51 protein-coding genes, 9 tRNA genes and 1 riboswitch (1 of these 61 cut by a window edge) are annotated in these 56,225 nt (G+C 70.8%); of the genes, 31 read left to right on the top strand and 29 right to left on the bottom strand.

The window, feature by feature from the left end; all coding sequences use genetic code 11:
- Window positions 1-880: the 3' portion of a phosphoribosylaminoimidazolesuccinocarboxamide synthase gene (locus ACH45E_RS08180; RefSeq protein WP_361441672.1), read on the top strand. 20 nt of this gene lie to the left of the window's left edge; only the last 880 of its 900 coding nucleotides appear in the window; its start codon lies beyond the left edge, outside the window; its stop codon occupies window positions 878-880.
- Window positions 881-947: 67 nt separating this feature from the next.
- Here ACH45E_RS08180 and ACH45E_RS08175 read toward each other — a convergent pair.
- The 8 genes from ACH45E_RS08175 to ACH45E_RS08140 form a co-directional block, all read right to left on the bottom strand.
- Window positions 948-1,020: transfer RNA gene (locus tag ACH45E_RS08175), tRNA-Gly, on the bottom strand.
- A gap of 23 nt (window positions 1,021-1,043) precedes the next feature.
- Window positions 1,044-1,664, bottom strand: coding sequence for a response regulator transcription factor (locus ACH45E_RS08170; protein ID WP_361441669.1), 621 nt, complete (start codon window positions 1,662-1,664; stop codon window positions 1,044-1,046).
- Entirely contained in the window at window positions 1,661-2,986 is a 1,326-nt protein-coding gene (locus ACH45E_RS08165; protein WP_399040461.1) for a sensor histidine kinase, read from the bottom strand. Before ACH45E_RS08165 ends, ACH45E_RS08170 begins: the two co-directional genes overlap by 4 nt.
- Complete coding sequence (locus tag ACH45E_RS08160) at window positions 2,968-3,747, bottom strand: ABC transporter permease (protein ID WP_361441666.1); 780 nt, start codon at window positions 3,745-3,747, stop codon at window positions 2,968-2,970. The genes ACH45E_RS08165 and ACH45E_RS08160 overlap by 19 nt, the downstream gene beginning before the upstream one ends.
- The gene (locus ACH45E_RS08155; RefSeq protein ID WP_361442572.1) at window positions 3,744-4,688 is read right to left on the bottom strand and encodes an ABC transporter ATP-binding protein; all 945 of its coding nucleotides are present in this window, start codon (window positions 4,686-4,688) and stop codon (window positions 3,744-3,746) included. The genes ACH45E_RS08160 and ACH45E_RS08155 overlap by 4 nt, the downstream gene beginning before the upstream one ends.
- 164 nt (window positions 4,689-4,852) lie before the next feature.
- A tRNA-Gly gene (locus ACH45E_RS08150) sits at window positions 4,853-4,928 on the bottom strand.
- A gap of 80 nt (window positions 4,929-5,008) precedes the next feature.
- A tRNA-Gly gene (locus ACH45E_RS08145) sits at window positions 5,009-5,080 on the bottom strand.
- A gap of 169 nt (window positions 5,081-5,249) precedes the next feature.
- Window positions 5,250-5,567 carry an Lsr2 family protein gene (locus ACH45E_RS08140; protein ID WP_361441663.1) on the bottom strand — a complete coding sequence of 106 codons (318 nt, stop codon included), beginning with the start codon at window positions 5,565-5,567 and terminating at the stop codon, window positions 5,250-5,252.
- Between the two features lie 342 nt (window positions 5,568-5,909).
- Between ACH45E_RS08140 and purS the strand changes: the two genes are divergently transcribed.
- The 4 genes from purS to ACH45E_RS08120 all read left to right on the top strand — a co-directional run bounded on the left by purS (window position 5,910) and on the right by ACH45E_RS08120 (window position 9,717).
- A complete protein-coding gene (gene purS / locus ACH45E_RS08135; protein ID WP_015659417.1) occupies window positions 5,910-6,173 on the top strand; it encodes a phosphoribosylformylglycinamidine synthase subunit PurS in 264 nt (87 codons plus the stop codon).
- The gene (purQ, locus tag ACH45E_RS08130) at window positions 6,170-6,850 is read left to right on the top strand and encodes a phosphoribosylformylglycinamidine synthase subunit PurQ (protein WP_361441660.1); all 681 of its coding nucleotides are present in this window, start codon (window positions 6,170-6,172) and stop codon (window positions 6,848-6,850) included. Before purS ends, purQ begins: the two co-directional genes overlap by 4 nt.
- Complete coding sequence (purL, locus tag ACH45E_RS08125) at window positions 6,847-9,105, top strand: phosphoribosylformylglycinamidine synthase subunit PurL (RefSeq protein WP_361441657.1); 2,259 nt, start codon at window positions 6,847-6,849, stop codon at window positions 9,103-9,105. The genes purQ and purL overlap by 4 nt, the downstream gene beginning before the upstream one ends.
- Before the next feature lie 90 nt (window positions 9,106-9,195).
- Window positions 9,196-9,717, top strand: coding sequence for a GNAT family N-acetyltransferase (locus ACH45E_RS08120; protein ID WP_361441654.1), 522 nt, complete (start codon window positions 9,196-9,198; stop codon window positions 9,715-9,717).
- A 10-nt stretch (window positions 9,718-9,727) separates the two neighbouring features.
- Here the strand turns inward: ACH45E_RS08120 and ACH45E_RS08115 are convergent, their stop codons facing one another.
- Window positions 9,728-11,209 (bottom strand): MFS transporter, encoded by a 1,482-nt coding sequence (locus ACH45E_RS08115; RefSeq protein ID WP_361441651.1) that lies wholly within the window; start codon window positions 11,207-11,209, stop codon window positions 9,728-9,730.
- A 96-nt stretch (window positions 11,210-11,305) separates the two neighbouring features.
- On the opposite strand from ACH45E_RS08115, the gene ACH45E_RS08110 reads away from it, so the two are divergent.
- From ACH45E_RS08110 to purM, 5 genes are all read left to right on the top strand, one after another.
- Window positions 11,306-11,947 (top strand): helix-turn-helix domain-containing protein, encoded by a 642-nt coding sequence (locus ACH45E_RS08110; RefSeq protein WP_361441648.1) that lies wholly within the window; start codon window positions 11,306-11,308, stop codon window positions 11,945-11,947.
- A 10-nt stretch (window positions 11,948-11,957) separates the two neighbouring features.
- Window positions 11,958-12,755, top strand: coding sequence for a sterol carrier family protein (locus tag ACH45E_RS08105; RefSeq protein WP_361441645.1), 798 nt, complete (start codon window positions 11,958-11,960; stop codon window positions 12,753-12,755).
- Window positions 12,756-12,829: 74 nt separating this feature from the next.
- A complete protein-coding gene (locus ACH45E_RS08100) occupies window positions 12,830-13,288 on the top strand; it encodes an META domain-containing protein (RefSeq protein WP_361441642.1) in 459 nt (152 codons plus the stop codon).
- Window positions 13,289-13,489: 201 nt separating this feature from the next.
- Window positions 13,490-15,019, top strand: coding sequence for an amidophosphoribosyltransferase (gene purF, locus ACH45E_RS08095; protein ID WP_361441639.1), 1,530 nt, complete (start codon window positions 13,490-13,492; stop codon window positions 15,017-15,019).
- A gap of 33 nt (window positions 15,020-15,052) precedes the next feature.
- Window positions 15,053-16,135, top strand: a complete 1,083-nt coding sequence (gene purM / locus ACH45E_RS08090; protein ID WP_361441636.1) for a phosphoribosylformylglycinamidine cyclo-ligase — start codon at window positions 15,053-15,055, stop codon at window positions 16,133-16,135.
- 84 nt (window positions 16,136-16,219) lie between these two features.
- Here the strand turns inward: purM and ACH45E_RS08085 are convergent, their stop codons facing one another.
- Together ACH45E_RS08085 and ACH45E_RS08080 are read right to left on the bottom strand one after the other, a co-directional pair.
- Entirely contained in the window at window positions 16,220-16,471 is a 252-nt protein-coding gene (locus tag ACH45E_RS08085; protein ID WP_361441633.1) for a DUF3073 domain-containing protein, read from the bottom strand.
- A 272-nt stretch (window positions 16,472-16,743) separates the two neighbouring features.
- Entirely contained in the window at window positions 16,744-17,844 is a 1,101-nt protein-coding gene (locus ACH45E_RS08080; protein WP_361441630.1) for a Glu/Leu/Phe/Val dehydrogenase dimerization domain-containing protein, read from the bottom strand.
- A gap of 255 nt (window positions 17,845-18,099) precedes the next feature.
- Here ACH45E_RS08080 and ACH45E_RS08075 point away from each other — a divergent pair, with 255 nt between their 5' ends.
- Together ACH45E_RS08075 and bldC are read left to right on the top strand one after the other, a co-directional pair.
- Window positions 18,100-18,960, top strand: a complete 861-nt coding sequence (locus ACH45E_RS08075) for a hypothetical protein (protein WP_361441627.1) — start codon at window positions 18,100-18,102, stop codon at window positions 18,958-18,960.
- A gap of 540 nt (window positions 18,961-19,500) precedes the next feature.
- Window positions 19,501-19,707 (top strand): developmental transcriptional regulator BldC, encoded by a 207-nt coding sequence (gene bldC / locus ACH45E_RS08070; protein WP_003949541.1) that lies wholly within the window; start codon window positions 19,501-19,503, stop codon window positions 19,705-19,707.
- A 408-nt stretch (window positions 19,708-20,115) separates the two neighbouring features.
- Here bldC and ACH45E_RS08065 read toward each other — a convergent pair whose 3' ends face one another.
- The 5 genes from ACH45E_RS08065 to ACH45E_RS08045 all read right to left on the bottom strand — a co-directional run bounded on the left by ACH45E_RS08065 (window position 20,116) and on the right by ACH45E_RS08045 (window position 25,804).
- Window positions 20,116-20,307, bottom strand: a complete 192-nt coding sequence (locus ACH45E_RS08065; protein ID WP_361441624.1) for a DUF6274 family protein — start codon at window positions 20,305-20,307, stop codon at window positions 20,116-20,118.
- 643 nt (window positions 20,308-20,950) lie between these two features.
- Window positions 20,951-21,025: transfer RNA gene (locus ACH45E_RS08060), tRNA-Asp, on the bottom strand.
- Window positions 21,026-21,119: 94 nt separating this feature from the next.
- Window positions 21,120-25,073: an ATP-dependent RNA helicase HrpA gene (gene hrpA, locus ACH45E_RS08055; RefSeq protein WP_361441621.1), complete on the bottom strand. Its 3,954-nt coding sequence runs from the start codon at window positions 25,071-25,073 to the stop codon at window positions 21,120-21,122.
- Window positions 25,074-25,246: 173 nt separating this feature from the next.
- The gene (locus ACH45E_RS08050; RefSeq protein WP_361441618.1) at window positions 25,247-25,525 is read right to left on the bottom strand and encodes a hypothetical protein; all 279 of its coding nucleotides are present in this window, start codon (window positions 25,523-25,525) and stop codon (window positions 25,247-25,249) included.
- 78 nt (window positions 25,526-25,603) lie between these two features.
- Complete coding sequence (locus tag ACH45E_RS08045; RefSeq protein ID WP_361441615.1) at window positions 25,604-25,804, bottom strand: DivIVA domain-containing protein; 201 nt, start codon at window positions 25,802-25,804, stop codon at window positions 25,604-25,606.
- Between the two features lie 94 nt (window positions 25,805-25,898).
- Between ACH45E_RS08045 and ACH45E_RS08040 the strand changes: the two genes are divergently transcribed.
- A complete protein-coding gene (locus ACH45E_RS08040; RefSeq protein WP_399040243.1) occupies window positions 25,899-26,870 on the top strand; it encodes a CorA family divalent cation transporter in 972 nt (323 codons plus the stop codon).
- A gap of 61 nt (window positions 26,871-26,931) precedes the next feature.
- Here ACH45E_RS08040 and ACH45E_RS08035 read toward each other — a convergent pair.
- The 4 genes from ACH45E_RS08035 to ACH45E_RS08020 all read right to left on the bottom strand — a co-directional run bounded on the left by ACH45E_RS08035 (window position 26,932) and on the right by ACH45E_RS08020 (window position 28,917).
- Window positions 26,932-27,005: transfer RNA gene (locus tag ACH45E_RS08035), tRNA-Phe, on the bottom strand.
- A 29-nt stretch (window positions 27,006-27,034) separates the two neighbouring features.
- Window positions 27,035-27,109 (bottom strand) — tRNA-Asp (locus ACH45E_RS08030).
- A gap of 37 nt (window positions 27,110-27,146) precedes the next feature.
- Window positions 27,147-27,219, bottom strand: a tRNA-Glu gene (locus ACH45E_RS08025).
- An 81-nt stretch (window positions 27,220-27,300) separates the two neighbouring features.
- On the bottom strand, window positions 27,301-28,917 hold the full coding sequence (locus ACH45E_RS08020) for a metallophosphoesterase (RefSeq protein WP_361441609.1): 1,617 nt from the start codon (window positions 28,915-28,917) through the stop codon (window positions 27,301-27,303).
- A gap of 83 nt (window positions 28,918-29,000) precedes the next feature.
- Between ACH45E_RS08020 and ACH45E_RS08015 the strand changes: the two genes are divergently transcribed.
- From ACH45E_RS08015 to ACH45E_RS07995, 5 genes are all read left to right on the top strand, one after another.
- Window positions 29,001-29,351, top strand: a complete 351-nt coding sequence (locus tag ACH45E_RS08015; protein ID WP_361441606.1) for a metallopeptidase family protein — start codon at window positions 29,001-29,003, stop codon at window positions 29,349-29,351.
- A 112-nt stretch (window positions 29,352-29,463) separates the two neighbouring features.
- Window positions 29,464-29,988: a hypothetical protein gene (locus ACH45E_RS08010; RefSeq protein ID WP_361441603.1), complete on the top strand. Its 525-nt coding sequence runs from the start codon at window positions 29,464-29,466 to the stop codon at window positions 29,986-29,988.
- A 219-nt stretch (window positions 29,989-30,207) separates the two neighbouring features.
- Window positions 30,208-32,343: a DEAD/DEAH box helicase gene (locus ACH45E_RS08005; protein WP_361441600.1), complete on the top strand. Its 2,136-nt coding sequence runs from the start codon at window positions 30,208-30,210 to the stop codon at window positions 32,341-32,343.
- A gap of 149 nt (window positions 32,344-32,492) precedes the next feature.
- Window positions 32,493-34,028 carry an amino acid permease gene (locus tag ACH45E_RS08000; protein WP_361441597.1) on the top strand — a complete coding sequence of 512 codons (1,536 nt, stop codon included), beginning with the start codon at window positions 32,493-32,495 and terminating at the stop codon, window positions 34,026-34,028.
- Window positions 34,029-34,126: 98 nt separating this feature from the next.
- Window positions 34,127-34,199: transfer RNA gene (locus ACH45E_RS07995), tRNA-Lys, on the top strand.
- A gap of 106 nt (window positions 34,200-34,305) precedes the next feature.
- On the opposite strand, the gene ACH45E_RS07990 is transcribed toward ACH45E_RS07995, so the two are convergent.
- The 4 genes from ACH45E_RS07990 to nac all read right to left on the bottom strand — a co-directional run bounded on the left by ACH45E_RS07990 (window position 34,306) and on the right by nac (window position 38,273).
- Entirely contained in the window at window positions 34,306-35,343 is a 1,038-nt protein-coding gene (locus tag ACH45E_RS07990) for an L-idonate 5-dehydrogenase (RefSeq protein WP_361441594.1), read from the bottom strand.
- Window positions 35,344-35,427: 84 nt separating this feature from the next.
- Complete coding sequence (locus tag ACH45E_RS07985) at window positions 35,428-36,198, bottom strand: glucose 1-dehydrogenase (protein ID WP_361441591.1); 771 nt, start codon at window positions 36,196-36,198, stop codon at window positions 35,428-35,430.
- On the bottom strand, window positions 36,195-37,184 hold the full coding sequence (locus ACH45E_RS07980; protein ID WP_361441588.1) for a D-glycerate dehydrogenase: 990 nt from the start codon (window positions 37,182-37,184) through the stop codon (window positions 36,195-36,197). The genes ACH45E_RS07985 and ACH45E_RS07980 overlap by 4 nt, the downstream gene beginning before the upstream one ends.
- Before the next feature lie 132 nt (window positions 37,185-37,316).
- Entirely contained in the window at window positions 37,317-38,273 is a 957-nt protein-coding gene (gene nac / locus ACH45E_RS07975; protein WP_361441585.1) for a nitrogen assimilation transcriptional regulator NAC, read from the bottom strand.
- 286 nt (window positions 38,274-38,559) lie between these two features.
- On the opposite strand from nac, the gene ACH45E_RS07970 reads away from it, so the two are divergent.
- From ACH45E_RS07970 to ACH45E_RS07940, 7 genes are all read left to right on the top strand, one after another.
- Window positions 38,560-39,348: a 5-oxoprolinase subunit PxpA gene (locus tag ACH45E_RS07970; protein WP_361442569.1), complete on the top strand. Its 789-nt coding sequence runs from the start codon at window positions 38,560-38,562 to the stop codon at window positions 39,346-39,348.
- A complete protein-coding gene (locus ACH45E_RS07965; RefSeq protein WP_361441582.1) occupies window positions 39,345-40,058 on the top strand; it encodes an allophanate hydrolase subunit 1 in 714 nt (237 codons plus the stop codon). The genes ACH45E_RS07970 and ACH45E_RS07965 overlap by 4 nt, the downstream gene beginning before the upstream one ends.
- Complete coding sequence (locus ACH45E_RS07960) at window positions 40,051-41,079, top strand: allophanate hydrolase (protein ID WP_361441579.1); 1,029 nt, start codon at window positions 40,051-40,053, stop codon at window positions 41,077-41,079. Before ACH45E_RS07965 ends, ACH45E_RS07960 begins: the two co-directional genes overlap by 8 nt.
- Window positions 41,080-41,194: 115 nt before the next feature.
- Window positions 41,195-42,505, top strand: coding sequence for an MFS transporter (locus tag ACH45E_RS07955; RefSeq protein ID WP_361441576.1), 1,311 nt, complete (start codon window positions 41,195-41,197; stop codon window positions 42,503-42,505).
- 64 nt (window positions 42,506-42,569) lie between these two features.
- A complete protein-coding gene (locus tag ACH45E_RS07950) occupies window positions 42,570-43,313 on the top strand; it encodes an SDR family oxidoreductase (protein WP_361441573.1) in 744 nt (247 codons plus the stop codon).
- Between the two features lie 5 nt (window positions 43,314-43,318).
- Entirely contained in the window at window positions 43,319-44,545 is a 1,227-nt protein-coding gene (locus tag ACH45E_RS07945; RefSeq protein ID WP_361441570.1) for an aspartate transaminase, read from the top strand.
- Between the two features lie 9 nt (window positions 44,546-44,554).
- Window positions 44,555-45,229 (top strand): 4-carboxy-4-hydroxy-2-oxoadipate aldolase/oxaloacetate decarboxylase, encoded by a 675-nt coding sequence (locus ACH45E_RS07940; protein WP_361441567.1) that lies wholly within the window; start codon window positions 44,555-44,557, stop codon window positions 45,227-45,229.
- Window positions 45,230-45,499: 270 nt separating this feature from the next.
- Here ACH45E_RS07940 and ACH45E_RS07935 read toward each other — a convergent pair whose 3' ends face one another.
- Window positions 45,500-46,210, bottom strand: a complete 711-nt coding sequence (locus tag ACH45E_RS07935; protein WP_361441564.1) for a TetR/AcrR family transcriptional regulator — start codon at window positions 46,208-46,210, stop codon at window positions 45,500-45,502.
- Between the two features lie 125 nt (window positions 46,211-46,335).
- On the opposite strand from ACH45E_RS07935, the gene ACH45E_RS07930 reads away from it, so the two are divergent.
- Together ACH45E_RS07930 and ACH45E_RS07925 are read left to right on the top strand one after the other, a co-directional pair.
- The gene (locus ACH45E_RS07930) at window positions 46,336-46,956 is read left to right on the top strand and encodes an NAD(P)H-dependent oxidoreductase (RefSeq protein WP_361441561.1); all 621 of its coding nucleotides are present in this window, start codon (window positions 46,336-46,338) and stop codon (window positions 46,954-46,956) included.
- A gap of 16 nt (window positions 46,957-46,972) precedes the next feature.
- The gene (locus ACH45E_RS07925) at window positions 46,973-48,424 is read left to right on the top strand and encodes a DHA2 family efflux MFS transporter permease subunit (protein WP_361441558.1); all 1,452 of its coding nucleotides are present in this window, start codon (window positions 46,973-46,975) and stop codon (window positions 48,422-48,424) included.
- Here ACH45E_RS07925 and ribA read toward each other — a convergent pair.
- Window positions 48,411-49,052: a GTP cyclohydrolase II gene (gene ribA, locus ACH45E_RS07920; RefSeq protein ID WP_361441555.1), complete on the bottom strand. Its 642-nt coding sequence runs from the start codon at window positions 49,050-49,052 to the stop codon at window positions 48,411-48,413. The two genes, ACH45E_RS07925 and ribA, sit on opposite strands and share 14 nt — an antisense overlap.
- 116 nt (window positions 49,053-49,168) lie before the next feature.
- The gene (locus ACH45E_RS07915; protein WP_361441552.1) at window positions 49,169-49,684 is read right to left on the bottom strand and encodes a MarR family transcriptional regulator; all 516 of its coding nucleotides are present in this window, start codon (window positions 49,682-49,684) and stop codon (window positions 49,169-49,171) included.
- Window positions 49,685-49,779: 95 nt separating this feature from the next.
- On the opposite strand from ACH45E_RS07915, the gene ACH45E_RS07910 reads away from it, so the two are divergent.
- From ACH45E_RS07910 to ACH45E_RS07895, 4 genes are all read left to right on the top strand, one after another.
- Entirely contained in the window at window positions 49,780-50,910 is a 1,131-nt protein-coding gene (locus ACH45E_RS07910) for a dihydrofolate reductase family protein (RefSeq protein ID WP_361441549.1), read from the top strand.
- Between the two features lie 70 nt (window positions 50,911-50,980).
- Window positions 50,981-51,054: transfer RNA gene (locus ACH45E_RS07905), tRNA-Met, on the top strand.
- A gap of 229 nt (window positions 51,055-51,283) precedes the next feature.
- A riboswitch (cyclic di-AMP (ydaO/yuaA leader) is annotated at window positions 51,284-51,446 on the top strand.
- A 10-nt stretch (window positions 51,447-51,456) separates the two neighbouring features.
- Complete coding sequence (locus ACH45E_RS07900; protein WP_361441546.1) at window positions 51,457-52,488, top strand: M23 family metallopeptidase; 1,032 nt, start codon at window positions 51,457-51,459, stop codon at window positions 52,486-52,488.
- Between the two features lie 102 nt (window positions 52,489-52,590).
- A complete protein-coding gene (locus tag ACH45E_RS07895; RefSeq protein ID WP_361441543.1) occupies window positions 52,591-53,535 on the top strand; it encodes an aldo/keto reductase in 945 nt (314 codons plus the stop codon).
- Window positions 53,536-53,556: 21 nt separating this feature from the next.
- Here ACH45E_RS07895 and ACH45E_RS07890 read toward each other — a convergent pair whose 3' ends face one another.
- Together ACH45E_RS07890 and trmB are read right to left on the bottom strand one after the other, a co-directional pair.
- Entirely contained in the window at window positions 53,557-54,900 is a 1,344-nt protein-coding gene (locus tag ACH45E_RS07890; RefSeq protein ID WP_361441540.1) for a PrsW family intramembrane metalloprotease, read from the bottom strand.
- A gap of 10 nt (window positions 54,901-54,910) precedes the next feature.
- Entirely contained in the window at window positions 54,911-55,744 is an 834-nt protein-coding gene (gene trmB, locus ACH45E_RS07885) for a tRNA (guanosine(46)-N7)-methyltransferase TrmB (protein ID WP_361441537.1), read from the bottom strand.
- Between the last annotated feature and the right edge of the window lie 481 nt (window positions 55,745-56,225).

The following is a 56,225-nucleotide window of genomic DNA, read 5'->3' as shown; positions in this document are numbered from 1 at the left end:
GCCCGAACCGATCCAGGTTCCGGGTCTGGTGCATCTGCACACCGGCAAGGTGCGCGAGCTGTACCAGAACGAGGCGGGGGACCTCGTGATGGTCGCCAGCGACCGCATGTCCGCCTACGACTGGGTGCTGCCGACCGAGATCCCCGACAAGGGACGGGTCCTCACCCAGCTCTCCCTGTGGTGGTTCGACCAGCTGCGCGACCTGGTCCCCAACCATGTGATCAGCACCGAGCTGCCCGCCGGCGCCCCCGCCGACTGGCAGGGCCGCACCCTGGTCTGCAAGTCCCTGAAGATGCTCCCGGTCGAGTGCGTGGCCCGCGGCTACCTCACCGGCTCCGGCCTCGCCGAGTACCGGGAGTCCCGTACGGTCTGCGGCCTCGCCCTCCCCGAAGGCCTCGTCGACGGCTCCGAGCTGCCCGCCCCGATCTTCACCCCGGCCACCAAGGCCGAGGTGGGCGAGCACGACGAGAACGTCTCCTATGAGGAGGTCGCCCGCCAGGTCGGCGCCGACACCGCCGTCCGGCTGCGCCAGGCCACCCTGGCCGTCTACACCCGCGGCCGGGACATCGCCCGCGACCGGGGGATCATCCTGGCCGACACCAAGTTCGAGTTCGGCTTCGACGGCGACACGCTCGTCCTCGCCGACGAGGTCCTCACCCCGGACTCCTCCCGCTTCTGGCCGGCCGACCAGTGGCAGCCGGGCCGCGCGCAGCCCTCGTACGACAAGCAGTTCGTCCGTGACTGGCTGACCTCCGCCGAGTCCGGCTGGGACCGCCACAGCGAGCAGCCCCCGCCCGCGCTGCCGCAGCGGATCGTGGAGGCGACCCGGGCGAAGTACGTGGAGGCGTACGAGCGTCTGACAGGCGTCAGCTGGTCGTAAGGCGGGAAGCAGCGCTCGAAGGGGCGCACGAAGAAGCCCCCCGGTGGAAACCGGGGGGCTTGATCAGAGCGGACGACGAGGCTCGAACTCGCGACCTCAACCTTGGCAAGGTTGCGCTCTACCAACTGAGCTACGTCCGCAGTGCGCCGTGGCGCGAGAGCAACTATACCCAACCTCGCTCCCGGGCGAGACGCACAGCCGTATGCCTGTTCTCCGCCCCGAGCTTCGTCGCGGCCGAGGAGAGGTAGTTCCGCACCGTCCCCGGCGACAGCGCGGCCCGCTCGGCGATCTCCGCGACCGGCGCCCCGTCGGCGGCCAGCTCCAGTACCTCCGCCTCCCGCGCGGTCAGCGGAGAGTCCCCGGCGGAGATCGCGTCGGCGGCCAACTCCGGGTCGACATAGCGGTTTCCGGCGTGCACGGTGCGGATGATCTCCGCGAGCCGCTGCGCACTGACCGTCTTCGGAACGAACCCGCGCACACCCGCCGCGAGGGCCCTTTTCAGATGCCCGGGCCGCCCGTGACCGGTGACGATCAGCACCTGGCAGCCGGGCAGTTCGGCGCGCAGGGCTGTGGCGACCTTCACACCGTCGGCGCCCGGCATCTGAAGATCCAGGACCGCCACATCGGGTGCGTGGGCCCGCGCCATCGCCAGTGCCTCGGGGCCGGTGGCCGCCTCCGCGACGACCAGGAGGTCGTCCTCCAGCGCGAGCAGCGCGGCCAGCGCACCCCGGATCAGATGCTCGTCGTCGGCCAGCAGCAGGCGCACCGGAGCCGGAGTACTCATGACGCGACCTCACTCACACCGGCCGCACCGGTCACACGCGCCAACGGCACCTCCGCGACCAACCGGAACCCGTCCGCCCCGACCGGCCCCGCCTCCAGCGTCCCCTCGACCGCCGCCAGCCGTTCCCGCAGCCCGGCGAGCCCCGAACCGCCGCTCCCGCCGGGGTCTCCGCTCCCGCCGGGGTCTCCGCTCCCGCCGGGGCCGACGACCCCGTCGTTCTCGACCGTCAGCACCACAGACCCCTCCCGTACCCGCAGCCCCACCGTGCACCGCCCCGCGTCCCCGTGCCGCAGCACATTCGTCGTCGCCTCCCGCACCACCCAGCCGAGCGCGGACTGCACCCCGGCGGGCAGCCCCTCGGCGCCCCCGGTGACCTCGCAGTCGATCCCGGCCGCCGCCAACACACCCTGGGCACCGAGGAGTTCCACGCCGAGATCGGCCTCCCGGTAGCCCCGTACGACCTCCCGCACCTCCCGCTGGGACTCCTGCGCGATGCGCTGCACCTCGATCATCTGCTCCACCGCCTCCGGCCGCCCGCGCCGGGACAGCTGCACGGCCAGTTCGCTCTTCAGCGAGATGACGGACAGGTTCCGCCCCAGGACGTCGTGCAGGTCCCGCCCGAACCGCAGCCGCTCCTCGGCGACCGCGAGCCGGGCCCGGGTCTCGCGGGCGGCGTCGAGTTCGTAGACGCAGTCGAGCAGCCAGACGGAGAAGAGGAAGGTGGTGGCGAGGGAGCAGGCGCCGATGAGCACCACGAACGTCATGACCACCACTTCGGCGAAGGGCGCACCGAACGGGAACGACGTCGCGCTCGCGCCCAACACGGATCCGAACACGGCCGCGAACACGCGCCGCCGCCTGCGCACGCCCAGCGCCAGGGTGCCCGCGCCGAAGGTGAGGACGCCCGCGAAGACAGTGCCGGCGACGGTGTCCATGCCCGGTCCCCCGGGCCCGTACTTCTTCAGTCCGAGAGCGACGCTCGCGCATACGTAGGTGAGAACGGCGAGCGCCCACAACAGCCGTACCGGCCGGCCGCGCCGCCCGCGCGTCCAGTCCAGTGCCCGGGAGGCGGTCACGCAGCCGGTCACCGCGTGGACGGTGACCATGGCCGTCAGCCAGCCCGCGACGCCCGCGTGCACCTGCCCGAACACCGGCAGCCCGATCGCCGCGACCTCGATCACGCCGAAGAGGTGGAACGACCAGCGGGTGTAGGTCTCGACCTTCTCCGGCGTGCTCTTGCGCCGCCACCAGCCGGCGGGCCTGCCCGTGTCCGCGGTGTCCCGCATGTCCTGCCCCCCGTAGGTCAGCGCCGCGGTTCCCAGCGGAACCACCGCCCTACAGCAAACACCGCCACCACGGTCCAGGCCAGCGCGGTCGCCAGGGCGCCCAGCACCTCGTACGCGCTCAGCTCGCCGGTCCAGCCGGCGCGGACCAGCCGGATCGCCGGGGACAGCGGGAGGAGTTCGCAGACGGAGGCGAGGCGGTCGGGCAGGATCTCCGTGGGGATCGCCATGCCCGAGCCCATCATGGAGACCAACACCAGCGGCAGCGCGGTCACCTGGGCGCTCTCGGCGGTCCTGGTGAAGGAGGCGGTGAGGGCCGCGAGCGCGGCGGACAGCACCAGGCCCAGCAGCAGCCCCAGGACGGTCAGATACGGGGCCTTGGGCGCCCCGGTGTCCAGCAGGGCCGTGCAGGCCGCGGCCAGCAGCAGCGACTGGGCGAGGCCGAGGCCGACCGCGGGCAGCGCGGTGCCGGTGAGGATCTCGGCGTCGCCGAGTTCGCCGGTGCGCAGCCGTTTGAGGACCAGTTCCTCGCGGCGGGCGACGAAGGCGCTCACCAGGGAGGTGTACACGGCGAAGAGGAAGGAGAAGCCGACCGCGGCGGTCAGCATCACCGCGCCGGCGGTCAGCCCCTCGGCCTTGAGGTCCATCTGGCGGATCGCCGGCCGCACGCTGAACGGCAGCGCGAGCGGCACGAGCAGCGCGGTGGTCACCGCCCCGCGGTTGCGGCCGAGCAGGGCGAGTTCGGCGCGGGCCAGCGCACGCAGCCGCCGGGCGACGGGAGTGAGGGCCAGGCTGCTCATGCCATCGCCTCCTGCTCCCGCTCCCGCGCGATCCCCAGGAAAGCCTCCTCCAGCGAGGCCGACCGCACGTCCAGCCGGCGCAGTTCCACTCCGGCCCGCTCGGCCCACACCAGCAGTCCGGTGGCCGTGCGCTGGAGTTCACGCGTGCGCAGTTCTACGGCCCTGCCGGTCACCCGGTGTCCGCACACCCCCAGTTCGGCGAGCGGGGGCAGGTCCCCGAGGAAGTAGCCCTCGGGCAGGTCGAAGGAGATCCGCGAGGGCCGGCCGGCGGTCACCTCGGCGGGGGTCCCGGCGGCCGCGACGCGCCCCTCGTGCAGGATCGCGAGCCGGTCGGCGAGGCCCTCGGCCTCCTCCAGGTAGTGGGTGGTCAGCAGCACGGTGGTGCCGGCGTCGCGCAGTGCCCGTACCAACTCCCAGGTGTCCCGGCGTCCTTCGACGTCCAGGCCGGTCGTCGGCTCGTCCAGGAACAGGACTTCCGGCTCGCCGATCAGGGCCAGCGCGAGGTCCAGCCGCCGCCGTTCACCCCCGGACAACTGCTTCACCCGCACCCCGGCCTTCCCGGCCAGCCCGACCAGGCCCAGTGCCTGCCCCTCGGGCCGGGCCCCGGTCGTGCACCCCGCCCACATCCGCGCGGTCTCGGCGACCGTCAGTTCGGAGGGGAAACCGCCCTCCTGGAGCATCACGCCGGTGCGCGGGCGTACGGCGGCCCGCTCCAGGTAGGGGTCGTGGCCGAGCACACGCACCCGGCCCCCGGCCGGCGCCGCGAGCCCCTCCAGGAGTTCGACCGTGGAGGTCTTGCCCGCGCCGTTGGTGCCGAGCAGGGCGAAAACCTCCCCGCGGGCCACGGAGAAACTGATTCCGCGCACCGCCTCGAACCCGTCCCCGTACACGCGTCGGAGGTCGCTCACCTCGATCACGTGCTCGCGTTCGCCGCTGTCCATAAGGCCCATGCGGTCTTTGTGGTCCATGTGGTCCATGGATTCAGCGTCCCGGCGGCCGGGGCCCGGCAGCAGTGCGCGGTGTCATCACTCGGCATGACAAATGTCAGGCGGACGCTCGATGTCCGGGAACGAAAAAACCCCGGTCATCGTGACCGGGGCTTCTCTGGAGCGGACGACGAGGCTCGAACTCGCGACCTCAACCTTGGCAAGGTTGCGCTCTACCAACTGAGCTACGTCCGCACTGCTTCCGACCGGCTCCCACCGATCGGTGCGAGCACCAGCCTACCTGATCCACAAGCTGATCAGGACCGGCGGTGCAGAGCGGGTGACAGGAATTGCACACTGCGCCTTCCCCCTGGAAGGGGGATGTTCTACTACTGAACTACACCCGCGTGTACTCCGTGGGCTCCGGCCTTTCGACCTTGCCCCTCGGCGTGCTCCAGACATTAGCTGATCGGCAGGGGGGTTGCGCAAGTCGGTTCTCCCCGGAGGCCGCCGCCCGCGCAACTCGGCTGCTCCCAGGGCCCGCTGACGGACCCTGGGAGCCACCCCTCGCGGGCGTCACTGTGCCGCGCTGAACGCCTCGTAGACCTTCTTGGGGATGCGGCCGCGCGCGGGTACGTCCATCTTGTTCGCCTGGGCCCAGGCGCGGACCGCCGCGGGGTCGGGGGCGACCTCCGTCTGGCGGTATGCCCGGCCCGACTTCGACCGCTTGCGGCCGGCCGTCACGTAGGGCTCAAGAGCCTTACGCAGTTTCTTGGCATTGACCTGGTTCAGGTCGATCTCGTACGACTTGCCGTCGAGTCCGAAGGCGATCGTTTCCGCCGCTTCCGAGCCGTCGATGTCGTCAAAGAGAGTGACCACGACCTTCTGCGCCACGAATATCGGTCCCTTCGTGCGACACCTCGCCGGGGATGACGTGCCTGGACGCCCGGAAGATGTCGACTGTCCGCCTGTTATTGGGCAAAGTATCGACTATTACCAATTCATTTGTACAGTGCCCGGCATTGCAAAGTGAAGCCCGACTAAATCCGTCCGCGTGTCCGAGCGCAATAGGGGTTGCGGGTGGAACCCGGAACTTTCCCAGAATTTTTCGCGCTGGTCGCCGTCCGACACCGGATCGTGACAGCCCTCACGTAGGTTCCTACAACTCTACCCGCGTAGAAATTTTGTGCGGGTAGTCTGAAGGAACCTGCTCAGCACCACACACCGGGAGTGCCAGTGGCACGCGTCGTAGTCGACGTCATGCTCAAGCCGGAGATCCTCGACCCCCAGGGCCAGGCGGTGCAGCGCGCACTGCCGCGACTGGGTTTCGAAGGCATCTCCGACGTACGTCAGGGAAAGCGATTCGAGCTGGAAGTCGACGGGCCGGTCGACGAGGCCGCACTCGCCCGCATTCACGATCTTGCCGAATCCTTCCTCGCCAACACCGTGATCGAGGACTTCACCGTCAAGGTGGAGGAAGTCGCGGAGGCCGCGAAGTGACCGCTCGTATTGGCGTCGTCACTTTCCCGGGAAGCCTCGACGACCGGGACACCCAGCGGGCGATCCGTCTCGCGGGTGCCGAACCGGTCGCCCTCTGGCACAAGGACAAGGACCTCAAGCAGGTCGACGCCGTGGTGCTGTGCGGTGGTTTCTCCTACGGCGACTATCTGCGCGCCGGTGCCATCGCCCGCTTCTCGCCGGTGATGGAGCCCCTCATCGAACAGGCGAAGGCCGGCCTGCCGGTCCTCGGTATCTGCAACGGCTTCCAGATCCTCACCGAGGCCCACCTGCTCCCGGGCGCGATGCTCGGCAACGACCACCTCCACTTCATCTGCCGCGACCAGAAGCTGCGGGTGGAGAACGCGGAGACCTCCTGGACCACCGACTACCGCGCGGGCCAGGAGATCCACATTCCGCTGAAGAACATGGACGGCCGGTACGTCGCCGACGAGTACACGCTCGACAAGCTGGAGGCCGAGGGGCGGGTCGCGTTCCGCTACCTCGACATGAACCCCAACGGCTCCCTCCGGGACATCGCCGGCATCAGCAACGAGGCCGGGAACGTGGTGGGCCTGATGCCGCACCCGGAGCACGCCGTCGAGCCCCTCATCGGCTCCGGCCGTACCGACGGCCTCCCCTTCTTCACCTCGATCCTCAAGAAGCTGGTCAACGCATGAGCCGGACGCCTCTGGACACGGTCGAGCACGCGGCCGCGACCCCCGACGTCGAGCTGCCCTGGGCCGAACTCGGCCTGAAGAAGGACGAGTACGAGCGGGTCGTGGAGATCCTCGGCCGCCGCCCGACCGGCGCCGAACTCGCCATGTACTCGGTGATGTGGTCCGAGCACTGCTCGTACAAGTCCTCCAAGGTGCACCTGCGCCAGTTCGGCGAGAAGGCCCCCGAGTCCGACGCCCTCCTCGTCGGCATCGGCGAGAACGCCGGTGTCGTCGACGTCGGCCAGGGCTACGCGGTCACCTTCAAGGTCGAGTCGCACAACCACCCGTCCTACGTCGAGCCCTACCAGGGCGCGGCCACGGGTGTCGGCGGCATCGTCCGCGACATCATCGCGATGGGCGCCCGCCCGGTCGCCGTGGTCGACCCGCTGCGCTTCGGCGCCGCCGACCACCCCGACACCAAGCGCGTCCTCCCCGGTGTCGTCGCGGGCATCGGCGGCTACGGCAACTGCCTGGGCCTGCCCAACATCGGCGGCGAGGTCGTCTTCGACGCCTGCTACCAGGGCAATCCGCTGGTCAACGCCGGTGCCATCGGTGTGATGCGGCACGAGGACATCCACCTCGCGAAGGCGTCCGGCGCCGGCAACAAGGTCATCCTGTACGGGGCCCGGACCGGCGGCGACGGCATCGGCGGCGCGTCGATCCTGGCCTCGGAGACCTTCGACGACGCCAAGCCGTCGAAGCGCCCTGCCGTCCAGGTCGGCGACCCCTTCCAGGAGAAGCTCCTCATCGAGTGCACCCTGGAGGCCTTCCAGGAGAAGCTGGTCGTCGGCATCCAGGACCTCGGCGCGGCGGGCCTGTCCTGCGCCACGTCCGAGCTGGCCTCGAACGGCTCCGGCGGCATGCGCGTGACGCTGGACGACGTCCCGCTGCGTGACTCGACCCTCTCTCCCGAGGAAATCCTCATGAGCGAGTCGCAGGAACGCATGTGCGCGGTGGTGGAGCCGGAGAAGGTCGACCGGTTCCTGGAGATCTGCGAGAAGTGGGATGTCATCGCCACCGTCATCGGTGAGGTGACCGACGGCGACCGCCTCGAGATCTACTGGCACGGCGGCAAGATCGTCGACGTCGACCCGCGCACGGTCGCGCACGAGGGCCCGGTCTACGAGCGCCCGTACGCCCGCCCGTCCTGGCAGGACGAGCTCCAGGCCGACGACGCGAACAAGCTGCCGCGGCCGGCGACGAGCGAGGAGCTGAAGGACCAGGTCCTGAAGCTGGTCGGCTCCCCCAACCAGGCCTCCAAGAAGTGGATCACCTCGCAGTACGACCACTTCGTGCAGGGCAACACCGTCCTCGCCCAGCCCGAGGACTCCGGCATGATCCGCGTCGACGAGGAGACCGGCCTCGGCGTGGCGATCGCGACCGACGGCAACGGCAGGTACGCCAAGCTCGACCCGTACGCGGGCGCGCAGCTGGCCCTGGCGGAGGCCTACCGCAACGTCGCGACGACCGGTGCCAAGCCGCTCGCGGTCTCCGACTGCCTGAACTTCGGCTCGCCCGAGGACCCGGCGGTGATGTGGCAGTTCGCGGAGGCCGTACGCGGTCTGGCGGACGGCTGCCAGCAGCTGGGCACCCCGGTGACCGGCGGCAACGTCTCGCTCTACAACCAGACGGGCGAGGCGGCCATCCACCCGACGCCGGTGGTCGCGGTCCTCGGCGTGATCGACGACGTCGCCCGCCGCACGCCGGTCGCCTTCCAGGAGGAGGGCCAGCTGCTCTACCTCCTCGGCGACACGCGTGAGGAGTTCGGCGGCTCGGCCTGGTCGCAGGTGGTCCACGACCACCTCGGCGGCCTGCCCCCGAAGGTCGACCTGGAGCGCGAGCGGCTGCTGGCCGAGATCCTGATCTCCGCCTCCCGCGACGGCATGATCGACTCCGCGCACGACCTGTCCGACGGCGGTCTGGTCCAGGCGGTCGTGGAGTCGGCGCTCCTCGGTGGCAAGGGCGCCCGCCTGGTCGTCCCCGACGGCCTGGACGCCTTCACCTTCCTCCTCTCCGAGTCCGCGGGCCGCGCGATCGTCGCCGTGCCGCGTTCGGAGGAGGTCCGCTTCAACGACATGTGCGGCGCGCGGGGCCTGCCGGCCACGCGTATCGGTGTCGTGGACGGTGACGCCGTGGACGTCCAGGGCGAGTTCACGCTCACCCTGGACGAACTGCGCGAGACCCACGAGGCGACCATCCCTGCGCTGCTGGCGTAAGTAGCCCCGACGAGGCTGAGGGCCCCGCCTGTCGATCACGACAGGCGGGGCCCTGCTGTGATCACCGTCGTTCTTCTGCGGAGGCCCGCCATGCTGTTGCGTGATGTCACACCGGACGACGTCGACGCCTACGTTCGTATGCGCTGCGACCCCGTGATGATGCGGGACCTCGGCGGGCCGTTGCCCCGGGAGGGCATGAAGGACAAGGTGCGCAGGGATGCCGAGGCGGCGATGGCCGACACCTCCTGGATCAAGATGATCGTCGCTGATCCCGGCGCGCCCGAAACCGTCGCGGGCCATGTGTGCATCTGGTCGCACGACGCCGGCGAATCCGGCGAGGGGCCGATGTCGGAGATCGGCTGGATGGTCCTGCCCGAGTTCCAGGGCCGTGGCTTCGGCAAGCTCGCCACCCGCGCTCTCCTGGAACGGGCCCGGGACGAGGACCGCTGGGGGGACATCCACGCCTTCCCGGCGACGGGCAACGGCCCTTCGAACGGCATCTGCAGGTCCCTCGGCTTCCGCCTCCTGGGCGAGACCGAGGTGGACTTCGCCGACCGGGTCATCCGCAGCAACCACTGGGTGATCACCCCGAGTTCCGACCTCGCCCCCTGACAGCCGCCGGTCAGACCCGGACGGGGTCCGCCGCGGGTGCCGGGTCGTTTCCCGGGGCCTCGGCCGGGCGGGGCTTCGGCAGCAGGAGGGCCAGGGCCACGCACAGGGCCATGACGCCCGCCCCGCACAGGAACACCGCGTCCATCGCGTCGACGTATGCCGACACGGCCGCCGCCCGTGCCGGGCCCCGCAGGGCGGCCAGGGCGCCGATGTCGCCGGGGCCGTCGTAGAGGCGGGTGAGGAGGGTGCCGAAGACGGCGGCGCCGAGGGCGGTGCCGAGGGTCTGGAAGAAGCGGATGCCGGTGGTGGCGACGCCGAGCTGGTGGCGGGGGGCCGCTTCCTGGACCAGCTGGATGAGCTGGCCGACGAGCTGGCCGAAGCCGATGCCGAAGAGGAGGAGTTCGGCGCGGATCACCCACAGGGACGTGCCGGTGCCGGTCGTGGACAGCAGGAGGAAGGCGATCGCGGTGACGGCCGCGCCGCCGATGACGAAGGTCCGCTCGGGCCTGCCGCGTTCGGTGAGCTTGCCGACGACCACGCCGACGACCCCCATGCCGGCCGCCATGGGCAGCAGGTAGAGGCCGGCCGAGGAACTCGCGATGCCGCGCGCGACCTGGAGGTAGACCAGCACGTAGTACATCGCCCCGGCCATGCCCGCGCCGACCAGCCCCTGGATGGCGAAGCCCCAGCGCAGCTCCGGGACGCGGAACATGGACAGCGGCAGGATCGGCTCGGCGGCCGTGGCCTGACGCCACAGGAACAGGCCGAGCGCGGCCGCGGCGGCGAGGGTGAGGCCGAGGATCTGCGGTGAGGACCAGGCGTACTGCTTGCCGCCCCACTGCGTGACCAGCAGCAGCGCGGTGGAGAAGACGGCGGCGAGGGCGGCGCCGGGGAAGTCGATCGTGTGGTCGCGCGTGTGCCGGGGCAGCTTCAGGACGAGCGCGCCGACGGCCAGGACGGCGAGGCCCAGCGGCAGGTTGACGTAGAAGATCCAGCGCCAGCTCGCGTGGTCGGAGAGCACCCCGCCGATCCAGGGCCCGATCGCCATGCCGCCGCCGCCGACGATCCCGCCCATCCCGGCGCCCTTGCCGTCCTTCTTCGCGCCGGGCTCCTTGAGGTGGGCCATCACGACCATGGTCACGCTCATCAGGCCGCCCGCGCCGAGGCCCTGCACCGCCCGGGCCGCGATCAGCTGGCCGATGGACTGGGCGGCTCCGCACAGCGCCGAGCCGAGCAGGAAGGTGCCGATGGCGCCGAGGAACACCCGCTTGGCGCCGAGTACGTCGCACAGCCGGCCGTACAGGGGGAGCATCGCGGCCGATGCCAGCGAGAAGGCGCTGATGAGCCAGGGGATTCTGTCGATGCCGTGGCGGGGGTCGAGGTCCCGGACGATCGGGACGGTGGCCGCGGACACGATCTGCATGTCCAGGACGGCCAGGACGATCGTGATGAGGCAGACGAACATGCCGATCTTGCGCTGGGTTCCGGTCATGGGCAGTACCATGCCCGAAGTTTGTGTACCCGGTCAATATTTCAGCTCGGATTAAAATTCATCCTGGCCGAAACTTCAGCTTGGTACAGTGGCGTCATGGCTGATCAGGCGATGGGGCTGCGCGACCGGAAGAAGATGCAGACGGCTCGGCGGATCTACCGGGCCGCGATCGAGTTGTTCGTCGAACGGGGATTCGACAACGTCTCCGTGCAGGAGGTCGCCGACGCCGCCGAAGTCTCGAAGATGACCGTCTTCAACTACTTCGGCACCAAGGAAGACCTGATCTTCCGGCCCATGGAGGAGCACTTCGGCGACGCGGCCCGCGCGGTGCGCGAGCGGAAGCCCGGTGAGTCCGCGGTGGAGGCCGTGCGCCGGCAGTTCCTGGAGATGGTCGAGGAGCGTGACCCCTCGGTCGGTCTGAACCCCGAGCCCTTCGCCCGCCAGGTCCGCCAGCTCGTCGTTCAGACCCCGGTCCTGATGGAACGCGCCTTCGTCGCCTCGCAGAAGGGCGCCCGGGAGCTGGCCGACCTGCTGGCCGCCGAGACCGGCGACCTGATGTGCGCCACGGTCGCCGCCGCCACCCTCAGCGCCGCCCGCAACGCCCTCGTCGAGGAGCACCACCGCCGTGTCACCGAGGGCGAGAGCCCCGACCAGGTCGCCGCCGACGCGGCCGAACGCGCCCGGCTCGCCTTCGGCCTGATCGAAAACGGCCTGAGCGGCTACGCCGTGAAGCAATAGGCTCCCCGTCATGCCCACGGCCAATAAGCGCACCCGGACGTACGACCCCGTGAAGATCCGCTCGGCGGTCCTCGGCCAGCTCGCCCACGTGCGGGAAGCCGTCCGCGGGCTCACCCCCGAGCAGCTCGCGCTCCCCACCCGGCTCGGCGGGTGGACCGTACGGGAACTGGTCGCGCACATCGGCATGGCACTGACGGCCGTCGAGCGCTCCCTCGCCCTGCCGGAGCCGGCCAAGCAGGACGCCGCCCTCCTCGACTGGCCGTTCGCGACCTCCGCCAACTCCGCGGCCATCGACGAGTTCACCCGGCGGCTCGCCGGGCTCCACCCCGACCTCGGGACCTACCTCGACGGCGTCGCCCGCGACCTCGCCGAGCAGCTCGACACCCACCCCGGGACCCGGCTGCTGCAGACCAACGCGGGCGCCCTGCCGCTCGCCGACCACCTTGTCACCCGCGCCGTGGAACTCGTCGTCCACACCGACGACCTGAACGCCGCCGTGCCCGGCCTCGAGGTGCCGTACGAGCGTCAGGGGCTCGCCGCCACCACCCGGCTCCTCGCCGACGCGCTCGCCGTGAAGGCCCCCGGCGGCTCCACCGAGGTGCGGATCCCGCCGTACGCCGTCGTGCAGTGCGTCGAAGGGCCCCGCCACACCCGGGGCACCCCGCCCAACGTCGTCGAGACCGACCCCCTGACCTGGCTCCGGCTCGCCACCGGCCGGCTGACCTGGCCGGACGCCCTGGCTCAGGCCCAGGTCAGCGCAAGCGGAGAGCGGGCGGATCTCGGGGAGCTGCTGCCGCTGATGTCGTGACCGAGGGCCGCACGCCGCACGGAACCGGGCGGAAACGTGCGGAACCGGGTGGGCGCCAACCCCGTCGAATCGTCATGAACCGGACCAGGAAGCAGCGCATCACCAGGACCGCGGCCGCCGCCTTCGTCCCCCTCGCTGTGGCCTGTGGCACCGGGCGGGCGGGCAGCGGCTCGGTGGCGGTCCGGGAACCGGTCACCGGCGTCGACTGGCACGTCGGCAGCGTCACCGCCGACGGCATCACCCACCGCGCCCCCGCCTCCGCCCGCCTCCGCGTCGACGAGGGCGGCAAGGCGGCCGGCAACCTCGGCTGCAACCAGTTCAGCGCCCGGGCCACCGTCCACGGCGACCGGATCACCTTCGGCGAACTCCGCACCACCCGGATGGCCTGCGACCGCCCCCGCATGACCTTCGAGCGCGCCCTCGCCCGGGTACTCGCCGGCCAGACCCTCACCGCCCGTACCGATGACGGGAAACTCACCGTCACCAACAGTCACGGTGACCGCGTGAACCTCACCCGCGGCACACCCGAATGATGTGCGACAGCTCACTCATACACGGGCACCAGAGCCCCGTGACGGCCTCCCACCGCGGGCACGGAAGTCGAGCCGCTCCCGGACGAAACGCTCTCACCAGGGGAAACGTAGAAACACCCAAGGTGATCGACACCGCCTGCCCGGTTACGGGTACGTATCCCCAATTCGGACCAGTGGTCGACCTCGCCTACACTCGGGAGCGTGCCACGTGGTGACGGTCGACTCAATCACGATCTGCTCCCCGGTGAGAAGGGCCCCCAGGACGCGTGTGGCGTCTTCGGTGTCTGGGCTCCGGGTGAAGAGGTCGCAAAGCTCACGTACTTCGGGCTCTACGCCCTCCAGCACCGGGGTCAGGAATCCGCGGGAATCGCGGTCAGCAACGGCTCCCAGATCCTCGTCTTCAAGGACATGGGCCTCGTCTCCCAGGTCTTCGACGAGACCTCGCTCGGTTCGCTCCAGGGTCATATCGCGGTCGGACACGCCCGCTACTCGACCACTGGCGCCTCCGTGTGGGAGAACGCCCAGCCGACGTTCCGGGCCACCGCGCACGGTTCCATCGCGCTCGGCCACAACGGCAACCTGGTCAACACGGCGCAGCTCGCCGAGATGGTCGCCGAACTGCCCAAGGACACCAACGGGCGCTCCACGCGGGTCGCGGCCACCAACGACACCGACCTGCTCACCGCGCTCCTCGCGGCCCAGGTCGATGACGACGGCAAACCGCTGACCATCGAGGAAGCCGCACACACGGTCCTGCCGAAGGTGCGCGGCGCCTTCTCCCTCGTCTTCATGGACGAGCACACCCTCTACGCAGCCCGCGACCCGCAGGGCATCCGCCCGCTGGTCCTCGGCCGCCTCGAGCGCGGCTGGGTCGTCGCCTCGGAGTCCGCCGCCCTCGACATCTGCGGCGCCAGCTTCGTCCGCGAGATCGAGCCCGGCGAGTTCGTCGCCATCGACGAGAACGGCCTGCGCACCTCCCGGTTCGCGGAAGCGAAGCCCAAGGGCTGTGTCTTCGAGTACGTGTACCTGGCCCGCCCGGACACCGACATCGCCGGCCGGAACGTCTACCTCTCGCGCGTCGAGATGGGCCGCCGCCTGGCGAAGGAAGCCCCGGTCGAGGCCGATCTGGTCATAGCGACCCCGGAGTCCGGCACGCCGGCGGCCATCGGCTACGCCGAGGCCAGCGGCATCCCCTTCGGCAGCGGTCTGGTCAAGAACGCCTACGTCGGCCGGACCTTCATCCAGCCCTCGCAGACGATCCGCCAGCTCGGTATCCGGCTGAAGCTGAACCCGCTGAAGGAAGTCATCAAGGGCAAGCGCCTGGTGGTCGTCGACGACTCCATCGTGCGCGGCAACACCCAGCGCGCCCTGGTCCGGATGCTCCGCGAGGCGGGCGCCGCCGAGGTCCACATCCGGATCTCCTCGCCGCCCGTGAAGTGGCCCTGCTTCTTCGGCATCGACTTCGCCACCCGCGCCGAGCTCATCGCCAACGGCATGACCACCGACGAGATCGGCACCTCGCTGGGCGCCGACTCGCTGGCGTACATCTCCATCGACGGCATGATCGAGGCGACCACCATCGCCAAGCCGAACCTGTGCCGCGCCTGCTTCGACGGCGAGTACCCGATGGACCTCCCGGACCCCGAGCTGCTCGGCAAGCAGCTGCTGGAGACCGAGCTGGCGGCCGGTCCGGCGGCCACGGCTGCCGCCGACGCGATCCGTCGCCCGTAAGCCCCGTCGTACGACAGGAAAGTTCTCAAGGCCATGTCTTCCGAGACCAGTAATGCCGTGGGCGGCGCCAGCTACGCGAGCGCGGGCGTCGACATCGAGGCGGGCGACCGCGCGGTGGAGCTCATGAAGGAATGGGTGAAGAAGACCCAGCGCCCCGAGGTCCTCGGCGGCCTCGGCGGCTTCGCCGGGCTCTTCGACGCCTCCGCCCTCAAGCGCTACGAGCGCCCGCTGCTCGCCTCCGCCACGGACGGCGTCGGCACCAAGGTCGACATCGCCCGGCAGCTGGGCGTGTACGACACCATCGGCCACGACCTGGTCGCCATGGTCATGGACGACATCGTCGTGTGCGGTGCCGAGCCGCTGTTCATGACCGACTACATCTGCGTCGGCAAGGTCCACCCCGAGCGGGTCGCCGCCATCGTCAAGGGCATCGCGGAGGGCTGCGTCCTGGCCGGCTGCGCCCTGGTGGGCGGCGAGACGGCCGAACACCCGGGTCTGCTGGGCGAGGACGACTTCGACGTGGCGGGCGCCGGTACGGGCGTCGTGGAGGCCGACCGGCTGCTCGGCGCGGATCGCATCCGTAAGGGTGACGCGGTGATCGCCATGGCGGCCTCCGGGCTTCACTCCAACGGGTACTCCCTGGTCCGCCATGTGCTGCTGAAGACCGCGGGCCTCTCGCTGGACGCGCGGATCGAGGAGTTCGGCCGCACCCTGGGCGAGGAGCTGCTGGAGCCGACGAAGATCTACTCCCTGGACTGCCTGGCCCTCACCCGGACCGCCGAGGTGCACGCCTTCAGCCACATCACCGGCGGCGGGCTGGCCGCCAACCTGGCCCGGGTGATCCCGGACACCCTGCACGCCACCGTCGACCGCTCCACCTGGACGCCGGGCCCGGTCTTCGACCTCGTCGGCAGGACTGGCGGCGTCGAGCGCCTGGAGCTGGAGAAGACCCTCAACATGGGCGTGGGCATGATCGCGATCGTCCCCCAGGAATCGGCGGACGTCGCCCTCGCGACGCTGGCCGACCGCGGGGTCGAAGCCTGGGTGGCGGGCGAGATCACGGACCGCGGCGAGCACATCTCCGGTGCCGAGCTGGTCGGGACGTATTCCGGTTAAGGGCGCCGCGCGCTGAGACCTGCGGGTAGCACAGAACCCGGTCGGTGACCGGAGTCACCGACCGGGTGAGTGCTCAGTGCAAGGTCAAGCGCCGCGACGGTGTTGTGAAGGACCTTCGTCCTGATCCTCGTCGTCGTCCTCATAGAGGTCGGCGTACCGAGAATAAAGATCGTCCTCGTCATCTTCATCGTCCTCGAACGGCTCGCCGTTCGGCGGCTGGCTCGATGTCGATGCGCCCAGTTCGCTGGCCAGACGTGACAGATCAGTCCCACCGCTGTTGTACTTCAGCTGGCGGGCGACCTTTGTCTGCTTGGCCTTGGCCCGGCCGCGCCCCATGGCTCGACCCCCTCGGTGACGGGGCTCGACGGCCCCAGAGTCTGACACGCGTTCATGATCCGGAACGGACCCTCCGCGGAGAGCCGGTCCGTAGGGCTTCCACGGTACCTGAGCCCGCGCCCATACGGTACGTCGCCCGCAGCACGCGCGTGTGCACAGGAGCTTTGAGATGCCCCGTCCTTGCTGGTCAGTGGCGATTTTAACCACTTATCCGGGGGCGACCCGCCGACGGAAGTGAGAGTTCTCTCCAAGTTCCCGCCGGCGGGTACCGCTCACCTGTGCGAAGCCCTGCCTTCGGCCATCCGCTGCTCGGCGATCCGGTCGGCCGCGGCGGCCGGCGGAATACCGTCTTCCTTCGCACGTGCGAATATGGCCAGCGTGGTGTCGAAGATCTTCGCCGCCTTAGCCTTGCACCGGTCGAAGTCGAACCCGTGCAGCTCGTCGGCCACCTGGATGACCCCGCCGGCGTTCACCACGTAGTCCGGCGCGTAGAGGATCCCGCGGTCGGCGAGGTCCTTCTCCACGCCCGGGTGGGCGAGCTGGTTGTTGGCGGCGCCGCACACCACCCTGGCGGTCAGCGCGGGCACGCTGTCGTCGTTCAACGCCCCGCCGAGCGCGCAGGGGGCGTAGATGTCGAGGCCCTCGACGCGGATCAGCGCCCGAGTGTCCGCGACGGCCGTGACGCCCTCGGCGTACTGGTCGAGGACGCGCCGCACGGCCTCCGCGCGCACGTCCGTGATCACGACCTCGGCGCCCTCGTCCCGCAGGTGCCGCACCAGGTGGTGCCCGACCTTGCCGACGCCCGCGATGCCGACCCTGCGGCCGCGCAGCGAGGGGTCGCCCCACAGGTGCTGGGCGGAGGCCCGCATGCCCTGGTAAACGCCGAACGCGGTGAGCACGGAGGAGTCGCCGGCCCCGCCGTTCTCCGGGGAGCGGCCCGTCGTCCAGCGGCACTCGCGCGCCACGACGTCCATGTCGGCCACGTACGTGCCGACGTCGCAGGCGGTGACGTACCGCCCGCCGAGAGAGGCCACGAACCGACCGTAGGCGAGCAGCAGCTCCTCGGTCTTGTGGCGCTCGGGATCCCCGATGATCACGGCCTTGCCGCCGCCGTGGTCGAGACCGGCCATGGCGTTCTTGTACGACATCCCGCGCGCGAGGTTGAGGGCGTCGGCGACGGCCTCCGCCTCGGTCGCGTACGGGTAGAAGCGCGTACCGCCGAGCGCGGGGCCCAGGGCGGTGGAGTGGATGGCGATGACGGCCTTGAGTCCGCTGGCGCGGTCCTGACAGAGCACGACTTGCTCATGACCGCCCTGGTCCGAGTGGAACAGGGTGTGCAGTACATCAGCAGGTGCGCCGGTTACGTCGGTCACTGTGGTGACTCCTGAGGCGAGTAGCGGCGATGGTGACCAGCTCCCGTGCGGGTGGCGGGCGCTGTGGCATGAGCGTAGAGCCTGTGCCCGCGCGCCATCCGCTCAGTGTTCAGGATCACTCCCCGGTGCCTTCCGCGCACGTATCGGCGTGGCACGATTTGCAGTGTTTTCCCGTCCGCGTCGAGTCCCCCTCGTGCGGATCCTGTGCCCGTCCCGCGAGGGTTTCGAGCCGAGTCCGGTGGGGAGGGAGCAGGCGTGCCCAAGGTGTCCTCGGTGATCGTCCCCTACGCCACGTACCTGCGCGTGTACGAACCGCTGGCCGCCTTCCCCGAGCCGGAGCGCAGCCACTGGACGCGGTACGCCCGGCGACCGGACCGCCCCTCCTACCAGGTCGAACTCCGTCGTTCCCTGGCCGACCTGCTGCCCACCCCGCCGGTCCCGGTGCCGGTGCAGGAGAGCGGCGACGCCTTCGTCCTCGATGTGGACGGGGTGGTCTGCGTCTGCCCCTGGCGGACCCGGCTGCGCGGCTGGCAGGCGCTCGGCGAGCTCGCCGAGGAGCTGCCGCCGCCGGTCCTGGACGCGGCGCTGCCCCCGGTCGTACGCCAGCAGGCCGGCCGGGACTACGAGCGCTGGCTCGCCCGCAACCCCGACGCCCGCCCCTGGATCCGCACCTCGACCTGGCAGGTGCCGATCAACTGGTTCGTCCTGGTCTCCGACGAGGAGCGGGAGTACGCCAAGGGCACCGGGGACCCCGGGGCGGCCGGCGCCGAGCCGCCCGTGCTGCGCTACCGCACCCCCATGGTCCAGGCCCGGCGGCGGGTGGCGCGCGGGCTGCGCGCGCTGAAGGACGCCATCGAGGAAGGGCCGCTGATCGACGGCCTGGTGGACGTCGGCCGCTGGCTGGAGGAGTTCCACCCGCGCTCGCTGGTGGAGCTGGACTACGGCGGCCTGGTGCATGTGCTGCCCGCAGGCGAGCTGGAGGGCGACCACTCGGCGGCCGACGTGGCCGAGGGCATCGACGCGCTGCGCCGCGGGGACGGGGCCGCCGCCGGGGAGGCGTACGGGCGGCTCGTGGAGCGCTGGCGGTCGGTTCGGGACAGGCGTTCCGCGAACTGACGAGGCGTAAGTGACGTACGTCACGGCCGATACCGCGTCGAACAGCGTACGGTAACGCCACCTTGGTGACCTGACGGGACGTTGGTCTCGATCCGGGCTTTTGCGCCGAGGGTGACACAAGGGTGATGGACCGCACGTACACCGCTCTTGCGCCACTTGCCCCCCCTCATGCCAAAATAGGACAAGGAGTCCGGGGAGGGCTCCATCCGTCCACTTGTGCTTGATTGTGGGGGGAATCTCAGCATTGCACGCTTTGGGGGGTCTTGTGACTCCTGATCGCCACTGTGACTGATCGTCACAGTGGCGTGACTGTCCGCTATGGCATGGTCCATCGGCTTCCGTCGCTGATGAACACCTGGGAGGGCAATTCCATCGGTTTGGCCGACGCGGCTGGACAGATGGTGTAGTTGTAGTGCCGAGGACAAGCCGTTCGTCCTATAACCGACTCGACTCGCGTCCGCCATTTCGGGCAACGCGGGTCAAGGTGCAGAATTTAGAGGAAAGAACCGAGAAGGTTCGGTTCTCCCGAGGAGGCCGCTCATGACCGCTCGCACCCCTGATGCCGAGCCGCTGCTGACCCCGGCTGAGGTCGCCACCATGTTCCGCGTGGACCCGAAGACGGTCACGCGGTGGGCGAAGGCCGGCAAGCTCACGTCGATCCGTACGCTCGGCGGGCACCGCCGCTACCGCGAGGCAGAGGTCCGCGCGCTGCTCGCGGGCATCCCGCAGCAGCGCAGCGAGGCCTGAACAACTGAATAGCCGGGTGAAGCGGCAGGTCCCCCAATCGGCCGAAGCACCCGGAACCCTGGCTCCAAGCGACGCGGGACCTGCCCCAACAGGCCCCTCTCCCAAGCCGAACAGAACTTTCTGGCAAGCACACAGGGTGCGTCGTAGATCGCGCTGGACTCCGCCGAGTCCAGCGCGATCTTTTTTGTGCGCCGAGCCGGGCGCGGGCGGGGTTCCTGTGAGCGGGCTTGTGGGTCTCTGGGGGGCGCTGTCGGATCCGCTGTGGCCGAGCCTCCGGGCTGGTGCAATTGCACATATTAAATTGACCAGTTGTAGGACGTGTGTAAATACCTCGGTTCCGGAAACCCATGCGGTGACACCCGTCACATGCCAGAGTGCTTGTTGCCCCTGGCGTATGTGCGCTAACCATCAAGCCCTGGACGGGTTTTCGTCCTCGGCGGCCTCGTCCGGCGCCTGTGCGCCGCGCGGGGCGGAATCCAGCGCCAAGCGCTGCAAGTGGTGGCAGATCGGACAGTGGCGGGTGCGGTGCCGGTAGGACGTGGCGGCCGACAGATGCGCCCTGAGCAGCGCCCGCGTCTCGTGCCTGGCCGATGCCGCCATACGCCACCTCCGGGGCCGCTCGGAAGAACCGAGCCCTGGTTTCTGGGTACCGGCGGAATGTGACGCCGTCAAGACCGGCGCGGGGCTCCGCCGGGTTGGCCGTGTGGCTGGGCTGGGCCGGCGCTGAGCGGTGCGGGGGGCTTGTGTGGCCGCCTGCTGGGGGCTGCCGCGTGGCTCCGCCGGTTCGGCCGTATGGATCGGCTGGGCCGGCGCTGACCAGCGCGGGGCGCTCGTGTGGCCGCCTGCTGGGGGCTGCCGCCCCCAGGCCCCCGCTTCGGCCTGAACGGCCTCGTCCTCAAACTCCCCCAGAGGGGGCGCCCCCGGACGGGCTGGATCATGCGGACCGGCATCGAGAGCCTCTGGCGCGAGAGGGCCTGCGGCTGCCGGGGGTGTGGGGCTCGGGTGGTGGCGGTTCTGACGGGATGTGCTGTGTTGATTGCGGCTCCGCCGCGGGCGCGGCCTCCGGGGCGGGGGTGCGGGCATGGAAGAGGCCCGCGTCCTTTGCGGGATGCGGGCCTTGTCGCGGTCCTGACGGGATTTGCTGTGTTGATTGCGGCTCCGCCGCGGGCGCGGCCTCCGGGGCGGGGGTGCGGGCATGGAAGAGGCCCGCGTCCCTCGCGGGATGCGGGCCTCTTCCTGTGTGCGGTCCTGACGGGATTTGAACCCGCGGCCTCCACCTTGACAGGGTGGCGAGCACTCCAAACTGCTCCACAGGACCAGGTTTCGCGGCGCTTTTGCTGCGTTGCGCTGCGAGAAGAGACTGTACAGGAGGGTGAGGGCCCTGGTCGAACTCACCCACCGTACGCGGGCGATTACGGGACAGCCGCGTCGATCGCCTTCACGATCCGCTTGTCCGAGACGGGGTACGCCGTGCCCAGCGCGTGGGCGAAGTAGCTGACCCGGAGCTCCTCGATCATCCAGCGGATGTCCAGGACGGAGGAGGGGACAGGGCGGCCCTGGGGGAGCTGTTCCAGGAGCCAGGCGTACTCGTCCTGCATCTCGTGGACCTTCTGCATGCGCGAGACGTCCCGCTGGACGTTCGTCGGCATCTGCTGCAGCCGCCGGTCCGCGGCCACCAGGTACCGCATGAGGTCGGCCAGACGCCGTATGCCCGCCCAGGTCACGAAGCCGGGCTTCACCAGGGCGTCCAACTGCTTGCGCACGTCCGTCAGATTGGCCAGCAGGGAGGGGCTGCGCACGGACTTCAGACGCCGCTCACAGGCCTGCCAGGCGGCCAGCACCTGCTGCACCTGGCCCACGGTCCGCACGGTCGTGTCGACGATCTCCGCGCGCACCCTGTCGTAGAGCTTGCGGTACGACTCCTCGTCCCACGCCGGCCCCCCGAAGTCCCCGATCAGCTTGTCCGCCGCCGCCATCGCGCAGTCGTCGAAGAGGGCCTGGATCGAGCCGTGGGGGTTCGCGGACAGCCCCAGCTTCTGCGCGTTCGTCAGCTTCTCGGACGCGAACTTCGCCGGGTTCACCGGGATGTTGCGCAGGATGAGCCGGCGGGTGCCCTTCCACATGGCCTCCGCCTGCTCCGCCTCCGTGTCGAAGAGCCGGACCGAGACGGTGTTCGCCGTCGGTCCGTCGTCCACCAGCGCCGGGTACGCCTTCACCGGCTGCCCGGCCCGGCGGGTCTCGAAGACCCGGCTGAGCGTGCCGATGGTCCAGTCGGTGAGGCCCTCGCGCTCCAGGGACTCCCCGCCCTGGCGGGAGGCGATGGCCGCCGCGGCCTGCGAGATGGCCTGCCTCGCCTTCGGCTTCAGGCGCAGCTTCAGCGACTCCAGGTTTTTGTCCTCCGCCAGCTTCCGCCGCCGCTCGTCGACGATCCGGAAGGTGATCACCAGGTGGTCGGGGACCTTCGCCCAGTCGAAGTCGGCGGCCTCGAAGGGCACGCCGACCATGAGCCGCAGCTCACGCGCCATGGTCGCGGTGAGGGGCTCGGCGAGCGGGGTCGCCTTCTCCAGGAAGGCCCTCGCGTAGTTCGGCGCGGGCACGTAGTGGCGGCGGATCGGCTTGGGCAGGGAACGGATCAGCTCCGTCACCAGCTCCTCCCGCAGACCCGGGATCTGCCAGTCGAAGCCCTCGTCAGTGACCTGGTTCAGGACCTGGAGGGGGATGTGGACCGTGACGCCGTCGGCGTCCGCGCCCGGCTCGAACTGGTACGTGACGCGGAACTTGAGCGGCCCCTGGCGCCAGGAGTCCGGATAGTCGGCCTTGGTGACCGCCTCCGCCGACTCCCGGATGAGCATCTCCCGCTCGAAGTCCAGGAAATCCGGCTGCTCGTGCCGCTTGTGCTTCCACCACGAGTCGAAGTGGGCCCCGGACACGACGTGTTCCGGCACCCGCTGGTCGTAGAAGTCGAACAGCGTCTCGTCGTCGACCACGATGTCCCGGCGCCGCGCCCGGTGCTCCAGCTCCTCGACCTCGCTGAGGAGCCGGCGGTTGTCGGCGAAGAACTTGTGGTGCGTCCGCCAGTCGCCCTCGACCAGCGCGTTCCGGATGAACAGCTCGCGGCTGACCTCCGGGTCGACACGGCCGTAGTTGACCTTCCGGTCGGCGACGATCGGCACGCCGTACAGCGTGACCTTCTCGTACGCCATCACGGCCGCCTGGTCCTTCTCCCAGTGCGGCTCGCTGTACGTCCGCTTCAGCAGATGGGCGGCGAGCGGCTCGACCCACTCGGGCTCGATCTTCGCGTTGACCCGGGCCCAGAGCCGGGAGGTCTCCACCAGCTCGGCGGACATGACGAACCGGGGTGTCTTCTTGAACAGCGCGGAGCCCGGGAAAATCGCGAACTTGGCACTGCGCGCGCCCAGATACTCGTTCTTCGCGCCGTCCTTCACGTCCTTCATGCCGATGTGCGAGAGCAAACCGGCGAGGAGGGAGACGTGGACACGGTCGTCCGGGGCGTCCTGGTCGTTGAGGTGGATGCCCATCTGCTTGGCGACCGTGCGCAGCTGCGTGTAGATGTCCTGCCACTCCCGGATGCGCAGGAAGTTCAGGTACTCCTGCTTGCACATCCGGCGGAAGGACGAGGAACCCCGCTCCTTCTGCTGCTCGCGGATGTACCGCCACAGGTTGAGGTAGGCGAGGAAGTCGCTGGTCTCGTCCTTGAAGCGGGCGTGCTGCTGGTCGGCCTGGGTCTGCTTGTCGGCGGGGCGTTCACGCGGGTCCTGGATGGACAGCGCGGCGGCGATCACCATGACCTCGCGGACACAGCCGTTCTTCTCCGCCTCCAGCACCATGCGCGCCAGACGCGGGTCGACGGGCAGCTGGGCGAGCTTGCGGCCGGTGTCGGTCAGGCGCTTGCGCGGGTCCTTCTGCGCCGGGTCCAGCGCGTGCAGCTCCTGGAGCAACTGCACGCCGTCGCGGATGTTGCGGTGGTCCGGCGGGTCGATGAAGGGGAACTTCTCGATGTCTCCGAGGCCGGCCGCGGTCATCTGGAGGATGACGGAGGCCAGGTTCGTACGGAGGATCTCCGCGTCCGTGAACTCCGGGCGGGCGACGAAGTCGTCCTCGGTGTAGAGGCGGATGCAGATACCGTCGGACGTACGCCCGCAGCGGCCCTTGCGCTGGTTGGCGCTGGCCTGCGAGATCGGCTCGATGGGCAGCCGCTGCACCTTCGTGCGATGGCTGTAGCGGCTGATTCTCGCGAAGCCGGGGTCGATGACGTACTTGATGCCGGGGACGGTCAGGGATGTCTCCGCGACGTTGGTCGCGAGCACGATCCTGCGGCCGGTGTGCTGCTGGAAGACTCGGTGCTGCTCCGCGTGGGAGAGGCGGGCGTAGAGGGGGAGTACCTCCGTGAATCTGTATTTCTTCTTCTCCAGCGCGTCGGCGGTGTCCCTGATCTCGCGCTCTCCCGAGAGGAAGACGAGGATGTCGCCCTTCCCCTCCGCCATCAGCTCCTCGACGGCGTCGGTGATCGCGGTGATCTGGTCGCGGTCGGCGTCGTCGGAGTCCTCTTCGAGGAGCGGCCGGTAGCGCACCTCCACCGGGTACGTCCGCCCGCTGACCTCGACGATCGGGGCGTCGCCGAAATGCCGGGAGAAACGCTCGGGGTCGATGGTGGCGGAGGTGATGACGACCTTGAGGTCGGGCCTGCGCGGCAGCAGCTGGGCGAGGTAGCCGAGCAGGAAGTCGATGTTCAGGGACCGCTCGTGGGCCTCGTCGATGATGATCGTGTCGTAGGCGCGCAGCTCGCGGTCGGTCTGGATCTCGGCGAGCAGGATGCCGTCCGTCATCAGCTTGATGAAGGTCGCGTCCGGGTTCACCTGGTCGGTGAAGCGCACCTTCCAGCCGACGGCCTCACCGAGGGGCGTGTCCATCTCCTCGGCGACGCGCTCGGCCACGGTCCGGGCGGCGATCCTCCGGGGCTGGGTGTGCCCGATCATGCCGCGCACGCCGCGGCCCAGCTCTAGACAGATCTTCGGGATCTGGGTGGTCTTCCCGGAACCGGTCTCGCCGGCGACGATGACGACCTGGTGATCGCGGATGGCGGCCGCGATCTCGTCCTTCTTCTGGCTGACCGGCAGCTGTTCGGGGTAGGTGACGGCGGGCACGCCGGCGCGCCGCTCGTCCATCCGGGACTCGGCCTTGCCGACCTCCGCCTCGATCTCGGCGAGGACGGCGGCGCGGGCCTCCGGCTTACGGATCTTGCGCGCGCCCTCGAGCCTGCGCCCGAGCCGGTGCGCGTCGCGCAGCGACAGCTCGGTCAGACGGGGGGCGAGGGTGCCGAGGGCGGGGGCGGGGTGCGTAGACATACGGGGTCCAGGATCTCACCTCGACGAAATTCCTGGCTAACGATTTGCCTCCGGCGGTTCAGCAGGGGGTTCTTTCCCACCCGCCCACCCGTACAACTCTCGTCGCCGGGTGGGCGCAGCGGCACCCCGTAACGCCGGGTTGCGTGACCCTGGGCCGGGCGGCAAACCCCGGGCTACTCGCTTCGCTGCGCCGCCGGAGGCTCGCGGCGGGGGACGTCGCCCAGGGCGATGGACCTCGCCGTGTTGGATATGGCCTTGATCCCGAGGTAGGCCGTGGTCATGCTGCTCACCGCGGTGAACGCGGCCGTCAGTACGCCCACGATCACCGCCTTGTCCCCGTCGAGCCGCCACACCCCGAAGATCGCGACTCCGGCGATCGCGAGGTTGCTCACGATCACCGCGAGCAGCCCGTACCGCGCCCGGTCCTTCTCCAGCCCGACGTCCTGGCCCATCGTCCCCCGCCCCCAGAAATCACGGTCGATCGGCCAGAACGTAGCGCCGGCCGGGCCCGCTGCCAAGCGGCCTTACGGTCAGACGGCCGGCCCCGAGCCCCGAAGCTCCGCCACCCGTGCGTCGACCTGCGCCCGGTCGTACCCCCGGCGGACGAGGTCGAAGGCGGGCGGCGGGACGTCGGTGCCCGCGCCGGCCGTCAGCGACGCCAGGTAGGCATCGACCTGGTCCCGGTCGTAACCGCGCCGCGCGATGTCGAACCCCTGCAAAGCGTCCCCCAAACGAGTCCGTCCGTGTGCGTGGGCACCCTCACCTGCGCAGGCTGGAGTGTGCCGCAGCCCGTACCCACGGTGAGGGACGATGATCGTATCGGTGATGTCGATGCCGGAAGGGACCGTCACTCGAACCCACGTGTCCGAGGCCCGGGAGCGGCTCGCGGCATCCCGCTTCCTGTTCGTCGACATCGAACTGCCCGAGCCGACCCGCCCCGACGAGACACCGGTCGCCCGCCTGCTCGGTCTGGAGGCCGCGGACCTGGCGTGGTTCGGCACGGAGGGCGAGGCCGCGCGGGCCGAGTTCCTCGGGGACAGCGCCGGATTCGTCGTACCCGTGGTCGAGGACGACCAGGTCACTCATGTCCATGCCTTCGTCACGGAGCGGTATCTGATCACGGTCCACCGGGGCCCGATCGGACTGATGCGCACTGTGACGGCCCGGCTGCCGAACGAGAGGCCTCCGGACACCGTGGCCACGCTGTTCCTGCTCCTCCAGGAGGCCTTGGAGACGTTTCGCCGGTCGGCCGTGCAGGCCCTGCTGGAGGTGGAGGAACTCGAGGACGAGATGTTCCAGCGGCGGCGCCCCCGGCAGGTCTACCGGCTGGCGCGGCTACGCCGCCGTTCGGCCCTCCTGCACCACACGCTCCTGCCCTACCTGGAGACGACGGACGAGGCCTTCACGCGGAGGATGATGAACCCCCGTTTCCCTCAGGAGCGGCAGCGGCTGGCCCGCGCCTTCCAGCACAGCTCAAGACTGGTGCTCAAGGACATCGAGTCCCTCCAGGACGCCTCCCGGCGGGCCTTCGCCAGTTACTCCACCCTCGTGTCCGGCGAGCAGAACGGCGTGATCAACCGGCTGGCCATCGTGTCGGTGATCTTCCTGCCGCTGACGTTCCTGACCGGGTTCTTCGGTATGAACTTCACCTACATGACCGACGAGTTGGAGAGCAAGGTCGTCTTCTGGCTGCTCGCGGTGGGCCTGCAGATGACCGTCCTGTTCACGGCCCTCTACGTACTCCACCGCACCGGCCTCTGGGACAAGCTTCGCGACAACGACCCCGAGGGGCGGTAAACACGAGAACGGCCCCACCGGATGATCTCCAGTGGGGCCGTTTTGCCTGGTAGGGCGGTTGTGGCTGGGGCCGGGGTCGAACCGGCGACCTATCGCTTTTCAGGCGATCGCTCGTACCAACTGAGCTACCCAGCCACGGGGTTTCACGTGAAACAAAACCCCAGCGGTCCTGACGGGATTTGAACCCGCGGCCTCCACCTTGACAGGGTGGCGAGCACTCCAAACTGCTCCACAGGACCAAGCGTTGTGTACGACAGTGTCGCACACGGTCTAGCGTGCCCCCAACGGGATTCGAACCCGTGCTACCGCCTTGAAAGGGCGGCGTCCTAGGCCGCTAGACGATGAGGGCTATCGGCCCGCCTGGGCGCTTCATCAGCGCGTCGGGGACGTGAGAAGCATATGGGATGGCGAGGGGTATCGCCAAAACGGTTTACGGCGACACAGACGGCGCGGTGGACGGGGAGGTGGATGAGGGGGCGGATGAGGGGTGGGACGACGACGGCGTCGGGTTCTTCGGGCTCGGGGTCGCGCCCGGCTGGTTCTCCTCCGGGAGGTGGCGGCTGACCTCGGCCGTCGTCAGGCCCAGGCCGCCCAGTTTGATCGCGTCCCAGGCCTGGAGGCGACGCGTGTCCCGGTCGAAGTAGAGGATCGACGCCTCGATCGGAGCCGGGTACTTGTGCTCGACGGCGCGCAGCCCGCTGCCGCCCGTGGAGCCCTCGATCCGCAGCCGGGTGCCGCGCTTCATGATCTCGTCGCCCTCGTGGTGGAGGTGCCCGGCCAGTACCAGAGGCACCTCGCCGTCCGTCTCCCGTGCCGCGGACGGCTCGTGGATCATGGCGACGTCCACCGGGGTCCCCGCCGTCCGCTGGTCGCGCAGGGCGGAGGCCAGCCGGTCGCCCGCCAGCCGCTCCTGGTCGTCGCTGAGGTGGCCCGAGCGGTCGGGGGTGAACTGCGGATCGCCCATGCCCGCGAAACGCAGGCCGGCCACCGACTCCGCCTTGCCGTCGTCGAGGACGTGCACGTTCTTCATCCGCCCCAGGTACTTCTGGGTGACCCGCGAGTCGTGGTTGCCGCGCACCCACACGTACGGCACGCCCAGGTCGGCGATCGGGTCCAGGAAGCCGTTCTCGGCCGCCGAACCGTGATCCATGGTGTCGCCGGTGTCCACGATCACGTTCACCTTGTACTCCTGCACCAGCGAGCTGATGATCTTCCAGCTCGCCGGGTTGAGGTGGATGTCCGACACATGCAGCACCCGGATGGTGCTGGGGTCCGGCTGGTAGGCCGGCAGCGTGGACGTGACGTCGTACAGCTTGGTCACGTTCGTCACCAGGCGGGCCAGCTCCTTCTGGTAGACGTCGAACTCCGTCACGATGCTGCGCGCGTTGCCGACCAGCGAGGGCGCGGAGGACAGCAGGCCGGAGAAGCGCGGCTCCAGGACCGACTCGGGGTTCCAGGTGGCGTACGCCGTCGCGCCGGACGCCGCGAGGAGGGTGAACGCGAGCCCGCCGGCCGCCAGGGCGCGGCGCGGGCGGCGGTAGACCGCGAGGCCGAGCGCCGTCGCGCCGGCCACCACGGCGACGCAGGAGCGTAGGGCCAGGTCGACGGTGCCGTGCTCGACGTCCCGGGCGATCTCGTCCTGGAGGCCGGCGAGGCGTTCGGGGTGGTCGACCAGCGCCTGGGAGCGGACCGGGTCGAGCTGGTCGACGCTGACGTCGAGGCGGACCGGCGCGATGTGGCTGTCGAGCGAGAGCGCGCCGAGCGGAGCGACGTTGATCTTGGTGCCGCCGGTCAGAGACGGGCGCAGCGTCATGGTCGTGTTCATCGGGCCGACCGGGGCCCGTACGTTGCCCACGATCAGCAGCCCCAGCCAGGCGCCGACCAGCACGACGCCCGTCAGCCCGAGGGCACGGACCCAGGGGTGCGGCCGGGCGGCGAGTTCGAGCGCGGGCAGGGTGCGGGTGCCCTTCCCGGGGCTGGGCTTGCGGATGCGGTTCGAGGTCCGGTTCAGCATGCGGTCCAGGGCTGCGACGGGGACGCGGGCCATTGGTGCCGTATGCCCGGGTCCCGGCATGGATATGCGGCGGCCCGCGACTCTCGTACGGCGGTGTCGTACCGGACAATGGCCCTGTGCTGGAGATGACGCGCGAGGAGTTCGAGGAACTGGTCGCCGAGGCGCTCGACCGGATCCCGCCGGAGCTGACGCGGCTGATGGACAACGTCGCGGTGTTCGTCGAGGACGAACCGCCCACCGACGATCCCGAGCTGCTCGGGCTGTACGAAGGGACCCCGCTGACCGACCGCGGCGAGTGGTACGCGGGCGTGCTGCCGGACCGGATCACCGTCTACCGGGGGCCGACGCTGCGGATGTGCGAGACGCGGGAGGACGTCGTCGCGGAGACCGAGGTGACCGTGGTGCACGAGGTCGCACACCACTTCGGGATCGACGACGAGCGGCTGCACACGCTCGGCTACGGCTGAGCCGTGCGGGCGGAGTCGTCGCCGGCCCCTTTCCGGCGGGTCGCGTGTCCTCTTGTGGGCGGCGGGAGTTGGGCAGGTTGACTTCTTCACTCCGTCATCGGAGGTGGCCGCCGTGCGCCCCTTGCCCGTACCCGTCCGTCTGGCCGCCACGGCGATGGTCCTCGCCGCCACCTCCGGTTGTGTGAACGTGGGCGACGACGCGGGCCCGGCCAGACCGTCGCACTCGGCGGGCCGGCGGGGCGGCGACGCGTCCGACGGCCTGACGGTGGTGTCGGGGCGCGGCGGGGGATACGGCGGCGAGGCGGTCGACGGCAAGCACGGGCACGGCGGGAAGCCGAAGCCGGGGAAGTCGGCCTCCGCCTCGGCCACGCCGTCGGCGAAGGGCAGCGCTGCCTCGTCCGCACCGGCCGAGACCGGCAGGACCGAGAAGCCGGGCGACCCGCCCCCGAGCAAGGACCAGCCCACGCCCTCGCACACCCCCGAGCCGACACCCACGCCGCCGCCCCCTCCCCCTCCTCCGCCACCACCCGCGTCCAGCGAGCCCCCGACCGCCGAGCCGTCCTCGTCGGCGCACGAGGAGACGGGGCCGCAGCTGGCCCAGCGGGAGCCGGCGCCTACGGCCGGGTCACCGGTGTAGGGGCGTGTGACGTACGTCTACCGGGCTCGGTTTGCCTTCAAGGGTGGAGGGTGCGTATGGTGGTAGATCGTTTGATCCCATTTGCCCGGCGCCACCACAGAGCGCGCCGTGTGGCGCGTACTCTCCCTTGCCGTGGCTGACCGCATAGAGGCGGTCGTATTGCGAATCACGGAGTTGACGGGCGCGTGCCGACGAGACTCCGGAAGGTTTCGCAGACGCATGTCCATTTCCAGTACTGATCACGTCGTGGTGCCCGAGAACATCGAGGCCGACAACGCTGAGTTCCAGGCCGCCGACGAGACCAGCACGCCCGAGGTCACCTTCGCGGACCTCGGTCTCCCCGAGGGCGTCGTGCGCAAGCTCGCGCAGAACGGCGTGACCGTCCCCTTCCCGATCCAGGCCGCGACCATCCCGGACGCCCTGGCCGGCAAGGACATCCTCGGCCGGGGCCGCACCGGCTCCGGCAAGACCCTTTCCTTCGGTCTGCCCACCCTGGCCGCGCTGGCCGGTGGCCGCACCGAGAAGCACAAGCCGCGGGCCGTCATCCTCACGCCCACCCGTGAGCTCGCCATGCAGGTCGCCGACGCGCTCCAGCCGTACGGCGACGTCCTCGGCCTGAAGATGAAGGTCGTCTGCGGCGGTACGTCGATGGGCAACCAGATCTACGCCCTGGAGAGGGGCGTCGACATCCTGGTCGCCACCCCGGGCCGCCTCCGCGACATCATCAACCGCGGCGCCTGCTCCCTCGAGGACGTGCGGATCGCGGTCCTCGACGAGGCCGACCAGATGTCCGACCTGGGCTTCCTGCCCGAGGTCACCGAGCTGCTCGACCAGGTCCCGGCGGGCGGTCAGCGGATGCTGTTCTCGGCCACGATGGAGAACGAGATCTCCACGCTGGTCAAGCGCTACCTGGTCGACCCGGTTTCGCACGAGGTCGACGCCGCCCAGGGCGCGGTCACGACCATGTCGCACCACATCCTCATCGTGAAGCCCAAGGACAAGGCGCCGGTCACCGCCGCGATCGCCTCCCGCAAGGGCCGCACGATCATCTTCGTCCGCACCCAGCTGGGCGCCGACCGGATCGCCGAGCAGCTGCGTGACGCCGGTGTGAAGGCCGACGCGCTGCACGGTGGCATGACGCAGGGCGCGCGGACGCGGACGCTGGCGGACTTCAAGGACGGTTACGTCAACGCGCTGGTCGCGACCGACGTCGCCGCCCGCGGTATCCACGTCGACGGCATCGACCTCGTGCTCAACGTGGACCCGGCCGGCGACCACAAGGACTACCTGCACCGGGCGGGCCGTACGGCGCGTGCGGGCCGCACCGGTACGGTCGTCTCCCTCTCCCTGCCGCACCAGCGACGCCAGATCTTCCGCCTGATGGAGGACGCGGGCGTCGACGCCGGGCGTCACATCATCCAGGGCGGTGCCGCCTTCGACCCGGAGGTCGCGGAGATCACCGGCGCTCGTTCGATGACCGAGGTCCAGGCCGAGTCGGCGGGCAACGCCGCCCAGCAGGCCGAGCGTGAGGTCCTCCAGCTCACCAAGGAGCTGGAGCGGGCGCAGCGCCGCGCGAGCGAGCTGCGCGAGGAGGCCGACCGGCTGGTCGCCAGGGTCGCCCGCGAGCGCGGCGAGGACCCGGCGGAGGCGGTCGCCGAGGCGCAGGCCGAGGCCGCGGAGGCGGTCGAGGTGTCGGTGCCCCAGCAGCCGGTGGCGCAGGACGTCGACAAGGCGGAGGCTCCGTCGTACGAGCGTCGTGAGCGTCGTGACAACGACCGTGGCGGCTTCCGCCGTGACGACCGCCGTGACGACCGTGGCGGCCGTTCCTTCGAGCGTCGTGACAACGACCGGGGCGGCTTCCGCCGTGACGACCGCCGTGACGACCGCGGTGGCCGTTCCTTCGAGCGTCGCGACAACGACCGCGGTGGGTTCAACCGTGACCGCGGCGAGCGTGGTTTCGAGCGTCGTGACAACGACCGGGGCGGCTTCCGCCGTGACGACCGCCGTGACGACCGCGGTGGCCGTTCCTTCGAGCGTCGTGACAACGACCGGGGCGGCTTCCGCCGTGACGACCGCCGTGACGACCGCGGTGGCCGTTCCTTCGAGCGCCGTGACAACGACCGGGGTGGCTTCCGCCGCGACGACCGTCCGGCCGGGCGTTCCTTCGAGCGCCGTGACGAGCGTGGCGGCCACCGTGGCAGCGACCGCCCGTTCAACCGTGACCGCCAGGGCGACCGCCCCGGCTTCCGCTCCGCCGGTCACGACCGCCCCTACGGCCGTCGTGACGACCACCGTGGCGGCACCGGCTCCTTCGGGCGCCGCGACGACAAGCCCCGCTGGAAGCGCAACGGCTGACACCGGGTGAACTGAGGAAGGGCCCGTACGACTCCGGTCGTACGGGCCCTTTTCCGTCGCAAGCCCGCAGGACTGCGAGGGCATCTTTTGGCCACACCGAGTCCTTGAGTGACGCATGTCACGCCCCCGGTGAGGGAATCGCTGGGGGCATGACAGATGACGCGAGAGTGAGTGGGCTGTCGGACGAGGAACGGCTTGCCCAGCTCGGCTACACCCAGGTCCTCGCCCGCCGAATGTCGGCGTTCTCCAACTACGCCGTCTCCTTCACGATCATCTCGGTGCTGTCCGGCTGCCTGACCCTCTACCTCTTCGGGATGAACACCGGCGGCCCCGCGGTGATCACCTGGGGCTGGGTGGCGGTCGGCCTGATGACGTTGTTCGTCGGCCTGTCGATGGCCGAAATCTGCTCGGCGTACCCGACGTCGGCGGGCCTGTACTTCTGGGCGCACCGCCTGGCGCCGCCGCGCTCGGCCGCCGCCTGGGCCTGGTTCACCGGCTGGTTCAACGTGCTGGGCCAGGTGGCGGTGACGGCGGGCATCGACTTCGGCGCGGCGTCCTTCCTGGGCGCCTATCTGAACCTCCAGTTCGGCTTCGAGGTCACCCCGGGACGGACGGTCCTGCTCTTCGCCGCGATCCTGCTGCTGCACGGCCTGCTGAACACCTTCGGCGTCCGGATCGTCGCCTTCCTCAACAACGTCAGCGTGTGGTGGCACGTCCTCGGAGTGGCCGTCATCGTCGGCGCGCTGACCTTCGTACCGGACCACCACCAGTCGGCGTCCTTCGTGTTCACGAAGTTCGTCGACAACACAGGCTGGGGCAACGGCCCGTACGTGGTCCTCCTGGGACTCCTGATGGCCCAGTACACCTTCACGGGCTATGACGCCTCGGCCCACATGACCGAGGAGACCCACGACGCGTCGACGGCGGGCCCGAAGGGCATCGTGCAGTCGATCTGGACCTCCTGGATAGCGGGCTTCGTCCTCCTCCTGGGCTTCACCTTCGCGATCCAGTCCTACGACAAGGAGCTCAAGTCCCCGACCGGCGCGCCCCCCGCCCAGATCCTCCTCGACGCGCTGGGCGCGACCTCCGGCAAGCTGCTGCTGCTGGTGGTGATCGGCGCCCAGCTGTTCTGCGGCATGGCGTCGGTGACGGCCAACAGCCGCATGATCTACGCCTTCTCCCGCGACGGCGCGCTGCCCTTCTCACACCTGTGGCACACCGTGAGCCCGCGCACCCGCACCCCCGTGGCGGCGGTCTGGCTGGCGACGACCGGCGCCCTGGTCCTCGGCCTCCCCTACCTGATCAACAACACGGCGTACGCGGCCGTCACCTCGATCGCGGTGATCGGCCTCTACATCGCCTACGTCGTCCCCACCCTGCTGCGGGTCCGCAAGGGCGCCGCCTTCGCGCGCGGCCCCTGGCACCTGGGCCGCTGGTCGCAGCCGGTCGGGATCGTCTCGGTGGTGTGGGTCGGCGTGATCACGGTCCTCTTCATGCTTCCCCAGGTCTCCCCGGTCACCTGGACGTCCTTCAACTACGCCCCGGTCGCCGTCCTGGTCGTCCTCGGCTTCGCGGCGGCCTGGTGGCTGGCCTCGGCCCGCCACTGGTTCCTGAACCCCGACCACGAACGCAACCGGGCCCGCGAGGCGTCCCGCACGGCGGCGCCCGAACCGGTCGATCCCTGACGGTTCCGCCGCGTTTCACCGTCCGACGTGGCCGCGTCGCCGATACCCGATCGGAGACACGGCCGCGTCCGGCTATGCTCGGGGAGGCAACATCGCCTGGGCCCTTAGCTCAATTGGCAGAGCAGTGGACTTTTAATCCATTGGTTGTGGGTTCGAGTCCCACAGGGCCTACCGGTGACAGGCGGGGGACATGGCCCCTGACCTGCTGTGCGGCGTCCGGGTCGGCTTCGGTCGGCCTGGGCGCCGTCTCGTTTGAGGGTCCGTTACGGGGGCGTGCTCAGGCGCGTGCCAGGTCCAGCAGGACCTTCGAGGCGACGGTGCGGTCGTGGGCGATGTCGAAGGCCGCCCGGGCGTCGGACAGCGGGAAGGTGTGCGTCACGACGGCGTCGACGGGCAGGCCGCCGGCCAACAGGTCGATGGCGTCGTCGAATTCGGTGTCGAAACGGAAGGCGCCGCGCAGCTCTAGCTCACGGGTGACGGTGATGTTCCCCAGCAACGGCACCTCGCCGGGAGGCAGCAGCCCGAGGAGGACGACCGTGCCGCCCCGGCGGGTCCGCTCCACGCAGGTCCGCAGTCCCGCGGGGGCTCCGGAGGCTTCCACCGCGACGTCGAACGGCGTGTCCCACGCTTCGTCCTCCGCATCGTCCTGAGCGCCGACCCGGACGGTGGCGGTGGCACCGCAGGCGCGAGCGATCCGCAGGGGTGTTTCCATCAGGTCGCTCACCACGACCTCGGCAGCCCCCTCATGGCGCAGGGCCGCGGTGACGAGGCAGCCGATCGGTCCGGCGCCGGTCACCAGGACCCGCTTGCCCCGTACGTCGCCGGCCCGTCGTACCGCGTGCAGGGCCACGGACAGCGGCTCGGCCAGCACCGCGCGGCGCAGGTCGAGGTGCGACGGCAGGGCGCGGATCTGGGCGTCCGGGACGGTGACGTGCTGGGCGAAGCCGCCCTGGACGTGCGGGGTACGGGCGGCGCTGCCCAGGTAGCGGGTGCCGGCGCACACGTTGCGCCGTTCCGCGCCGCATTCGGCGCAGTGGTCGCACGGGGTGGCCGGGTGGACCGCGACCGGGGTGCCGACGGCCGGTCCGTCCGCACCCGGGCCGAGGGCGGCCACGTGGCCCACGATCTCGTGGCCCAGCACCATCGGCTCCCGCACGGTGAAGTCACCGACCCGGCCGTGGCGGTAGTAGTGCAGGTCGGATCCGCAGATGCCGCCGAAGGCGACGGTGACGGCCACCTCGCCGGGGCCGGGCGCGGACGGCGTGAACTCCTCCACACGGAGGTCTCCCGCGGTGTGGATGACGCAGGCGTGCATGGTGGAGGTTTCCTTCCGGGAACAGCGGACTTGAGATCAGGGGACTTCGGGATCAGAGGACTTCGGGATCAGAGGGCTTCGGGATCAGAGGACGGAGAGCATGCCGCCGTCGACGTACAGGACCTGTCCGTTGACGAAGTCGGAGGCCGGGGAGGCGAGGAAGATCAGGGCGCCGACGAGGTCCTCGACCCGGCCCCAGCGGCCGGAGGGAGTGCGTCGGCGCACCCAGGCGCTGAACTCCTCGTCGGCGACCAGGGCCGAGGTCAGCTCCGTGTCGAAGTAGCCGGGGCCGATGCCGTTGACCTGGATGCCCAGGGGGCCGAGGTCCGCGCACATGCCCTTGGTGAGCATCTTCAGGCCGCCCTTGGTGGCCGCGTACGGCGCGATGCCGGGCCGGGCCACCTCGCTCTGCAGCGAGCAGATGTTCACGATCTTGCCGTGGCCGCGCGCGGCCATGCGCCGTGCGACCGCCCGGCCGACGAGGAAGGCGCTGGTGAGGTTGGTGTCGAGCAGCCGGTGCCAGTCGTCGTCGGAGAACTCCAGCAGCGGCCCGCGGTGCTGTGCCCCCGTGTTGTTGACGAGGACGGAGAGCGGACCCGCCGCTTCCTCGGCGCGGGCGACGCCCGCGGTGACCGCCGCCGGATCCGTGACGTCGAAGGCGACGGCGTGGACCCGGTCGCCGTGCGGGACGGCGAGTTCGGCGCGTGCCTTCTCCAGCGCGTCGGCGTCACGGCCGTTGAGGACGACCGTGCAGCCGGCGTCCAGCAGTCCTGCCGCCAGTGCCTTGCCGATGCCGCGGCTGGAGCCGGTGACCAGGGCGGCCCTGCCCGTGATGTCGAAGGACGGGTGGCTCATGCGGGCACCCCGTGGGGAACCGCGGGTGTGCCGGGCAGCGGGGTGCGGGCGGGGCGGCCCGCCAGGACGTCGAGGATGTTGTCGACGGCCAGGTCCACCATCGCGGCGCGGGTGGTGTCGGTGGCCGACCCGATGTGCGGGAGCGTGATCACGTGCGGCTCGCCGACGAGCGGGGAGAGGTCCTCGCCCATCGGTTCCCGCTCGAACACGTCGAGGCCGGCCGAGTGCAGGGCGCCCCGTCGGACCGCTTCGAGGAGGGCCGCCTCGTCGATCACGCCGCCGCGCGAGGTGCTGACGAGGGTCGCCGTCGGCTTCATGACGGCGAGTTCGCGGTGGGAGATCAGGTGCCGCGTCTCGGCGGTGAGCGGTACGTGCAGCGAAACGACGTCCGCCTCGGCCAGCAGCGTCTCGAGACCGACCCGCGTCGAGACGGCGTCGTCGGACGCGTACGGGTCGTGGTGGATCACGCGCATGCCGAAGCCCTGGGCCCGCCGGGCCACCGCACGCCCGATCTGCCCGTAGCCGACGAGGCCGAGGGTGGCTCCGTGGACGTCGAGACCCAGGTGGTCGTGCATCCGGAACTGGTCCCAGCCGCCGCGGGCCAGGCTCGCGGCGGCGGCGCCGAGGCGTCGGCGGGCCGCGAGGATCAGGGCGAAGGTGAGGTCGGCGGTGGTCTCCGCCAGGACTCCGGGGGTGTGGGTGACGACGATGCCGCGCTCGGCGGCGGCGGCCCGGTCCACGTTGTCGAAGCCCATGCTCGCCAGCGCGATCACCCGCAGGGACCGGCCGGCGGCGGCCATCAGCGCGGCGTCCACCGGGTCGTTGCCCAGGGCGAGGATGCCGGTGCTGCCGGGGGCGAGAGCGGCGAGATCTCCCGGGCCGGGCTTGTCGGTGCCCGCCCAGGACACCACCTCCGCCTTCTCGGCCAGCCGCCGCAACCCGGAACCCGGCAGGTCCTGCCGGGTGCTGAGCAAGCGAATCGTCATCTGTTCTCTCCAGTAACAGGGCAGGTGCCATTTCTGACGCCGGTGCCGAAATGAGCCCTGTCGGCCGGGCGGCAGTTTTATCTCACGCTAGCCACGGCCCGTACCGGGAACAAATAGCAATCCGGTGTGACGCTATAGCTCGTTCTTATCGCTGTCCTTCTTGTAGTCTCCCTTGTCGTCTCCCGGACAGTCGTGAAAGGCCCGTACCAGTTCGAGGAAAACGTTGTGCACGGCCAGCGCCGGTTCGGACAGCGGCTGGTTGTCGGAAGTGACCATGGACAGCTTCACCTGGATGACCGGGTCCACGATGCGGCGCACGCTCAGGGAGCGCACATCGAGGATCGCGCGCGCCGCGGAGCCGGGCAGGACAGTGGCGCCGAGCCGGTCCTCCACGGCGTTGACCAGAGTGAGCGCGGACTCCACCTCGCCCACCACGTTCGGTTCCAGCGAGGCCTGCTGGAACGCGGCGTCCACCACCTGCCGGACGGTGTGGATCCGGCTGGGCAGCAGCAGCGGCACCCGCTCCAGTTCCCGCAGGCTCACCTCGTCCTCGCGCGGGGCCCGCGTCCCGTCCGGGGCACCGATCAGGAACAGGTCCTCGGTGCGCAGGTGCTCGAACTGCACGCCGCGCAGCGGTCCCGCTCCGTAGATGAACGCCATGTCCATCCGGCCCGTCATGATGGCCTCGCTGATCACCCCGCCGAAGTTCTCGTTGACGTGCAGCAGGATCTCGGGGTAGCGCTCGCGCACCCTCTTCAGCAGCGGGAGGGCGAGCGCCGCGCCCAGGCTGTACGGGGCGAGGCCCACCGAGACGCTGCCGGCGGGCGCGCGCCCCGACACCCGGACCGCCGCGTGGGCGAGGTCGACCTGCCTGAGGATCAACTGCGCGTGGCGGTACAGGGCCCGGCCGGCCTCGGTCGGCGCGACGCCGCGTTTGCTGCGGATCACCAGCTGCTGCCCGAACTGCGCCTCCAGGGCGGACAGCTGCTGGCTCAGCGCCGGCTGGGCGATGTGCAGGATGTCGGCCGCGCGCGTGATGCTCCCCGCGTCAATGATCTTGATGAACGAGTAGAGACGCCTGGTGTCCACGAGGAGCCTTCCGACGAGCGGAGTCACATCGTAGGAAGCCGGCGGGGTGGAGCCCAGCCCCAGGACAGCCCTGATGTGAGCCGCGTCATACGAATCCACGATAACGCCAAACCGAACGGGTATTGGCGGCCGGGTGAGGACTGGATTAAGTTGACCGGCACATCACTCGAGGAAATACTCGCAGTGAAAATACTCGAAGCTGCCCTTCCCGTCGAATTCACATCAGCGACCGGAATGCGTGACGGCGACATCAATCAATTCCCTCCCGGAGGACGCCTTGATCCATATGGTCGATCTCGTCGCCGATCTCGGCGAGGGCTTCGGGGCCTACACGATGGGCGATGACGAAGCCCTTCTGGAATTGCTCACGTCCGCCAATGTCGCCTGCGGATTCCACGCCGGCGATCCGCGCATCATGGACGCCACCGTCCGCGCCTGCGTGGCGAACGGCGTGACCGTCGGTGCCCACCCCAGCTTTCCGGACCTGGTCGGCTTCGGCCGGCGAGCCATGGACCTGACGCCCGAGGAAGTACGCACCGACGTGCTGTACCAGGTCGGTGCCCTCCAGGCGTTCGCCCACGCCCACGGCACCCGCGTGCGGCATGTCGCCCCGCACGGACGACTGGGCAACCTGGTCGCCGTCCGCGCCGACTACGCCAAGGCGGTCGTGGACGCCGTGGCCTCGCTGGACGACTCCCTGATCGTGCTCGCCCAGGACGGCGAACTCGCCGACGCCGCCCGCACCAGCGGTCTGCGCGTCGCCATCGTCGGCATCGCCGACCGGGCCTACCGGGACGACGGCACCCTCGTGCCCCGCTCCGAACCCGGCGCCGTGATCCACGACGCGGACGACATCGCCCGCCGCACCCTGCGCATGGTCACCGAGGGCGTCATCAGCAGCGTCGGCGGCAAGGACATACCGGTCGCCTGCGACACGGTGCTGCTGCACGGCGACACCCCCGGCGCCATCGCGCTGGCCGGACGGATACGGTCCGAACTCCTCGCCGCAGGCGTGCGCATCACCGGTCTCGACGAGGTGCTGAGCGGCACAGAACGCCAAAGGCCGCTGGTATGAACGCCCACGTCGTGATCTCGGACTGCGGTGACTCCGCGCTGATCGCCAAGGCGGTCGGCCTGGGCACCGAGGAGGCCTGGCAGCTGGTCCACGCCCTCGCGGACGCACTCGACGCGCTCCACCTCCAGGGCATCCAGGACGTCGTGCCCACCTACGACGCCCTGCTGGTGGAATTCGACTGCGCCGGCACGGACCACGACACCGTGCGCGGCATCCTCTGGCACGAGGCCGCACGGTTCGCCTCGGCGGCCCCCTGCTCCCGGGCACCCCGCCGATTCGTCGTGCCCGTCGTCTACGGCGGAGAACACGGCCCCGACCTGCCCGAGGTCGCCGCCTGCCTCGGCCTCACCGAGCGCGAGGTCGTCCGGCTCCACACCGGTTACGACCTCACCGTCCGCTGCCTCGGCGCCCCCGCCGGCGCGCCGATGATGGACGGCCCGCCCTTTCCCGCTCCCGTGCCGCGTCTGGCCTCGCCCCGCGTCCGGGTCGAGCCCGGCTGCGTGGCCGTAGCGGGCCGCCAGGCCGTGATCTGCCCCATGCCCTCGCCCGGTGGCTGGCCGCTCCTCGGCCGCACCCCCGTCCGCGTGCTCGACCTGCACGGCGACCCGCTCACCGCCTACCTCCCCGGAGACACCTTCCGGTTCGTCCCCATCGCCCCCGACGAGTGGGACGAGCATGCCGGCACCCCGTTGGCGGCCTGCCATGGCTGAGACCCTCACCATCCGCACCCCGGGCCTCACCACCGTGCAGGACCTCGGCCGCACCGGGCGCTCCCGCTACGGCCTGCCCGCCAACGGGGCCTGCGACCAGCACTCGGCGCGCGTCGCCAACGTGCTGTGCGGCAACGACGAACGGGCACCGCTGCTGGAGCTCACCGCGCTGGACTTCGCGTGCACCCCGTCCGGCGACATCCTCGTCGCCGTGACCGGAGCACCCGCCGACGTCACCGTGGGCGGCGTGCCCGCACCGCAGTGGCAACCCGTCCCCGTGCCGGCCGGCGACACGATCCGGGTGGGCAACATCCGTGAGGGGCTACGCGTCTACCTCGCCGTCCTCGGCTCCTTCGAGGCCGACTATCTCCAGGGCAGCTGTGCCCCGGACACGATCCTCGGCTTCGGGACCGGCCTGACCGCCGGAACCGAACTGGTCCTGCGCACGGCCTGCCCGCCCCTCGCCCACCCGTTCTCCGGCATCCCGCTGTTCCGGCTGCACCCACCCGTCCCGCGATACTCCGCACCGTGGACGATCGACGTCACCGACGGCCCCGACCGGGCCGACTTCGGCGACACCGCGGCCCGCCTGTACGCGGCGCCCTTCACCGTCACCCCGCGCAGCAACCACATCGGCCTCCGTCTGGAGGGCCGCGTACCGCGCCGCGTCACCCAGGGCGAGATCCTCTCCCGCGGCGTACCCGTCGGAGCCGTCGAGGTGCCGGCCGGGGACGAACTCCTCGTGCTGCACCGCGGGCGCGGCGTCACGGCCGGCTATCCCGTCCTCGCCGTCGTCACCGCCACCGGGCTCTCGGCGCTCGGGCAGGTCAGGCCCGGGCAGACCGTCCGCTTCCGGCACCGCACCCTCGACCAGGCGATCACCGCCCACCGGGCGCAGCGCATCGCCGTCGAGGCCCTCAAAGAGCGCGTCCGCACGGCGTTCGACACCCTGCGCGTCCCCGCCCCCTTCGCTGTCCCCGTCCCCCTCCCCCACCCGATCCCCGCCCCGGTCGGCAGCTGACCGCTCTCCCGGTCATCCGCCCCCTCGACCATCCGCACCTGGCCGAGAGCTCCTCATCCCCGTCTGCTCCATCCCCGTCTGCTCCATCCCCGCTTGCTCCGAGACAGGAGAAGTCATGAGCACCGTGGCCGCTCAGCCGGTACCCAACACCGTCGATCCCAGTACCGCCCGCAGGATCACGCTCGCCGGATGCATCGGCATCTTCGCCGAGCTCTACGACAACGGCATCTTCGGCTTCATGGCCGGGACACTCGCCACCGTCTTCTTCCCCGGTTCCCAGGACGCCGTCCAGCTCGTCTTCCTCGGATACGCCGTCTCCTTCTTCTTCCGCCCCCTCGGCGGTGTCATCTGCGGCCACCTCGGCGACCGCCTCGGCCGCCGGCGCATGCTCGTCTTCGTCATCCTGCTGATCAGCGCCGCCACCGCCGCCATCGGCGTACTGCCGTCCTACGCGGCCATCGGCGTCGCCGCTCCGGCGCTGCTGATCCTGCTGCGCATCGCCCAGGGCTTCTCCGTGGGCGGCGAGGCGTCCGGCGCGATGAGCTTCCTCGCCGAGCACGCCCCCGAGGGCAAGCGCGGCCTGTACACCAGCTACGCGCAGATCGCGTCCTTCCTCTCCCTGCTCACCGGCACCCTGATCGCCGCGGCCATGACCAGCGGGCTCGGCGCCGACCGCATGGAGTCCTGGGGCTGGCGCATCCCGTTCCTGCTCGCCGTGCCGCTCGGCATCACCGGCATCTACATCCGCAGGCGCATCAGCGACACGCCCAACTTCATGCGCCTGCGCGAGGAGAACGGCCTGTCCAGGAACCCGCTGAAGGAGGCGTTCTCCTCCGCGGAACACCGCCGGGCCATGCTGCTCGCCCTGTTCATCCCGCTGATGAACGGCTCCGGCTACTACGTCCTGTTCACCTACATGCCCACCTTCATGAGCACCGAGCTGCACTTCGGCAAGGTGCAGGGCCTCCTCGTCACCGCCTCCAGCCTGGTGGCGATCTGTCTGGCCATCCCGTACGTGGGCCGGCTGTCCGACCGGGTCGGCCGCAAGAAGGTCATCGCCGGCTCCGCGATCGCCATGGCCGTCGTCGGAATCCCCTGTTACCTGCTGATCGGCACCGGCAACGTCGTCCTGGCCATCGTCGGCGCGTGTGTCATGGCCGTCGTCTTCGCGGGCCACACCGGCGTGATCCACATCCTGCTCGTCGAGCTCTTCCCCACCCGGCTGCGTTACTCCGCCTACGGCCTGGGCTACAACCTCTCCTCGGCCCTCTTCGGCGGCACCGCCCCGCTCCTCATGACGTGGCTCATCGCCACCACCGGCAACGTGAACATGCCGGCCTTCTACGCGGTCCTCACCGCCCTCGGCACCCTCGCCGCGGTCTCGGTGGTCAAGGACCGGGCGCACCTCCCGCTGCGCGACGCCTGACCGACAGCACCGCGCCTCCGCATCCCGCCCTCACCCCCCACCCCCACCCGCAAGGAGCACCAGCATGCCCATCTCCGACTACCGGACCGCCCTCGTCACAGGTGCGTCCACCGGAATCGGAGCCGTCGTCGTCGAGCGCCTCGCCAAGCGGGGGCTCGAAGTCCACGCGGTCGCCCGTAACGCCGAACGCCTGCGGGCACTCGCGGACGCCACCGGCGCCATCCCGCATCCCGTCGACATCACCGACACCGAGGCCCTGACCAGGACCGTCGACGGCCTGGACATCGACATCCTCGTCAACAACGCCGGCGTCTCCCGGACCGGCAACATCCTCAGCGCCGACGAGTTCGCCGTCGACGAGCAGATCGCGGTGAACATCCAGGCCGTCCTGCACCTCGTCCGGCTCCTGATGCCCGGCATGGTCGAGCGGGACCTCGGACACATCGTCAACATCAGTTCCATCGCCGGGGTCTACAACTTCGGCGGCAACACGATCTACCACGCCACCAAGGCCGCCGTGCACACCCTCTCCCGCCAGTTGCGGGTCGACGGCTACGGCCGCCGGGTCCGGGTCACCGAGATCTGCCCCGGCCGCGTGGAGACCGAGATCTTCGGCCGGCTGCTCGGCGACATGGAGGCCGCCCAGCGCCAGTTCTACGACGGCTACGAGTCCCTCAAGCCCGAGGACATCGCCGATTCCATCGAGTTCGCCGTCGACTCGCCGCGGCACGTCAACATCGGCCACATCGAGATCCTGCCCACCTTCCAGGTCCCCGGCGGCCTGAACTTCGAGCGCCGCGAGGGATGAACGCCATGACCGTCGCCCCCACCACAGCGGCCCGAGTGCGCCGTATCAACCCCTCGCCCAGCACGGCCGCCGCCCAACGCGTGCGCGAGCTCAAGAGCCAGGGGCTCACCATCCACGACCTCACCGTCGGCGAACCCGACTTCGACACCCCCGCACACGTCAAGGCGGCGGCGGTGCGGGCGATCGAGGCGGGGGAGACCAAGTACACCCCCGTCAACGGCACCCCCCGGCTGCGGGCCGCGATCATCGACAAGCTCCGCTCCCGGCACGGCCTGCACTACACGGACGAGCGGATCACCGTCGGCGGCGGCGCCAAGCAGGTCATCTTCCTCGCCCTGATGGCGACCCTGGACGAGGGCGACGAGGTCGTCGTACCCGCCCCGTACTGGGTGTCGTACCCCGACATGGTCCTCGCCAACGACGGCACCCCCGTCATCGTGCCCTGCTCCGAGTCCGACGGCTTCAAGCTCACGCCGGGCGCGCTGCGGGAGGCCCTCACGGACCGCACCCGCTGGGTGGTCCTCAACACCCCCGGCAACCCCACCGGCGCCGCCTACACCACCGACGAACTGCGCGCGCTCGCCGAGGTCCTGCTGGACCACCCCCGGGTGCGGGTGCTCACCGACGAGATCTACGACGAGATCTGGTACGGCGACGGGCAGAGCCGCTCGCTGGCCGCCGTCGAACCGCGCCTGGCCGACCGGGTCTTCCTCACCAACGGCGTGTCCAAGACGTACGCGATGACCGGCTGGCGGCTTGGCTACGGAGCCGGCCCCGCCGACCTCGTCTCGGCCGTCAACACCCTCCAGTCGCAGATGTCCTCCTGCCCCTCCTCGGTGAGTCAGGCGGCCGCGGCGGAAGCCCTGACCGGCCCCCAGCACTTCGTCGAGGAAACGGTCCGCACCTACCGCGCCCGGCGCGACACCACCACCAAGCTCGTCAACGACATCCCTCATCTGAGCTGCACCGCCCCGGCGGGCGGCTTCTACCTGCTGGTGAACTGCGCCGACGCCATCGGCCTGCGCACCCCGGACGGCGAACGCATCGACAACGACGAGCAGTTCGCCCGCTACCTGCTCGACAGCCGGCAGGTCGCAGTGATCCACGGCTCCGCCTACGGCGCACCGGGCTACTTCCGCATCTCCTTCGCCACCTCCGCGGACGTCCTCACCGAGGCCTGCGCCGGCATCGCCGCGGCCTGCGCCGCCCTCACCCCGGCCGTGTCCACCTGAAGGGTCCCCATGATCACCATCAGTACGAAGTTCGAGCGCCCCGATCCCGGCCTCGTCAAGCAGCTGAGCGCCTTCTCCTCCGCGACCGTCCACGAGGCCCAGGGGCGCCTGGGCGCCCTGGACTCCACCATCAAGCCCGTCGACCACCGCATGAGACTGTGCGGGCCGGCGTTCACCGTCGTCTGCGCACCGCGCGACAACCTCATGCTCCAGACCGCGATCCACTACGCCCTGCCCGGCGACGTCATCGTCGTCTCGGGCGGCGCCTACGCGGAGGCCGGCTCCTTCGGCGACGTCCTCGCCAACGCCTGCCAGTCGAAGGGACTCGGCGGCCTGATCACCGACACCGGCGTCCGGGACACCCAGGAGCTGCGCGCACTCGGCTTCCCCGTCTTCTCCCACAGCGTCTGCATCAAGGGCACCGTCAAGGAAACCGTCGGCCCGCTCTGCGAGCCGGTCACCGTCGGCGGCCAGGTCATCCGGCCCGGCGACGTCGTCAGCGCGGACGCCGACGGCGTGGTCGTCGTCCGACACGAAGACCTCAACGAGACGATCGCCGCCTCGCAACGCCGGACCGACGTGGAGGCCGACTTCATCGCCGCGTACCGGTCCGGCAGGACCGTGGCCGAACTCTGCGGCCTGGCGCCGCTGCTCGCCGCGAAGGGAGTGGTGATCGACGAGTGAGGCGGCGGCGCGAGGGGGTGCACGACGCGTGGTGCCATGGGCATCCGCCGGTGCTCGCCTTCGTCGACGCGCCCCCTGTGCCGAGCCGGCCCATGGCGGGGTCCGTGAACCCGCCGGGGTGGGCCTGCCGCTTCCCGTACGCCGGGCCGCGGGTCCTTCACCTGCCGGAGTCGAGTACGCCGCTCACCGAGGTGGATCTGGCCGGGTTGGCGGAGGCGGAGCTCGCGCAGGTGCGGTACCGGCGGCCCGAAGTGCTCGGGCGGTCGCTGTTCAACCGGTGGGGGCGAGCGGACCGGTGGCGGCCCGGTAGGCGCGCAGGAAGGCCGCGACGCCCCCTGTGATCAGGCGGTCCGTCTCCGCCTTGGGGAGCGGCTGGACCCCGTAGTGGGACAGCTGCACGATCGCGTGCGCGGTCAGGGCCGAGAAGTGGGCGCCGGTCAGGGCCGCGTCGCCGTGGACGTCGAGCAGGCCCGCTTCGGCGAGGCCGGTCATCGCCTCGGCCATGGCCTGGCCGACCGGGAGCGGTCCCGCGTCCCGCCATGCCTGGAGGACCTCGGGCGGGACGTGGTCGGCCTCGGCGTGGATGTGGCGGACGAGCGCGAAGTGGTCGGGGTAGTCGGTCATGAGGTCCACGAACGCGCGGGCCAGGGCGACGAGGTCGCGCTCCAGGTCCTCGGGGCGGGGCGGGCGCCCGGGGGCCAGCACCGCGTGCAGACGGGCGAGCTGGGCGTCGCGCACCTCGGTGGAGGTCCAGGTGACGACCGTACGGAAGAGCTGGGCCTTGCCGCCCGGGAAGTGGTTGTAGAGCGTACGCGTCGAGATGCCGGCCTCGGCGGCGAGCGCGTCCACCGAGGCCCGGGTGTAGCCCTCGCGGCCGAAGACCGTGCAGGACGCGCTCGCGATGGCGATCTGTTTCTCGAGCTTGCGCGGTGAGACCGCGCGCCGGGCCTGTTCCGTCCGTTCCTCGTTGCTGTCGGCCACCAGTCTTCTCCCAGCCTCGCCGTCCGTATCTACAACGCACGTTGTAATTTCTACAACGTGCGTTGTAGCTTACCTGAAGGGCCGCGGCGTGCGGCCCACCCCAAGAGGGATACGAGGGGACATCCATGTCTGCAACCGACAGCACCGGCCACACCGACACCGCCCCGCTGCGCGTCGCCGTCATCGTCGGCAGCGTCCGCGAGGGCCGCCAGGCGAGCGCCGTCACCGAATGGTTCCTCGGCACGGCCGCCGGGGACGACGGACTGGAATTCGACGTCGTCGACCTCGCGGACGTCCACCTGCCGCTGGTCATGCCCGGCTGGGGCGGCACCCCGGGCCCCGAGACGGCCGCCGCGCTGAAGGACGTCTCGCCGCGGCTGGACGCCGCCGACGCGTTCGTCGTGATCACCCCCGAGTACAACCACAGCTTCCCGGCGGCCCTGAAGAACCTCATCGACTGGCACCACGGCCAGTGGCAGGCCAAGCCGGTCGGCTTCGTGTCGTACGGCGGTCTCGGCGGCGGACTGCGCGCCGTCGAGCAGCTCCGGCTGGTCTTCGCCGAACTGCACGCCGTCACGATGCGCGACTCCGTCAGCCTGCACGGACCCTGGTCCGGTCTCGGGGAGGACGGCGCCCCGCGCGACGCGGCCGTCTGCGCCGGTGCCGCCAAGGGAATGCTCGGGCAACTGGCCTGGTGGGGGCGGGCGTTGCGGACGGCCCGCGCCGAACGGCCGTACGCGGCCTGACGGGAGGCGGGGGAACATGAGCGCGACCGGGACCGCCGAGGCGCCGGCCGGGGCGCGGGATGCCGCGTCCGCCGCCGCGCTCCGCCGCATCGTCACCGTCGTGGTCATCGGCTCCGTGATGTCGGTGCTCGACATGACGATCGTCAACGTCGCGATGCGCGGCCTCTCGGAGTCCTTCGGCGCGCCGCTGGAGACCATCCAGTGGACCGCCACCGCGTACACGCTGGCGCTCACCGCCGTCATCCCCGCCTCGGCGTGGGCGATGGGCCGGATCGGCGCCAAGCGCACCTATCTGACCGCCCTCGCCCTGTTCACCCTCGGTTCGCTGCTCGCCGCCTGCGCCTGGGACGCCGGCAGCCTCATCGCCTTCCGCGCGGTGCAGGGGCTCGGCGGCGGGCTGCTCATGCCGGTCGGGATGGCGATGGTGATGCGGGTCGCGGACCGCGCCCGGCTGGGCCGGGCCATGGGTCTGCTCGGACTGCCCGTCCTGGTCGGCCCGGCGGCCGGGCCGGTCCTCGGCGGCCGGCTCGTCGACGCGGCGTCCTGGCACTGGATCTTCCTGGTGAACCTGCCCGTCGGCGCGCTCGCTCTGATCCTCGCCGGGAAACTGCTCCCACGGGACCGCCCCGGGCGGGCGTCCGCGCCACCCGCACTGGACGTCCCGGGCCTGCTGACCCTCTCCCCGGGGCTCGCGCTGCTGCTGTTCGGGCTCGCCCGGGGCGGTGAGCGGGGTGACTTCACCGCGCCCGGCGCCTTCGGGCCCGCGCTCGCCGGTGCCGTGCTCCTCGCCGCCTTCGTACGCCGTGCGCTCACCGCCCGTGCCCCGCTGCTCGACCTGCGGCTGCTGCGGGACCGTACGTTCGCCGCAGGGGCCGCCACGCTCGCCCTGTTCGGCTGCGGCTACTTCGGGTCGATGCTGCTCGGGCCGCTGTACTGGCAGCAGCAGCGGGGCATGACCGCGACGGTCGCGGGGCTGCTGGCCGCCCCGGTCGGGTTGGCCGTCGGTACGGCGATGCAGGTCGCCGCGCGGCTGGTCGACCGGGTGTCACCGCGGCGGCTGATCCAGGCGGGGGTCGTGGTGGGCGCGCTCGGGATGGCGCTGGGGGCGCTCCAGGTCGGGGTGGACGGCGTGGCGCCCTGGCGGGTGGTGGGCTCGGCCGCGGTGATGGGCGTCGGCTCCGGCATGGTGCTGATGCCGGCCATGACGACCGCGACCCGTGAGCTGCCCGCTGACCGGGTGGCCGCCGCCGGCACCGCGCTGAGCATCAACGCGCAGGTGTGGGCCTCGGTGGGCACCGCGCTGCTGTCGGTGGTGCTGGGCGCGGCGGGCGCGGACCCGGCGGGGTTCCGGATCGCGTACGCGGTCGCGGCGGGGCTGCTGGCCCTGGCCCTGCTGCCCGCGGCACTGCTGCCGGGGCGACGGCCCGCGGGCCGGGAACGACGTGGGCCCCGGCTCAGCCCACGCTGAGTTCCGTCAGCTCCGCGAGCGGCAGCGTGTGCTGGGTCTGGAGCACCTTCGCCCGCAGGTACCGCACGTTGTGGGCGGTGGTGAAGACCCCCGTCGGCACCCGGTCGCGGACGGCGAGGCCCAGGCCGCGCAGCTGGTCGGCCTTGTCGGGGTTGTTGGAGAGCAGGTCCAGCTCCTCGATGCCGAGGGCACGGAGCATCTGACCGGCCGACGTGTAGTCGCGGGCGTCCTCCGGGAGGCCCAGGGCGGCGTTGGCCTCGTAGGTGTCCAGGCCCTGGTCCTGGAGGGCGTACGCGTCGAGCTTGTTGTAGAGGCCGATGCCGCGGCCCTCCTGGCGGAGGTAGAGCAGGACGCCACCGCGGTCGGCGATGCGCTCGACCGCCTCGCGCAGCTGGGGGCCGCAGTCGCAGCGGGCCGAGCCGAAGACGTCCCCGGTCAGGCACTCGGAGTGCAGGCGGACCAGCGGGACGGTACCGGGGGCGGGCCGGCCGAGGACGACGGCCACGTGCTCCTGGCCGTCGGTCAGGCCGTGGAAGGTGACCAGTTCGGCGTCGACGCTGTAGCCGTCGTGGAAGCGCAGCGGTACCCGGACGCGGGCGCGCGGGGTGGCGGCGGGGGTGTCGGGCATGCGGGTCTCCGGGGTTCAGGAGTTTCAGATTTGAAGCAGATGCCGGGAACCCTACCCCATGCTTTAAATTTGAAGCAACGGAATGAACCAAGGGACTTCCGAATCTCGTGCGAGGGTCACGAACAGGACTTCGGCGACCGGCGCCGCCACGGCACGTCGTCCGGCGCGCACCCCGCGTCCTCGCCCTGGAGTGCGTCGGCGACCGAGCCGAAGATCTCCTCCAGCTGCCGTACCTGTTCGGGGCTGAGGCGGTCGAAGAGGGAGGCGCGTACGGTCGCCACGTGACCCGGTGCCGCACCTTCCAGGACGGCCATCCCCTCGTCGGTCAGCGCGGCGATGCTGCCCCGCTTGTCGGACGGGCACCCCTCGCGCCGTACCAGGCCGTCCTTCTCCAGCCGGGTCACGACGTAGGTCAGCCGGCTCCGGGTGATCTTCGCCTGCTCCGCGAGGTCGGTCATCCGCAGACTGTGTTCCGGCGCCTCGGAGAGGTTGGCCAGGATGGAGTAGTACAGGTGCGGCATACCGGTGTCCTGCTGGAGCTGCCGGTCGATCGCGTCCTCCAGGAGGAGGCTGCCGGCCATGTAGGCGCGCCATGCGCGCTGCTCCTCGGGGGTGAGCCAGCGGGTCGTCATGCCACCAGTGTAGGTTTGTTTCAAACTTGAACCAAGATCCGGGTCCGCCCGGCCACCGGATCCGCCGTTGCCCGCCTCCCGAAGAGAGCGCGTCGATGCCCCGTCCGTACGTCCTGCTGTCCGCCGCCGTCTCCCTCGACGGGTACCTCGACGACACCGGCCCCGACCGGCTGCTGCTGTCCAGCCCGGCCGACTTCGACCGGGTCGACGAGGTACGGGCGTCCGTCGACGCGATCCTGGTCGGCGCCGGCACCATCCGCGCCGACAACCCGAGGCTGCTGGTCAACTCGGCCGAGCGGCGGGCGGCCCGGCTCGCCGCCGGACGGGCGGAGTACCCCCTCAAGGTCACCGTCAGCGGCTCCGGCGACCTGGACCCGGACGCGAACTTCTGGCACACCGGTGGCGAGAAGGTCCTCTACACGACCGGCAAGGGCGCCGAGCGGGCCCGCGCCCTGGGCATCGCGGCCGACGTCGTCCCACTGGGCGAGGATCTCGACTGGCCCGCCCTGCTCGAACACCTGTACGCGGTGCGCGGGGTGCGCCGCCTGATGGTCGAGGGCGGCGGCACCGTCCACACCCAGCTGCTGCGGGAGGGCCTGGCCGACGAGCTGCAGCTCGTCCTGGCCCCCCTTTTCGTGGGCGACCCGCACGCTCCGCGTCTCTTCGGTCCCGGGGGCTACCAGGCCGGGCGGCTGCGGCTGCTGGAGACGCGCCGCATCGAGGACGTCGTCCTGATGCGCTACGAGCCGACCGCGCCCGGCACCGGCCCGGCGGCCGTCGCGGCCGACCGTCACTGGCTGCGGATCGCCTGCGAGCTGGCCGCGCTGTGCCCGCCCTCGGGGACGGCGTTCAGTGTCGGGGCGGTGGTGGTGGCCGCCGACGGTACGGAACTCGCGCGTGGCCACTCACGCGAAGGGGACGATCCCGTGGTCCACGCGGAGGAGGCGGCCCTGGCCAAGATCCGGTCCGGCGACCCCCGGCTGGCCGGCGCCACGGTGTACAGCAGCCTCGAACCGTGCGCCCGGCGGGCCTCCCGGCCGGCGCCGTGTGCCCGGCTGATCCTCGACACGGGGATACGGCGGGTGGTCACGGCCTGGCGGGAGCCGGACACGTTCGTCACCGGCGCCGACGGGAGCGGGCTGCTGGCCGCCGGGGGCGTGGACGTGGTCGTGCTGCCGGAGTACGAGGAGGCGGCGCAGGCACCGAACCGGCACCTGCCGGGCTGAGCCCGGAAGCCCTGGTCGGAAAGGTGTGTGCGAGCAGCCCCGCGGATGACGTACACTGGTGACACAACGACGCGGGGTGGAGCAGCTCGGTAGCTCGCTGGGCTCATAACCCAGAGGTCGCAGGTTCAAATCCTGTCCCCGCTACTGAAGACTCAGGGCCGGAATCCAGTACATGGATTCCGGCCCTGAGTGCTTTCCCGGGCCCCGACCACCTCGAGCCGGACTCAACTCGCCCGATTTTCGCCGGTCATGGCCTAAAAGGTCTCCTGTGAAAACCATAATGATCAAGCCGAACGGCTTGGAAACTGACCGGTAGCTCTATTAACGTTCGATAACGCAGCGCGGTCGTCCCAGCCGTCACCCGCGACGGCTCCGTGCGCACATGCCGAATCCCGCAAGGGAACCGGGGAACCACCACTTGGGGTGAATCACGCGAACACCGTCGTGAACTTGGGTTCACGACCGGTATACGCGCGTAGGAGACCTTCCCGCTCCGAACCCGTCAGCTAACCCGGTAGGCGTTACGGAAGGAAGGAGCACGCCCGCGTGGCGTCCAACCGGCCTGCCCCCACAGCCCCGTTCGTGCCGAGCCAGCGCACCGACACCTTCGGCTACGGCGAGTACCGCACCGACGAGGGCCCCTGGGAGGAGTGGAACCCCACCGAGGAGTCCCTCACCCCGGTACGCGGCCGGCACCGCGTCAGCAAGCAGCGCGGCGGCGGGCTCGCCCGCAGCTCCACCGTCCTGGGCGTCGGCGTGATAGCCGCCGTCGGCGCGGGCGGCATGGCCAGCGCCAACACCGGCAAGCCGCCGGTCCACATCTCCATGCCCGACCTGCCCTCCGTCGGCTCCCTGCTGGGCGACGACGCGGGCGGTGCCAAGGCCACCGCGGCCGGCCTGAGCCACGTCGGCGTGGCCACCGCCGACAGCGACCAGGACAGCCACGACGCCGGCGAGGCCCTGCGCAACCGGATCATGGCGCAGGCCGAACAGCAGAAGAGCCAGGTCGACAACAAGGCGACCGCCGCAGCCGTGGCCGCCGCGGAGAAGCAGTCCACCGCCGCTGCCGCCAAGGCCGAGAAGGAAGCCGCGGCCCAGGCCACCGCCGCCAAGGACAAGGCGGAGGCCGTCGCCAAGAAGCAGGCCGAGGCCGACCGCCTCGCCAAGCTGGCCAAGCAGTACACGCTGCCGACCTCCTCGTACACGATCACCGGCACCTTCGGCCAGCCCGGCGCCATGTGGTCCTCCGGCTACCACACCGGCCTCGACTTCGCGGCGCCGACCGGCACGCTCATCAAGGCCATCCACAGCGGCACGATCACCGAGGCGGGCTGGGCCGGCGCCTACGGCTACCGCACCATCCTCACCCTCGACGACGGCACCGAGCTGTGGTTCTGCCACCAGTCCTCGATCAACGTGAAGGTCGGCCAGAAGGTCGGCACCGGTGAGGTCATCGGCCGTGTCGGCGCCACCGGCAACGTCACCGGCCCGCACGTGCACCTCGAGGTCCACCCCGGCGGGCAGGCCACCGGCATCGACCCGATGGCGTGGCTGCACAGCAAGGGCCTCAACCCCTGACACGTCCTTCCGTTCCCCGGCAGCCCTGACGACACCCCCCGACGTCAGGGCTGCCGGGCGTATGCGGAATGCGCGCCACCGCCGCGGTTGTTGGATCAAGGCATGACCTCTCTTCGCACACTCGGCAGCTCCGACCTCGCGGTCTTCCCGCTCGCCCTCGGCGGCAACGTCTTCGGCTGGACCGCCGACGAGGCGCAGTCCTTCGCCGTCCTGGACGCCTACACGGCCGCCGGCGGCAACTTCGTCGACACCGCCGACTCCTACTCGGCGTGGGTCGAGGGCAACGAGGGCGGCGAGTCGGAGACCGTCATCGGCAACTGGCTCAGGTCCCGCGGCAACCGCTCCGACGTCGTCATCGCCACCAAGGTCAGCCAGCACCCGAAGTACCAGGGCCTGACCGCCGGCAACATCAAGGCCGCGGCCGACGCCTCCCTGCGCCGGCTCGGCACCGACCACATCGACCTGTACTACACCCACTTCGACAAGACCGAGGTCCCGGTCGAGGAGATCATCGGGGCGCTCGACGAGCTCGTCCGGACGGGCAAGGTGCGCTACATCGCCGCCTCCAACATCTCGGCCGAGCGCCTCCAGGCGTCCCTCGACTTCTCCGAGCGCGAGGGCCTCGCCCGGTACGTGGCACTGCAGCCGCACTACAACCTCGTCTCGCGCGACACCTACGAGGGGCCGCTGCGGGACGTCACCGCCCGCGCCGGCCTCGCGGTGGTGCCGTACTACTCCCTCGCCTCCGGCTTCCTCACGGGCAAGTACCGCCCCGGTACGACCGTGGACAGCGCGCGGGCCGGGGGTGCGGCGAAGCACCTGGAGACCGAGCGGGGGCAGAAGGTGCTGACGGCCCTGGACGAGATCGCCGCCGCGCACGACGCCCCCGTGGCCTCCGTGGCCCTCGCCTGGCTCGCCGCCCGGCCGACCGTGGTGGCCCCCCTCGCCTCGGCCCGCACGGTGGACCAGCTGCCGGCGCTGCTCGGGGCGGCCGGGCTGGAACTCACCGAGGAGGAGCTGACGCGGCTCACCGAGGCGTCGGCCTAACCCTTCCCCGTCCCGGGGTCGCTACGTCCGGTACGGGTTGTAGGCGGTGTACGGCGCCGCCGGATACCCGTAGCCGGGCCCGGGGCCGGGTCCCTGTACGTACCCGTACGCGCCCTGCACCCCGTGCACCGGCCAGGGCGTCGGAACCACCGGAGCCGACGCCCTCGCCGCGTACTCCAGCGCGGGCCGCGCCGCCTGCCGCCTGCTCCACAGCTCGGCCAGCAGCTCCCGCTCCCGTACGACGAAGTCGGCACCCGCCCGGCCGCGCCGCCCCCGGTGCCGCAGGAATGCCAGCGAGGTCGCGTACGCCTCGTACTGCGCCACCGCCCGCGCGGTCGGCTTGCCCCCGTGATGGCGGGCGTAGTCACGGGCCATCCGCCGGGCCCGCATCGAGCCCAGCGCGAACGGCTCGCCCGGGCCCAGCCAGCCGGCCAGGACGTACGCCGGAAGCTCCTCCCGCACGGTCCGCAGCTCCCGCTGGCGCGTCCAGATCACCAGCCAGGTCAGCAGCCCGAACGCGGGCAGCATGAAGGTCCCGTACACGGCGAAGAAGCCGTACTCGCCGAAGGTGGAGGAGCCGTTCCACAGCGCGTGCATGCCCATCGCGAGCAGCAGCCCGCCCAGCGGCACCAGCACGCGCCGCACATGCTGCCGGTCGGCGGACAGGGCGGCGATGCCGAAGCCGATGCCGGTCATGACGGTGAACAGGGGGTGCGCGAACGGGGACATGATGACGCGCACGAAGAAGGTCGCCGCGGTCACGGAGGCGATGCCGCGGCCGCCGGTGATCTGGTCGGTGCCGAAGGCGGTACCGAGATAGAGGATGTTCTCGGTGAAGGCGAACCCGGTGGCCGTGACCCCGGCTATCACCACGCCGTCCACGATCCCGGTGAAGTCCCGTCTGCGGAAGAGGAAGACGAGCAGGACGGCGGCGGCCTTGGCGGATTCCTCCACGATCGGCGCTATGACCGTCGCGCCGAGGGTGTCGGCGCTGGACGGGTCGGACGTCGTGGCTATCCACTTGGTGGCGAAGCTGTTGGCGACGATGGCTATCAGCGCCGCCGCGCAGGCGCCCCAGGCGAAGGCGAAGACCGTGTTCCGCCACGGGCCGGGCTCGACCCGGTCCAGCCAGCGGAAGGCGGCTATGAGCAGCGGGACGGGCAGCACGGCCAGTCCGAGGCCGACGAGGAACCCCTCCGTGCCGGTCTGCTGCCGCACCAGGGCCAGGATGACGAGCCCGGAGAGCGTGAGCAGCGTGATCAGCGCCCCGTACCGCACCCACCTGCGCTGCCACCAGTGCGGGTGCCGGAGCGCACCGTCGACGGGTCCGGCGGGGTGCGTCGGATACGGGGGAAAGGTGGCCACGGCATTGACCCTAACGTCGCTGCTGCTCCCGCTGCTGTACGCGGCGGAACAACAGATCATTCACCACATGTCCCTTCTCCAGGCCCTGTCCCTCGAAACGGGTCAGCGGGCGGAAGTCGGGACGCGGCGCGAAACCGCCGTCGGGCCGGGTGTTCTCGAAGTCCGGGTGCGCGGTCAGCACTTCCAGCATCTGCTCGGCGTACGGCTCCCAGTCGGTCGCGCAGTGCACGATCGCGCCGGGCCTGAGCCTGGTCGCGGCCAGGGTGAGGAACTCCGGCTGGATCAGCCGCCGCTTGTGGTGCCGCTTCTTCGGCCAGGGGTCCGGGAAGTAGACCCGCAGCCCGTCCAGTGAGTCCGGGGGGAGCATCTCGCGCAGCAGGATGATGGCGTCGCCGTTGCCGACGCGGACGTTGGGCAGTCCGTCGCGGTCGGCGAGGCCCAGCAGATTGCCCTGCCCGGGGGTGTGCACGTCCACCGCGAGGATGTTTCTGCCGGGATCCTCGGCGGCCATCCGCGCGGTGGCCTCGCCCATCCCGAACCCGATCTCGAGCACGACCGGGTTGTCGTTCCCGAACAGCTCGGCGAGATCGATGTCCCGCCGCCCGTCGATGTCCAGCCCCCACTTGGGCCACAACCGCTGCAAGGCGTCCGCCTGCCCCGCCGTCACCCGGCTCCGCCGCGGCTGGAAACTCCGGATCCGCCGCTCGAAGTGCGACCCCGCGGGGTCCGCCTTCGGGCCGTCCGGGAACCGTGGCTCCCCCTTGGTCCGGCTGTGCCGGATGGACACACCGGGGGCGGGACGCGGGGGGCCGGGCGTTTCGGGAGCGTTCAACGAGTCAGACACAGTGAGTCGATTTTAGCGGGGCCGCCCCGGCGTCCGACCGAACGGGACGGGCCGGACGGGACGGTGATCACCGCATCCCCTCCAGCACGGTCAACGCCCTGCGTGCCACCTCCCGCCCGATCGGCAGCGAAGCGGTGGCCGCGGGAGACGGGGCGTTCAAGCGCGTGCACCGCACGGGGGGCTCTCCTTGGGCAAGGAGTGGTCCACCAGCGTGCTTGTGCGGGGCCGTCCGGACGCTCGACCGAACCGGGCAGGGGTCACCGCACCGTCTCCAGCACGGTCAACGCCCTGCGCGCCACCTCCCGCCCGATCGGCAGCGAAGCGGTGGCCGTGGGAGGCGGGGCGTTCAAGCGCGTGCACCTTACGGGGGGCTCTCCTTGGGCAGGGAGTGGTCCACCAGCGTGCTTGTGCGGGGCCGTCCGGACGCTCGACCGAACCGGGCAGGGGTCACCGCACCGTCTCCAGCACGGTCAACGCCCTG

The sequence above is a fragment of the Streptomyces sp. NPDC020299 genome, assembly GCF_044387825.1.
Taxonomy (GTDB): domain Bacteria; phylum Actinomycetota; class Actinomycetes; order Streptomycetales; family Streptomycetaceae; genus Streptomyces.
Note: the sequence above shows the minus strand (reverse complement) of the source record. Positions and strands in the feature narration are given on the sequence as shown.

Coding starts and splice junctions, on each gene's coding strand:
- ACH45E_RS08110 (WP_361441648.1), top strand. CDS start 11,306: ATGGCTGATCAGGCGATGGGGCTGCGCGACCGGAAGAAGATGCAGACG.
- hrpA (WP_361441621.1), bottom strand. CDS start 25,073: ATGTCTACGCACCCCGCCCCCGCCCTCGGCACCCTCGCCCCCCGTCTG.
- ACH45E_RS08120 (WP_361441654.1), top strand. CDS start 9,196: ATGCTGTTGCGTGATGTCACACCGGACGACGTCGACGCCTACGTTCGT.
- purL (WP_361441657.1), top strand. CDS start 6,847: ATGAGCCGGACGCCTCTGGACACGGTCGAGCACGCGGCCGCGACCCCC.
- ACH45E_RS08050 (WP_361441618.1), bottom strand. CDS start 25,525: ATGGGCCAGGACGTCGGGCTGGAGAAGGACCGGGCGCGGTACGGGCTG.
- ACH45E_RS07990 (WP_361441594.1), bottom strand. CDS start 35,343: ATGCACGCCTGCGTCATCCACACCGCGGGAGACCTCCGTGTGGAGGAG.
- ACH45E_RS08170 (WP_361441669.1), bottom strand. CDS start 1,664: ATGAGTACTCCGGCTCCGGTGCGCCTGCTGCTGGCCGACGACGAGCAT.
- purM (WP_361441636.1), top strand. CDS start 15,053: ATGTCTTCCGAGACCAGTAATGCCGTGGGCGGCGCCAGCTACGCGAGC.
- ACH45E_RS07985 (WP_361441591.1), bottom strand. CDS start 36,198: ATGAGCCACCCGTCCTTCGACATCACGGGCAGGGCCGCCCTGGTCACC.
- ACH45E_RS07955 (WP_361441576.1), top strand. CDS start 41,195: ATGAGCACCGTGGCCGCTCAGCCGGTACCCAACACCGTCGATCCCAGT.
- ACH45E_RS07940 (WP_361441567.1), top strand. CDS start 44,555: ATGATCACCATCAGTACGAAGTTCGAGCGCCCCGATCCCGGCCTCGTC.
- ACH45E_RS07895 (WP_361441543.1), top strand. CDS start 52,591: ATGACCTCTCTTCGCACACTCGGCAGCTCCGACCTCGCGGTCTTCCCG.
- ACH45E_RS07970 (WP_361442569.1), top strand. CDS start 38,560: ATGGTCGATCTCGTCGCCGATCTCGGCGAGGGCTTCGGGGCCTACACG.
- ACH45E_RS08000 (WP_361441597.1), top strand. CDS start 32,493: ATGACAGATGACGCGAGAGTGAGTGGGCTGTCGGACGAGGAACGGCTT.
- ACH45E_RS07980 (WP_361441588.1), bottom strand. CDS start 37,184: ATGACGATTCGCTTGCTCAGCACCCGGCAGGACCTGCCGGGTTCCGGG.
- ACH45E_RS08065 (WP_361441624.1), bottom strand. CDS start 20,307: ATGGCGGCATCGGCCAGGCACGAGACGCGGGCGCTGCTCAGGGCGCAT.
- bldC (WP_003949541.1), top strand. CDS start 19,501: ATGACCGCTCGCACCCCTGATGCCGAGCCGCTGCTGACCCCGGCTGAG.
- ACH45E_RS07950 (WP_361441573.1), top strand. CDS start 42,570: ATGCCCATCTCCGACTACCGGACCGCCCTCGTCACAGGTGCGTCCACC.
- ACH45E_RS08085 (WP_361441633.1), bottom strand. CDS start 16,471: ATGGGGCGCGGCCGGGCCAAGGCCAAGCAGACAAAGGTCGCCCGCCAG.
- ribA (WP_361441555.1), bottom strand. CDS start 49,052: ATGCCCGACACCCCCGCCGCCACCCCGCGCGCCCGCGTCCGGGTACCG.
- ACH45E_RS08115 (WP_361441651.1), bottom strand. CDS start 11,209: ATGACCGGAACCCAGCGCAAGATCGGCATGTTCGTCTGCCTCATCACG.
- ACH45E_RS08160 (WP_361441666.1), bottom strand. CDS start 3,747: ATGAGCAGCCTGGCCCTCACTCCCGTCGCCCGGCGGCTGCGTGCGCTG.
- ACH45E_RS08040 (WP_399040243.1), top strand. CDS start 25,899: ATGTCGATGCCGGAAGGGACCGTCACTCGAACCCACGTGTCCGAGGCC.
- ACH45E_RS07925 (WP_361441558.1), top strand. CDS start 46,973: ATGAGCGCGACCGGGACCGCCGAGGCGCCGGCCGGGGCGCGGGATGCC.
- ACH45E_RS07915 (WP_361441552.1), bottom strand. CDS start 49,684: ATGACGACCCGCTGGCTCACCCCCGAGGAGCAGCGCGCATGGCGCGCC.
- ACH45E_RS07965 (WP_361441582.1), top strand. CDS start 39,345: ATGAACGCCCACGTCGTGATCTCGGACTGCGGTGACTCCGCGCTGATC.
- ACH45E_RS08100 (WP_361441642.1), top strand. CDS start 12,830: ATGAACCGGACCAGGAAGCAGCGCATCACCAGGACCGCGGCCGCCGCC.
- ACH45E_RS07960 (WP_361441579.1), top strand. CDS start 40,051: ATGGCTGAGACCCTCACCATCCGCACCCCGGGCCTCACCACCGTGCAG.
- ACH45E_RS08155 (WP_361442572.1), bottom strand. CDS start 4,688: ATGGACAGCGGCGAACGCGAGCACGTGATCGAGGTGAGCGACCTCCGA.
- ACH45E_RS07910 (WP_361441549.1), top strand. CDS start 49,780: ATGCCCCGTCCGTACGTCCTGCTGTCCGCCGCCGTCTCCCTCGACGGG.
- ACH45E_RS08005 (WP_361441600.1), top strand. CDS start 30,208: ATGTCCATTTCCAGTACTGATCACGTCGTGGTGCCCGAGAACATCGAG.
- ACH45E_RS08020 (WP_361441609.1), bottom strand. CDS start 28,917: ATGGCCCGCGTCCCCGTCGCAGCCCTGGACCGCATGCTGAACCGGACC.
- ACH45E_RS08105 (WP_361441645.1), top strand. CDS start 11,958: ATGCCCACGGCCAATAAGCGCACCCGGACGTACGACCCCGTGAAGATC.
- ACH45E_RS07945 (WP_361441570.1), top strand. CDS start 43,319: ATGACCGTCGCCCCCACCACAGCGGCCCGAGTGCGCCGTATCAACCCC.
- ACH45E_RS07930 (WP_361441561.1), top strand. CDS start 46,336: ATGTCTGCAACCGACAGCACCGGCCACACCGACACCGCCCCGCTGCGC.